A 55,059-nucleotide genomic window follows, 5' to 3' on the forward strand; every position below is an offset into this window, starting at 1 on the left:
ACCGGCACCGCAGCAGGGCGCTCGGGGGCTCGGCGGTCGTTGGCCGGGTTGTGGTCGGGGTCGGCGTGCGGTTCGGGGGTGGCGGGGTGGCGGTCGGGGTCGAGGGGGATGGCGAAGACGCCGTTGTCGCCGTTGTGGAGGGGCTGGTTGCTGCTCCTGCCGGTCTGGCCGTCGACGTAGGTGACGGTGCCGTTGTTGTTGAGGGCGGTCCAGGAGTGGGAGCGGCCGTCGGCGTCGACGGTGGTGATGGCGGCCGCGGAGCCGTGGCCGGTCCTGCGGAGGGTCTGTTCCAGGCGCTGGAAGGCGGCGGGGCCGTCACCGAGGTCGGAGAACTGGGCGCCGAGATTCTTCTCCATCCGGTCCCGGCCGTCGCGCTCGCCCAGGTCGGACGGGCGGCCCTCGGCGTCCAGGTCCGGGGTACGGGCGGCCGCCGGGGTGGGGTTGCCGTGGAAGGTGTCGAGGACGGCCAGGGTCGTGTCGACGCAGTTGTTGTTGCGCCCGGGGGTGCCGGGGCCGTCCCCGTTGATGGCGGTGAGCCAGTCCCCCTCCCCGGGATCGGGGTGACGCTGCGGCGTACCGTCCTCGTTGCGCGGGACCGCGTGTTCGATGCGCTCGTGGTCGCGAGCGGTGGGCTCCGCCAGTCCGCCGTCGCCACCCAACGGACGGCCGTCGGTGGCCGGACGGGGCATCCCAACCTGCGGAGCGGGGACGGGGGCGGGGGCGGCGCCATCGCCGTTGTGGGTAGGGGTGCGGGCTTCGTCCGGGGTGGGCCTGCCCCCGGTGCCAGCGGGTGTGTTCGGACCGGTGCCACTGCGCTCGGGACGCGGACGAGCCGGGCCCAGCCGCAGTCCGGCGTCCGGGTCCGATGCGAAGGCGGAACCGCGTACGGGCTTGCCCGCGGCCGAGTCGGCACGGTTGGACAGTGCCTGGTGGGACTCGACGCCGCGTCCACCGGACCGGACCGGACCGGAACCGAACGAGCCGGCGGGCATCATCGGCGGGGCGGTCCCGCCACCGGTGTTGTTCGCTGCCGGGGTCGGGCTGTCGGCTCCCCGGACCGGCACGGTCGACGGCCCGTCGAGGACCCCGGTCGTACCTTCTGATGACGGCCCACCCGTGGGAGCGGGGCCACTCGCCAGACGGATGCCGTCCAGATGCGGCGCACCGCCGTCGGACGTGGCCGGGGCCCCTCCCCTCACCGAGGGCCCGGACGAGACCGGCGTGCCGGAACTCTCGTGCCGGCCCGACGGGATGTCCGAGGTCGGGACAGACTGGTGCTGCACCGGCTCCGAGCGGGGCGTCGGCGCCTCGGCACGCGACGCAGACGTCTCACTCTGGACCGACGGGGTGTCCGAGGTCGCGACAGACTGATGGTGCACCGGCTCCGAGCGGGGCGTCGGCGCCTCGGCACGCGACGCAGACGCCTCGTGCCGGACCGACGGGGTGTCCGAAGTCGCAACAGACTGGTGCTGCACCGGCTCCGAACGCGGCATCGGCGCCTCGACCCGCGCAGCAGACACCTCGCCGTGTGACGCACTGTCACGCCCGTGCTCCGGCGACGGAGCCGCAGTCGAAGTCGGTTCCGGGGAGCGGGAGTTGGTGTTGTCAGCCCAGATCGGGGACGCCGCGACCTCCGGCGTCCGGGCAGCCGGGGCCTCGAAGGGCACGAGGGTGCTGCGGGGAGCGGAAGCCTCGGAGTGACCGGCGGTCGGACCCTGATACGGGCTCGCCTCGACGGAAGGGGTGACGTCGTGGCCGGCGCTCCGGCTGGTGGCGAAGGTGCGCGGGGCGTCGCTCTGGTCCGGGGCGCTGCGCGGTGCGGAGCGGTCGGACGAGTCCCCGGCGGGTGTACGAAGGCGGGTCTCGGGGTCGGCGTCACCACCCGAGAACCGGGGCGGCGTGTCCGCCCCGTTCGAGTCCGGGTCAGGACGGCGGACGCGGGTCTCCGGATCCGCATCACCACCGTGGGTCGGGTGATCGGCACCGTTCGAGGCGGAGTCGGGACGACGGATGCGGGTCTCCGGGTCGGCGTCACCACCGGACCCCGGGGTGGCGGTGCCGTGGGAACCGCTCGGACCCGAGCCGTTGGAACTGCCCGAGCCCGGGGTGTCGGAACCTCCCGCGAAGTCGGAGGCATCCGGAATGTCGGAGGAGTTGAACTTCCCCTTGAGGGCCGAAGCGCCGTGCATGATGGCCGGGCTGCCCGCGCCGCTCAGGGCGGAGCCGCCCAGGCCCGAACCGTCCACCTCACCCGTCAGGGCGAGCTGGGTCACCACGTCCGCACCCACGTCGGTCAGGCCACCCTCGACCATCTGGGCCGGCAGGGCGTCCATCTTCTTGCCGATCAGCTTGCCGCCTGCCGCGCCCAGGCCCTTGCCGATCAGACCACCCGCCGCGCCACCGATCGCACCACCGGCGGCGCTCATCCCGAGCTCCTTGCCGTCCAGTTCCTTGCGGTTGCCCGCCGCCAACTGGATGGACTGCGCCAGCAGGTTGATGGCGACCTCCTGGAAGGCCTCCTTCAACGCGTACTCGATGATCTCCTTCGCCAGCTTCTTCAACACCGTCTGGACGACGGTCCTGCTGACCGTCACCGCCGCCGGGATGGTCGCCAGCGAGGCCCCGGCGGTGAACGGTGCGGAGGCCTCGGCCGTGGCGATCTCGAAGGCCAGGATGCCGAGTTGGGCCACGATCGAGATCTTCGCGGTCTCGGTCGAGTTGGCCATCGCCTCCAGGCTGTCGGCCATCGCGTTGCAGGACTTCACCATGCCAGGGAAGAAACCGGGCTTCTCACCGTCGGCCGGCAGCACCAGCTTGTTCCAGTCCGTCTCCAACGCCTCGGCTGCGGAGCCCTGCTGGCCGTCGAGCGCCCGTCGAACCGCCGAGTCGGCAGCCCGGCCGGCCTCGTCCAGCGTCTCGGCACTGGCCCTCCAGCGGCGGCCCATGTCCCGCATCAGGTCCTCGTCCCCCTCGGGCCAGCGGGAACCGGCGAGCAGGAGCAGGACCCACTGGAGGGGCTCGGGGAGTTCGACAGCCATGCGGGTCAGTGCCTTCCGTTGAGCGTGCCGTTGGCGATGTCCCGCAGCACCAGGTCCGGCTGACCTGTTCCGGGAAGCGGGAGTTCGGGCTTGCCGAGCGTGTCGAGGCCGAACTGCTCGGAGCTGTCGTAGCTGTCGCCCATGCCCTTGAGGCGCTTGCCGATGACCTCCACGATCTCCGGGAGCAGCTTCAGACCGTCGAGGATGTCCTTCTCGTTGCCGAGGTAACCCGGCTCCCCGTCCTCGCCGTCGGCGAAGGTCTTGCCGTCGTCGTCGTTGCCCCAGGGCGCGTTGGCACCCATACCGTGCAGGTAGGCGCTCAAGCCGGTGAACAGCTCCTTCAGTTCGTCGGCCACACCCAGCACCGGTCCGGCAGCAGCCCGGTACTGCTCGGGAATGGCGACGAACCCCGCGCCCGCACCGCCACTCGGCGAACCGGCCGACTGAGCCTGCGCAGCGTCGACCTGCCTGCCCGTACGCTCCGTCAGCTGCATCGCGGGGACGGCCCCGTCCGCCGCGACGGTCCCGACCCGCATCGCCGGGAACGTCCCGTCCGGCGCGGCGGCCACGCTCGACCGCGCCTCCGTGGCCGTCCCGAACGGATCCTGCGCCGCCATCGCGCGCATCTGCCGGGGCATCAGCGGCTCGGCGGACTGCTCCGCTGGGGTCGCCTGGTCCCCGCCACCCTGGAGCGGCACAGCCAGAGACTCCATGACGGCTCGTCGCAGGTGTACCGCCGGCTCATCGGCCGACCGGAGCTGCGGCTCTTCGTCCATGACGTTCCCTCATCGAGTCTGCGCGGTACGGGTACTGAGGCTCATCGTGCCGGGAGCAGGCGGACGGGCGGCCGAGGCCGGAGGTCCTCCCCCACCAGGTCTCAGGAGAACCGGATCCACCTCACGGTCAGGGTGGGCCGCCACCGGTGGCGATCCCCGTCAGCGCCGTACGCAGGAACGGGGCCGGACACGTCGCGCCTGCCCTCCGGCCGGATCGGCTGCGGCTGCACCCCGACCGTCGGGGCCTCGGCCCCGGACCCAGTTCCCGGCCCCCGCTGCCCGCCCAACCAGCCCTGAAAAGCCGGAAGTTCACCGCGCCCCCACCGTGTTCTTGGTGTGTATACAGCGAGGGAGATTACCCCCGCAATATGGCCACCACATGGCCAGCTGAAGGCCACTGGTCGATGAAGACCCCTCGGAGTCGGGCCCGGCCCACCCCGAGGTCCGACGTGGCCGCCGCAACCATCCCGGCCAGGCGTCCTTCGCCCATCGGCCCCGGAGATGACGCCGTGTCAGGGGCTACGCCCGATGACTGACAACCTGTGAGCGACCGACGGTGCCCAGGTTGCGTGGGCCTCCGCGGTGCGGCCGTCGGGGTCGGTGAGGAGGTGGCGTTCTGGGGCGAGTGGCGGGGTGGCCGTGCTGCCGTCGACGGCCGGACCGAGTCGGAGAGCGTCGGTCCGACGTCCCAGGCGGGCCAGGTGGAACTGGAAGACCCTCCCCCGGGGCGGCAGAGCAGGCGAATGGACACCGTGGCCTCGGACCGGCAGGCCGCCGAGATCGTCCTCGCTCCGGATCGGCCGGAGTCGCGACCACACCCCCGCGACTCCGGCAGCCCCCGCCACAGGCTCCAACCCGCCTTCTGCACCTCGGCGTTGCTCAGCACCGGCCGTGGCCACGGCGCAGCAGGTCAGTAGCTGTCGTAGCTGGGCTTGCCGTTCGTCCGCCAGACGCCGATGACGGTGCCGCCCTTCGTCGCCGAGACGCTGACCGGCTCCAGCGCGGTGGGGATGGCTCCGTCGGCGAACAGCCGCTTGCCGGTACCGATGATCACCGGGTGGACGGTCAGCCGGTACTCGTCCACGAGGCCGTGCTGCATGAGGGTCTGGGCGAGGTTGCCGCTGCCGACGACGTTGATGTTGCCGCCGTCGGACACCTTCAGCTTGCGTACGGCATCGACGGTGTCGCCCGCCAGCAACGTGGAGTTCTGCCACTCGACGGACGTCAGGGTCCGGGAGGCCACGTACTTGTGCATGCTGTTCATCCGCTCGGTGAACGGGTTGTCAGGATCGGCGGTCGGCCAGTACGACGCGAAGATCTCGTACGTCTTGCGGCCGAGCAGCATCGCGTCTGAGTGCTCGTACCAGCCGGCGATGGCCGCGCCGACCTCGTCGTCGGCGACCGGTTTCTGCCAGCCGCCGTGCTGGAACCCGCTCCCGGTGTCCTCGTCCGGACCGCCCGGCGCCTGCATCACGCCGTCGAGTGTCAGGAACGTGCAGACGATGACCTTGCGCATGGTGTGCTCCCTTCGTCGATGGGTAGACCGTGCCACCGCCGGAGCCTCGTCGGCCGAACTTCTGCGGCGCCGCACCAGTCTGCGGCCAGGACGGCGAATCCCGGGTTCGGCGCGCGGCCGGCGTGGCAGCCCGGATCGGCGGCGGCCTCACCCCTGGGCAGCTCACCGTGCCGGCCGTCCACCCTGCCCTGCGTCTGGAGTGGTCACCACCTGCCGGACGGACCGGTTCGCCCGGCAGGTGGCCCCGTGATGAACCGTATTCCGGGGGCCAACGGCTCACCGCAGGCGGCGGCCGGTCAGCTCGGACATCCCGGTGCCCTCACCCGCGCACCGCCGTGGTGAGCGCGTCGGCGACCTTGGCGCAGTCCTCGGGGCGGGCCTTGAAGTAGCGCCCGAGGTGGTGGGTGGCGTCGGGGAAGACCAGGTGGTGGAAGTCGGCCCGGGTGGACAGCGCCTGGACGAGGGCCTGGTTCACGGCGTCGGGGATGACGTGGTCGTGCACGGGGACGGCCAGCACGGCACGCCCGGCGAACGCCGCGTAGGCGTCCAGGGCGGCCGAGTCGCGCCAGCCCTGCGGGACACGGATGGCCTCGGTGAAACCGGCGTCAAACCGAAGCGGCCACGCCCCGCGCGGGTAGACGGCCGGGGCCAGCAGTCCGACCGCCTCGACCCGGGCACCGTAGTGGCCGACCAGGTCGGCGACCGTCTGTCCGCTCATGCTGGCGCCGACGAGCACGAGCTGGTCGTCGTCCGGGGCGAGGGAGCTGATCACCGCCCGCGCCTGCTCGAAGCGGTCACCGAGGCTGAGCTCGCGGAGCTGCCCGGAGCTGGCGCCATGGCCGGTGAAGTCGAACGTGATCGCGCGGCAGCCGCGTCCGGCGAGCAGCTGCGCCAGCTGCTGGTGCACACGCTGGTCGCTCGCGCCGGCGCCGTGCATGACGACTGCGGTACGCCCCGTCGGCAGGTCGGTCGGTTCCCATCTGGTGCAGGCGAGTTTCTGATCGCCCCACGCAAGCCGTCGTTCTTTCGACACGGACATGCCAAACCCACCCTCGTTGTGTCCCGTCCGGATTGGCACCGCCGCCAAGAGACCGTCATCGGTCGGGCGTTCTCCTCCGCGCGGGGCGGCTGCGGGGATCGTCCCGGGCGGGCACGACTTCGAAATCGCGCGGAGCGCGACCTGGCGACCCTACGCGCTCCCGGCCCGATCCGGCGCATCCGGACCATTCGGGGGACCGGCCGCGTTGGAGCGAAGGGGGCCGGGCCGGGTGAACTGACGGGACGGCGGGCGGACTTGTCGTCCGTGACATCGGCGCTCTCCGCTCCCGTCCCTACCTCACCCGACCGGGTCCCCGAGGAATCGGACCACGGGCGGCGGAGATCTTCACCGGTCGTTGCGTACCCCCGTGTCCCCTGCGCAGTTGGGCTCTCGGAGCGCTAGCGTGGTTGTCACGAGCAGTCGTGGTTCCGAGCCTCCACTCGCGCGTGATCGCGGTTACGGGCACATCGCCGGCCGGGACCGCGCCCGGTTGGACGGGGCGCTCGCACACCGCGAGCGTTGACGGCTGCGCATGGCGAGGAGAACAGCATGGCTACGGGCATCGTGAAGTGGTTCAACGCCGAGAAGGGCTTCGGTTTCATCGAGCAGGACGGTGGCGGCGCTGACGTCTTCGCGCACTACTCCAACATCGCGGCCCAGGGCTTCCGCGAGCTGCAGGAGGGTCAGAAGGTCGAGTTCGATGTCACCCAGGGCCAGAAGGGCCCGCAGGCGGAGAACATCCGCCCGATCTGAACGGTCCACGCCCCACGACGCCCCGCAAGCGGCCCCGGCTGCTTGCGGGGCGTCGTGTGTCGCCCGGCCGGGCAACCTCCGGAGGCCGGAACTGCGTCATGGACCGAGGACGGCCTACCACTCCCACCGGAGCGGGTGCGTCGCCCTCCCCGACGGCCTCACCAGCGGGGCCGCTGCCCGGTTCCGGCCGGGCGTGATATCGATCGGAGCCCTGCCACCGTGCATCAGCAGCAGTCACAGTTCACCCGCGCCCGTACGGTCCTGGCCGGCTCAGCCGCGCTGGCGCTGTCCGCCGCCCTGACTGCCTGCGGCAGTGCCGGCACTCCGGCTGCCAAGGCCGAGGCCGAAGCCAAGGTCAAGGCGGTCGACAGTACGGCGACGGCCGCCCCGACCGCCCCGGCGAGCAGTGCGCCGCCGAAGGAGAGCAAGGTCGTGCTGCCGACCGGGCCGGCCGCCGACCTGAAGAAGGCCCGTGACACCAAGGCCGGCCCGATCATGATGACCACCCTGGCGGGCCAGAAGTCCGGCGTCTCCGCCAAGGTCTGGGTCTGGCTGCCGCCCCAGTACAACGACCCGAAATACGCCGCCTTCGGCTTCCCCGTACTCACCCTCTACGCGGGCGGCCAGAGCAACGGCTACAACACCTGGACCGACAACCAGCTGCCGATCCAGGAGATCGACGCCCAGCTCGTCCAGGACCAGAAGGCCCACCCCTTCATCATGATCATGCCGGTGCAGAACCTCACCGCCGACGAGCACCGGGCCCTGGACTGCTCCGACATCCCCGGCCAGCCCAGGATGGGCACCTGGCTGTCCCAGGACGTCCCGGACTTCGTCCGCGCCAACTTCCGCACCCTCAAGGGCCCCGACAGCTGGGGCCTGATGGGCGCCTCCAGCGGAGCCGACTGCAGCGCGAAGCTGGCCCTCCAGCACCCCGACGTCTACCGGGCCGCCGTACCGATCGACGGCGGCTTCAAAGCCGACTCCCTCCTCTGGAAGGGCCACCAGGCCGAACAGGACGCCAACAGCCCCGACAAGCTCGTCGCCACCGGCCAGGCCGACGTCAGGATGCTCGCCACCGCCGGCGGCGCCAAATCCTACGAAGTCAACCTCGTCAAAGCGTGGGTCGCCAAGGCCGTCCCCCCGACCACCGTCGAGTACTACGAGCAGCCCGGCGGCCAACACCTCACCTCGGACTTCAACAAGATGATCCCGATGAGCCTCCAGTGGCTCACCAAGAACCTCACCGGCCCGCAGAGCGACAACTGACGACCCGTCCAGCGGGGCCACCTCGGAATCCTGCCCGGCCGGGCAACCTGATCCGGCAGCTTCGTAGTCTGGACGTACGAGGGGGGTGATGCTGATGAGCAGCTACGACGACGAGGCGGAGTTCAGCGGCTTCGTGCAAGGCAGGTGGAACGGGCTGGTCCGGACGGCGTACCTGCTGACCGGGAACCGGCACGACGCGGAGGACCTGGCCCAGAGCACGCTGACCAAGGTGTACGCGTCCTGGCGACGCGTCCGCACCAGCGACAATCCGGACGCGTACCTGCGCCGCATCCTGGTGACGACCAACATCGACCGCTTCCGCAAGCGCCGCCCCGCGGAGTACCCGACGGACGAACTGCCGGAGCCGAGCGGCTGGCACCCACTGGACGCCAACGCGCAGACGGACCAGCGCCAGGTGCTCTTCGCCGCGCTCGCCACCCTGCCCGCGCGGCAACGGGCCGTGGTGGTGCTCCGCTACTGGGAGGACCTCTCCGAAGCACAGGTCGCCGCGGCGCTCGGCTGCTCCACCGGCACGGTCAAGAGCCAGTCCGCCAAGGGGCTGGCCAAACTGCGCGACCGGCTCGGCCCCACCGACCTCAGCACGCCCGCCACGACCGACTTCCGACCGGAGGTGCTCGCATGATTCGGCCCGACGAGAGCCACACCGTCACCGACGAACCAGGGCTGCGCCGCGCCCTCGCCCACGGCACGGCGGACCTCGCCGTCTCCCCGGCGCCGTACGCCGCGATCGTCCGCGACGGCCGCGGGCTGCGTCGGCGCCGGACGGTGGTCCGGACCGCCCTCGCCGTGACCGCGGTCGTCGTCCCCTCCCTCACCCTCGCACTGCTCCCCGGCCGTTCCCCGGCGCCCCCGCCCGGCCCGGCGGCCGGCCCGGCGGCCGGCCCGGTCGTGGCCACGGCGACCCCGCCGGCCGTGTTCACCACCGCGGCCGACGCCGCCGTCCCCAGGGACGTCAAGGTGACGCAGCTCAAAGGACGGCTCTCGGGCGTCGACGCCGAGGTGCTGGTCTGGCTTCCCCCGCAGTACGACGACCCCGCGTACCAGGGCCGCAGCTTCCCGGTCCTTGAGGTGCTCTCCGGCTACCCCGGCTCCAGCAGCGCCTGGTTCAGCCTCCTGGCGGCGTCGGAACAGCTCAAACCGATGATCGCGGACGGCACGGCCCTCCCGTTCATCCTGGTCTCCCCGCGCACGTTCCGCCTCGGCGGCAGCCCGGAAGCCGGCTGCGCGGACCTGCCCGGCCAACCGCAGGCCGAGAGCTGGCTCACGGGCGACGTTCCTCAGCTCGTCCTCGACAACTTCCGAGCCGAACGCGACCCCCGGCAGTGGGCGCTGGCGGGCTACTCGACCGGCGCCCACTGCGCGACCCGGCTGGCCCTCGCCCACCCCGACCGCTACAGCGCGGCGGTGAGTCTCAGCGGCTTCAACAACCCTGCCATGGAGCCGAGTTCACCCGAGGCCAAGGACCCGGCGCTGCGGGAGAAGTACAGCCCGCTGCACATGCTGCGCGCGGCCGCCCAGCCACCGCGGGTCGACATCTACGCGAGCAGTGCCAGGAGCGACACCCTCGCGGACGCCCAGGCCCTCGCCCAGGCGGCGAAGACCCCGACCACCGTCACCGTCACCGAGCTCGGTGGCCCGCGCGCCATCCCGCTCTGGCGCGACGCCCTGCCGGACGTCTTCCGCTGGCTCTCCCGGCGACTGAAGTAGGACCGACCGGCACCTGGTGGCCGGGGGCGGGACGGGCGGCGGCTGACGGAGCACCAACAGAATTCCGTCCCCGGATGCAACCGAACGCCCGCGCGGGACGTGCAGGAGGTGAGCCCGCCTGTGCAGCGGGCCGTCCGCCGTCCTGGGAGCCCTCCTTGAAGAAGCGTCACCTCACCGCCGGCACCGCCCTGGCCTGCGTGGCCCTCACGCTGACCGCCTGCAGTTCCGCCAGGACACCGGTGGCGGCCGATGACTCCAAGGCATCCCCCGTCACTTCCGGCTCCGCCGCCACTCCCTCGGCCGGCGGCGCCCCGACCACCGCGACGCCCGGCTCGACCATCGCACCTGCGGCCGCACCCTGCGGCGGCTCGGAGAAGGAGAGCGACGTCACCGGCGTGCTCACCGACCTGGACACGAGCGCCTCCCCGCGATGGTCCGGGGTCATCAAGCTCACCAACGTCTCCAAGAAGCCGTGCAAGCTGTACGGCCCGGCCGACGTACGCACCGACGGGCCGGGCACCTTCACCAAGCTGGTCACCGGCGTGCTGGGCGACGTGCAGTTCGTCACCGACCCGGCGGCGGCGACCGTGCTTCAGCCGGAGGAGTCGCTCTACCAGGCCGTCAGCTGGCTCTCCTCCCCGCCGACCGCGCCCAACGCCGCCTGCACCACGGGCAACCAGCTGGCCCTGTTCCGGAACGAGGGCGCCATCACCGTCTCCGTCCCGCTCAAGGACGCCCGCTTCTGCCCGGCCAAGGACATCGGCTCCCCGCAGGTCATGATCGGTGCCCAACTGGCCGTCAAGGGCCAGGCCGCGGCCCAGCTCCAGATCTTCAGCACCAAGAAGTGACCCGCCGTCAGCCTTCCCGTCCCACGGCCTCCACCCTGATGAACGGGCACGGAGGGACCGGAACGGGAAGGCTGACGCGGGCCGGGCGAGGAGCTCCGCTCCCGACGGCCGGTCTCAGCCCGGTGCGGGAGGCGCCGCGGAACCGGGTCCGGCTTCGCCGTCCTGTCCGTCGTACGCACCGGGTCCTGCGAGAGCTCCCGGCCCTTCGAGCTGGTGGATCAAGGTCTTCAGGGTCGCGATCTCGTCGTGCAGGGCCTGCTTGCCGGCTTTGGTGAGCTGGATCCAGGTGCGGGCGCGTTTACCCTCGTAGCCCTTGTCGATCGTGACCAGCCCCGCCTTCTCCAGGACACCGAGGTGCTGCGAGAGATTGCCGGCGGTGAGACCGAGCGTGCTGCGCAGGAACGTGAACTCCACCCGCCGGGCCTCCTTGGCCACCGCGAGGATGCCCAGGCGGACCCGCTGGTGCACGACATCGTCGAGACCACTCGTCGGATGCTCGGTCATACGGCCCACCGCCCCTGGCTGCGTTGCTGCAGGGCGAGGCCGATGCCGCCGACCAGCAGCACGCCCCCTTGGAGCAGGAGGTCCCAGCCACCCCACGGGGAGGTGTCGGGGAGGTTGTCGACGTCGACCATGAGGGCCAGGTACCCGCAGGTGACGGCGAGGAGCGCCCAGCTGCGCTCGATCCGGGCGAGCACCAGCAGCGCCAGCCCGACCGTACCGGCCGGACTCACCACGGTGTGGAAGAGGACCGAGAGGAGCGAGGGTTCGTGGAAGTCGGGGTAGTACCCCGAGCCCATGGTCTTCCATACCTCGTTGGCAGTGACCGGCAAGCCGATGGCGACACCCAGCGCCACGTACGGTCCGACCCGGGTCCCCAGGCCGAGCCGCTCGGAACGACGCAGGTAGAAGCCGGTGATCGCGACATAGGCGAGCACCAGCGCCACCGGGAAGTACCAGACCGCGAACCCGACGTTGCCGCCTTGGCCGAAGCGGACCACCGGCGCCGCACCGAACCGCACGGCGGCGAACACGAGAAGGGGGAACCATGCACCGCGCTGCTCACGGCGGACGCGGTGGACCAGGGCCTCCTTCATGGCCAGGAGGTGGCGAGGGTCGCCCGGGGACGGGACAGGTTGGGTTGTCATGCCGACAAGGTTTGCATGACAAACCGATTGTGTCTACAGATCCCTTGGGGATGCCCCGGACCGAAGATCCCGACCGGAACTCCGAGGAGTGAACCCGGGAAGACCGGGCAGGCGAAGGGCACAGGACGCGCCGCAAGGACCGGCCACGGCGCGACGGCGAGAGGAGACCGGACATGGGCACCAGCGACATCCGGGCGTTCCGGGACGGCCCGCTCCACGGCGGCGGACCCATCCTCTGACCAGCCGTCAGTCGTCGGCCGAAAGTCCCTGCGGGGCGTCACTCGGACTCAAAGCGGTACCGGACGCCGCCGGCTCCCGGCGGTGTCCCCGATCACGGAGGTTCTGCATGGTTCCCCTTCTTCTTGTCCTGCTGCTGGCCCTGCTGCTCTTCGGCGCGGGCTTCGCGATCAAAATCCTCTGGTGGGTCGCGGTGATCGTCCTGGTCGTGTGGCTGCTGGGCTTCGTCGCCCGCGGCACCGGCGCCTCGGGCAGCCGCGGTCGCTGGTACCGCTGGTAACGCGCGCAGCACACGTGAAGGGCGGGACCGACACCTTGTCGGTCCCGCCCTCGTGCTCAGGACTTGCCGCACCGGCAGAGCCATGACCTGATCGGCCCAGCAGAGCCTGGTCCGCGATGCCTGTTCCGAGCTGCTCGGCCATCCTGGGTCGATGACGCACGCACGACGGGTTCCCCGTCCTCCCGGGTTGCCACAGTCCGGAGCCGGGGCCCGAGGAGTTCCGATACCCACACCGCCCGCCCGGCAGTCTGCCCACCTCCCCCGGCCGGGCGGAAGCACCTGCTGCATCACCACGACGAGTGAGCACGTCCGCCTGGACGGCACCGTGGTGCGTACCCGCTGGCATCAGGCGCACTGCTCGACCTGGCACGTCGACTGAAGCGCGTCCGGCAGACGGTGGAGCCGCCACCGGCCCGGCCCCCGCCGGGAGACGCATCGCCCCCAACCTCAAGGCCCGCTCAGATCACCACCGTTGGACCGTGCTCGGCCCTACCCTGGGTCAGTGGGCATACCCGTTCGACGGTCTGTCCAGATCTGAAGGGGAAACGCATGGAGCACTTGTTCGGAGCATTGCTGTCGGGCCTGATGTCCATCGTCCGGCTCTTCCGCAAGCGGCCTTCGGGGCCGTACTCGCCGGACGCGGACAACTACGGGCAGCCCGGCGCGTTCCTGTAGGCGGCCGGCATCCGGCGGCCGCCCCCGAAAGGGACGGGCCGGACGCTGGCACACGAAGTACCGCACGGGCGGGAGGACTTGAACCCCCAACCTGCCGCTTTGGAGACGGCCGCTCTGCCAATTGAGCCACACCCGCACGAGCCACCTGCCGGTGGTCGTTGCCCTTGATTCTGTGGCACGGCTGGCACCAGGTCCACGGGTTTTTCGGGGCCCCGTCTGACGGCCCGTGAGCGGTCATGCCGCGCCCCCTGCGGGGCGGGTCCAGCTGACGGCCAGGCGACGGTCTGCCTCGCGCAGGACGGCTCGCATCCGCTCACTTCCGGCCTTGAGCGCATTCGGCGCCGCCGCGAGTGAGGGCGAACACCCGCCGGGGGCGGCCCTCCACCGTCTTCTCCCGTTCGACCCGGATCAACCCCTAGGCCAGCAGGCGGTCGAGGGTGCCGTACAGGGACCCCGCACCGAGCCGGACCCGGCCGCCGGAGATCTCGGTGACCTCGCTGCCGAGCGTGTGGCCGTGCCGGGGGCTGTCGCCAAGTGCGTTGAGAAGAAGGAAGGTTGGCTCCTCCTGGAGCGCCTGTTCTTCCTACCCCTCGCCAAAGTACGGTGACCGTAAGGTTGGGCGAGGAATTACTGACCTTCAGTCAGTTCGAGTCCGCCGAAACGCTCCTGTGCCGCGCGGGAAAGGTGTTCGCCCGCGCGGCACAGGTGTTCGGCGTGGCACCCGCCGGCCACGGTGGTCTGCGGCCGGCCGTCTCAGTGCCCGAGGTGCAGGCGGTGCCGACGGCGGCGGCCGCCCGGTGTCCGGTCGGACACCACCGCCGGGGTCCCGTCGGTGGCCGTGGCGCCGATGGTTGCCGCCGCTGTGAGGGCCTCCCGCTCCCTCGCCCGACGCCGGGCCCGGGCGGCACCGCTGGTTGCCAGCAGTACGCCGAGCCCGAAGATCAGGGTCAGCGCGACACCGGCGAGGAAGACCGACAGGCTGTTCATGGTGGCGAGGTCGTTCCCGAACATCGTCACCGTGTAGTCGGGGCCGCCCGCGTCGACGTTGTCGGCGATGAGCAGACCGGTGAACGCGGCGACCGCGCACAGCAGGAGCAGTCCGAGCAGAAACATGACTCTCTCTCCCTTCCCTCGAATCCATCCCCGCGTCTGCCCGGAGACGGGCCGGCTCATGCACGCGGTCGACCAGCATGCGAACCAGGCCGCTCCCCGGACGCCCTACCAGTCCGGGTGCTCCCGGGTGGCCCAGGCCCGGTCCACGCTGCCGGTGCGCATGCCGCGCCGGGCTTCGGGGTCCTTGACGGCCAGCCAGACGTGGCCGGTGACCGCGACCGCCACGGCCACCGCGAGCCAGTCGTGGACGAAGGTGGCCCCCGTGCGCCAGATCAGCGGGGCGAGGTGGGTGAACCACATCAGCAGCCCGGTGCCGAGCATCACCAGCACCGCCCCGGCCGTGAACGCCGCGTACAGCTTCTGCCCGGCGTTGAACTTGCCCGCCGGCCGCCGGTACGAGCGCTGCCGGACCGCCCGTAGCCAGGCCCGGTCCACCGCCGTGAAGCGGTTCAGCCGGGTCAGGTCGGCACGCAGCGCGCGGGAGACCAGGCCGAGCAGCAGCGGCACCGGCAGCAGCAGGCCGGACCACTCGTGCACCAGCACCACCAGCCTCCGGCGGCCGACCAGTTGGGACAGCGGCGGGTAGTACAGGAAGGCCGCCGTCACCAGACAGCTCAGCATCAGCGCGGCGGTGGCCCGGTGCACCCGGCGCACGGCCGGGCTGAAACGCGGGACCCGGGGCTCAGGTGGTGGGGGCGTCGTCACGTCCGTTCGACCTCCCCACCCAGGCGTCGACGTCGTAGCCGAGCCGTTCCCAGTAGCCGGGCTCGACGGCGGAGGTCACGGTGATCCCCGAGAGCCACTTCGCGGACTTGTAGAAGTACATCGGCGCCACGTACAGCCTGACCGGGCCGCCGTGCTGGTGGCTGACCGGAGCGTCCTGCATCCGCAGCGCCACCAGGACGTCGTCGCGGCGGGCCTGATCGATCGTCAGACTCTCGGTGTAGGCCCCGTCGAAGCAGCTGAACCGGACCCCCGTGGCCCCGGTCCTGACCCCGGCCGCGTCCAGCAGATCCGCCAGCCGGACCCCCTCGAACGGGGTCGCGGGCACCCGCCAGCCGGTCACGCACTGCACGTCGCGGACCAGCCGGCGCTGCGGCAGGGCCTCCAGCTCGGGCAGCCGGTAGCTCGTCGGCCGGTCCACCAGGCCGTCCACGGTCAGCGTGTAGTCGGCGGCCGTCCGGGGCGTCACCGAGCTGACCACCGAGTAGTAGCGGAACCCGCCACCACCGGGCAGCAGGCCGGTCAGCCCGGTCGGGTCCCGGCTGGTGACCGCCTCCACCCCGCGTTGCAGGAACGGCCCGGCGGCGACCCCGGCCGCACCCAGCCCGAGCATCGCGAGCACCACCCGCCGCCCCACCGGTACACCTGTCGTCCCGCCGTCGTCCGTCACGTACCGATTCCACCAGCCCGACCGGCCGATGACCAGCGCCGGCCGCCGGACGTCAGACTTTCGTCATCTCCTGCTCCCGGGCCGCCGTGATGGGGCCGCCCGGTCAGCGATCGGTGGCGGGCCGGTCGAGCAGCCGGGCCCCGATGACGGCGGTCCGCAGGGTGCAGCTGGGCGGCACCGGTGGATGTGCTCCGGGCGCTGGGCCAGGGGCCGCACGCCCAGGCTGGGGCGACGCGCCGCCTCGGCCGACCCGCACCCGGCGACGAGCGCGGATCTTACGGCTCGCTGACGGCCCGACCCGCCGCCCCGACCGCAAGCGGTTCCGGGCGTAGCGTCGGGGGATGGACATTCTGTTGACCGGCGGCGCCGGATTCGTCGGCACCGCCGTGGCCCGCCGCCTGACCGCCGAGGGGCACCGGGTACGGGTACTCGACGCGCTGCTGCCCGCCGTGCACGGCGCGGGCTCCCGGCCGGACCTGCCGGCCGGGGTCGAGTTCCAGCGGGGCGACGTCCGCGACCGGGCGGCGGTGGAGCTCGCCCTGGACGGCGTGACGGCGGTGTGCCACCAGGCGGCGATGGTGGGCCTGGGCCTGGATCTGAACGATGCTCCCGAGTACGCGGGCTGCAACGACCTGGGCACCGCCGTACTGCTCGCCGCGATGGCCCGGCGCGGGGTCAGGGACCTGGTCCTGGCGGGGTCGATGGTGGTGTACGGCGAGGGCCGGTACCGCTGCGCCGAACACGGCGAGGTCGCGCCGGGGCCGCGCCGGGTGGCCGATCTGACGGCCGGGCAGTTCGAGCCGCCGTGCCCGGTCTGCGGTGCGGCCCTGCGGCCAGGCCTGGTCGGGGAGGACGCACCGACCGACCCGCGCAACGTCTACGCCGTCACCAAACTCGCCCAGGAACAGCTGGCCGCCGCCTGGGCCAGGGCCTGCGGGGGACGGGTTCTGACGCTGCGGTACCACAACGTGTACGGGCCGGGGATGCCACGGGACACGCCGTACGCGGGGGTAGCGTCGCTGTTCCGGTCGGCGTTGGCCCGGGGTGAGGCACCCCGGGTGTTCGAGGACGGCGGCCAGCGGCGGGACTTCGTGCATGTGGCCGACGTCGCCGGGGCGAACCTGGTGGCGCTCGCCGCAGTGTCCGGCCGGCCGGAGGGCAGCTCGCGGGTGTACAACGTGGGCAGTGGCGACCCTCGGACGGTGGGCGCGATGGCCGGCGCGCTCGCGGCCGCCACCGGTGGTCCGTCGCCGGTGGTGACCGGCGAGTTCCGGCTCGGCGACGTCCGGCACGTCACCGCCGACTCCACCCGGCTGCGACGCGAGTTGGGCTGGCGGCCGCAGGTGGGGTTCGCCGACGGGATGGCGGAGTTCGCCGCCGCCCCGCAGCGCGGCGCGGTGCCGACGGCGCGGGCCTGAACGGCCCCGGGCTCAGACCGGCTGCCCGGCGGCGGGCAGCCGGATCTCGAAGCAGCAGCCGCCGTCCACGTTGCGCACGGCCGCGCTTCCGGCGTGGGCCTCGGCGATCCCCCGCACGATGGCCAGGCCCAGGCCCGCACCGCCGCCGGAGTGCTCTCCGGTGTCGGCGTCCCCGATCGCGCGCGGGGTACGGGCGCTGCCACCCCGCCAGCCGGTCTCGAACACCCGGAGCAGGTCGGCCTCGGGGATGCCCCCGCAGCTGTCGGTGACGGCGAGCACCACTTCGCCGTTCTGCCGGCTGGCGCTGACCGCCACCACCCCGTCGGCGGGGGTCGAGCGGATCGCGTTCACCAGCAGGTTGCCGAGCGCCCGGGAGACCTCCCGGCCGTCCACCTCGACGGGGGCCGGGTCGACCTGCCCGCCGAGCAGCCGGACACCGCGTTCCCGGGCCAGCGGGTCGGCACAGGCCAGGGCGTCCCCGACCAGGTCGTAGCAGGAGATCCGGGCGGGCGTGAGGTGCAGCGCGCCGGCCTGCAGCCGGGACAGCTCGAACAGGTCGTCGACCATGCCGGTGAGCCGCTCCACCTCCGCACCGATCCGGCCGTAGTAGCGGGCCGGGTCCTCGACGATGCCGTCCTCCAGCGCCTCGGCCATGGCGCGCAGTCCGGCCAGCGGGGTCCGCAGGTCGTGCGAGATCCAGGCGATCAGCTCCCGGCGGGAAGCCTCCAGGGTCTGCTCGCGCTTGCGGGACTCGGCCAGCCGGGCGCTGGTGGCGGACAGTTCCGCGCTGAGCTGGGCCAGTTCCGCACTGAGCGGCTGGACCGGCGCGGCGAAGCCGCCGTCACTGCCCACGGTGCGGGCGGCCAGGGTCAGCGCCCGGCTGCCGGTGACGGCCTGGCGGCCGAGCACGGCGGCGGCCAGCAGCGAGACCACCGCTCCTATCGCCAGGACCGTCATCACCACGCCGAGGTCGTGCTCGGAGAGGAACATCGCCTGGGCGACGGCCGTGGTGCCGGAGGCCATCGCCACTACGGTGACCACGGCGACGGCGAACAGCGACAGGGCCACCGAGCGGCGGCGCAGCACCCGGACGGCGGGCCAGCCGAGCAGCGCGGCGGCGCCGGCACCGAGGGCCGCGTAGGCGGCGATGAGCAGCAGGTCGTTCATGACGTGGGGTCAGCTCTCTGCGGGGTCGAAACGGTAACCGACGCTCCACACCGTGGTGATGAGCGCGGGGGCGGCGGGGTCGTCCTCGATCTTCTCGCGCAACCGCCGGATGTGGACGGTGACGGTGGAGCGGTCGCCGAACTCCCAGCCCCAGACCTGCCGCATCAGCTCCTCCCGGGAGAAGGCCGTGCCGGGGTGCCGGAGCAGGAATTCCAGCAGGTCGAACTCCCGGAGGGTGAGCGGGAGTTCGCGTCCCGCACGGAAGCAGCGGCGGCCCTGCGGGTCCAGCACCAGGTCACCCGCCGCGAGCAGCGCGGGCGGTGCGGGCCGGGCCGGGCCGCGCCGGAGCACCGACTGCACCCTGAGCGTCAGCTCGCGGGGGCTGAACGGTTTGGTGACGTAGTCGTCGGCGCCCAGTTCCAGGCCGAGCACCCGGTCGGCCTCGTCGCCCTTCGCGGTGAGCATCACGATCGGCAGCGCGGCGCCGTCCGGCTGCGCGCGCAGGCGTCGGCAGACCTCCAGGCCGTCGAAGCCCGGGAGCATCAGGTCGAGCACGACGAGGTCGGGCCGGTGGGTGGTGGCGGCCGCCAGCGCGGAGGGACCGTCGGCGGCCCGGTCGACCTGGAAGCCGGCTCTGAGCAGGTAGCCGGCGACGACCTCGGCGACGGTCGGGTCGTCGTCGACCACGAGGATTCGGGCGGCACGGGCGGGCACTGTCACCCCTGGAGCGTACGGCCCCCGGTCCGGTCCGGGGCTCGGGCGCGGTCCGCGTAGTACTTCCGTAAGGACGCCGCGCCGGGCCGGGCGGCCCCGGCGCCAGTAGCGTGAAAAAGGTGACCACTTCTCCCCTTCCCGCTCCCGTCGACGTGGTGCTGCCCTGCCTGGACGAGGTGGCGGCACTGCCCTGGGTGCTCGGCCGGATTCCCGCCGGCTGGCGCCCGATCGTGGTGGACAACGGCTCCACCGACGGCTCGGCCGAGCTCGCCGCCGCGCTCGGCGCCACCGTGGTGCACGAGCGGCGCCGTGGGTTCGGCGCCGCCTGTCACGCCGGGTTGCTGGCGGCCACGGCCGAGCTGGTGTGCTTCCTGGACTGTGACGGCTCGCTGGATCCGCACCAGCTGCACCGGGTGGTCGATCCCGTCCTGGCGGGCACGGCCGACCTGGTGCTCGGCCGGCGCCGGCCCACCGCACGCGGGGCCTGGCCGCTGCACGCCCGGCTGGCCAACGCCGAGCTGGCCCGTCGGCTGCGGGCGCGCACGGGCGCGCCGCTGCACGACCTCGGCCCGATGCGCGCCGCCCGGCGGACCCGGCTGCTGGCGCTGGGCCTGGGCGACCGGCGCTCGGGCTATCCGCTGGAGATGGTGCTCGCGGCTTCGGCGGCCGGGATGCGGATCACCGAGACCGAGGTGGATTACCTGCCCCGGGCCGGGCGTTCGAAGGTGACCGGGACGGTGCGCGGCACCCGGCAGGCCGTCCGTGACATGCGGGCCGTGCTCGCCTCGCCGCCGCCGACCCTGCTGGTGATCGCCAAGGCTCCGGTGCCCGGCCGGGTCAAGACCCGCCTCACCCCGCAGTACTCGCTCCGGCAGGCGGCCGAACTGGCCGAGGCGGCACTCCTCGACACCCTGGACACCCTCTCCACGGTGCCCGCCGGGCGCCGGCTGCTGGTCCTGGACGGTGCCCGCGGCGGGTGGCTGCCGCCCGGCTGGGAGGTGGTGCCCCAGGTGGCGGGCGGGCTGGACCGGCGGCTCGCGGCCGCCTTCGGCCACGCCCCGGCCGGCTCCCCCGCGCTGCTGGTCGGCATGGACACCCCCCAGCTCGGCGCCGCCGTGCTCGCCGACCCGCTGGCCGCCGGGACACGCGCCGGCGTCGACGCCTGGTACGGCCCCGCCACCGACGGCGGTTTCTGGGCCCTCGGGCTGGCCCGGCCCACCGAGCGGCTCGCCCGGGACCTGCTGCTCGGCGTCCCGATGTCCACCGACCGGACCGGCGCGGTGCTGCTGGAGCGGCTGGACCGGACCGGGCTGCGCGTGCACCGGCTGCCCCGACTCACCGACGTGGACACCGCCGTGACGGCTGCCGAGGTGGCCCGGGCCGCTCCGGACGGACGCTTCGCCGCCTGCCTGGACCGGATCGCGGCGGCCGCCCGGGCGCCCCGGTGACGGCCCTGTCCGCTCCGGTCCGGCCGTGGATCGACGACCCGTTCACCCGGGCGATCCGCACCGGCCGGGGCCCGCTGTGGCTGCGCGCCGAGGACGGCTCCCGGCACCTCCTGGACGTGGCCCGCTGGTGCGCGCCGCCCGACCCGGCCGACCGCACCATGCTGGAGCGCTGCCTGCGCCAGACCCGTCCGGTGCTGGACATCGGCTGCGGGCCGGGCCGTCTGGTGGCCGAGCTGCTGGCCCTCGGTCTCCCGGCGCTCGGGGTCGACCTGACCGAGGCGGCCGTCACCCGGACCCGGGGCCTGGGCGGCAGCGCGCTGCGCCGCTCGGTCTTCGACCGTCTGCCCGGCGAGGGACGGTGGGGTGCGGTGCTGCTGGCCGACGGCAACCTGGGCATCGGCGGAGATCCGGCCGCCCTGCTCCGGCGGACCGCCCAACTGCTCGGCCCCGGCGGCCTGCTGATCGCCGAGGTGGAGCCGACGGAGGTCGACGAGCGGCTCGTCGTCCGGATCGAGGACGGCGCCGGGTGGATCGGCCCGTCGTTCCGGTGGGCCCGGCAGGGAGCGGATGCCGCCGCCCGCTCGGCCGGCCCGGCCGGGCTGGCCGAGACGGACCGCTGGACCAGTAACGGCCGCCGCTTCACCGCCTTCCGTCGCCACTGACCCGGGCGGCACCCCGCCGCCGCCCCACCGCCCCGGCCAGCGCCACCAACAGGGCCGCACCGTAGGCGAGTTGCTGCGCCTGACCCCCTGCCAGATAGAGCACCTGGGCGGCGGCCGGAACAGCCAGCCACTCCCACCGCCCGTCCAGCACCACCAGCGCCACCACCAGCAGCCCGTACCAGGGGTAGCCGGGCGCCAGCACCAGCAGGGCCGTCCCGGTCACCAGCAGCGCCCCGCTCCACGGCCGGGCCGGGTCCCCCCGGAACAGCACCCACCCGGCGACGGCCAGGATCACCAGGACCCCCGCCACGATCGCCGGCCGGTCCGGGAGGATCAGCCTCAGCAGCCCGAACCGGTCGACGTGGTCCTGGTCGTAGCCCTCCTCCCGCAGGTAGCCCGGCAGATACCCGAGCACCGCCGGCCCCGAGGCGAGCAGATAGGGCAGATACGACAGGGCCAGTGCGGCCGCCGCCGCCAGCGGCAACGTCAGGTCCCGCAGCCGGGGGCGGCGGGCGAACAGACCGGACAGCGCCCCCGGCAGCGCCAGTACGGGCACCAGCTTGGTGGCGATCGACAGCCCCAGCAGCGCGCCACCGATCACCGGTCTGCCACGTCCGGCGGCCGCCAGCGAGACCACCAGCAGCAGCACCCCGAGCGTGTCCACGTGGGCGTCGTTGACCGCCCACACCGCCACCCCGGGGAACCACCCCCAGAGCGCCGCCCGCCACGACGGGCCGGCGCCGAGCCGACGCAGCACCACCAGCAGCACCCCCGTCGTCGCCACCGCCAGCAGCGCGCCGCCGACCTGCGCGGCCCGCACCCCGTACCGGCCGCCGAGCGCGTACAGCCCGGCGAACCAGCCCTCGGCGACCGGCGGGTAGACGGTGTGCACCCCGGGACGGTTCAGGTGACTGCACTCCCCCGCCGCCGTCCGCCGTTCGTCCCAACCCGCGCAGTCACCCCCCGGTGGGAACAACTCCGTTGCCTGCCACCGCAGTTCGGCCAGCTCAGGGGCGTCCGGCGCGTGGTCGTACGGCGAGATCCCGGCGGCCTGCACCCGGCCGTCCCACAGGTACCGGTAGGCGTCGTCACTGGTCCGGGGCGGGGCCAGCAACCCGGTCGCCGCGACGACGACACTGCCCGCCAGCACCAGCGACGGCACCAGGGACGGCGGCATCCGCCGCAGCAGCACGACGGCGAGCGCGAACAGCACGGCGTCGAGGGCGTACCAGCCGTAGAGCCCGTCCCGGTCACCGAGGGTCCCGCCGCGCGTCACCGTGCCGGCCAGGGCAGTGGCCAGTGCGGCCAGGGCGAGGACGGCAGGCCAGGTGGCGCGGGCGGACCGCGGGGTTTCCGACACCTCGTCAGAGTGCCACCGCCACACCGCCGCAGGCCGTAGCCACCGGCGCCGTACGACTTCCGTAAGCATGTCGCAGCCACCACTGCGGTCGGATCGGCGCTCTGATGAGACCCATGAAGGACACCACCACCGGCGGCCCGCGCCGGTTCGACCTCCCCCTGCCGCAGCCGCCGGCCCGGCTGCGGATCGGCCCGCTGCGCGAGGGCACCTTCCGCTCCCCGCTGCACGAACCCCGCACCGCCGTGGTGATCGGCCGCTGGCTCGGCGCGGCGATCGTGCTCTGCTTCCTGACCGGCCTGCTCAGTCACATCCTCCAGGACCCGCCCGGCTGGCTGCGGGACCACCTGCCGAGCCGGCCGGTGAACGGCTACCGGGTCACCCAGGGGCTGCACGTGATCGCCGGGACCGCCGCGATCCCGCTGCTGGGCGCCAAGCTCTGGACGGTCTACCCGAAGCTGTTCGAGTGGCCGCCCGCCCGCAGCGTCCGCCACCTGCTGGAGCGCCTGGCGATCGCCGTCCTGGTCGCCGCGACGCTGCTGGAGCTCTTCACCGGACTGCTCAACACCCTGCAGTGGTACCCGTGGCCGTTCCCGTTCCGGCAGACCCACTTCTGGCTCGGCTGGATCATCACCGGCGCGCTGCTGCTGCACGTCGCCGCCAAGGCCGCCACCATCGGCGAGCACTGGTGGCGCGTCCGCGCCGCGCTGCCCGGGCGCCGCGCCTTCCTCGGCACCGTCACCGCCTCGGTCGCGGCCGTCACCGTGACCACCGCCGGGCAGAGCGTCCCGTGGCTGCGCGGGCTGGACCTGCTCGCCCCACGCCGTCCGGACCTCGGACCGCAGGGCCTGCCCGTCAACCGCACCGCCGCCCAGGCCGGCACCACCACAGTCCCCGCCGACTGGCAGCTGACCGTCGACGGCCCCGTCCCGCTCCGGCTCACCCTGGCCGACCTGCGGGCCATGCCCGAGCACACGGCCCGGCTGCCGATCGCCTGCGTCGAGGGCTGGAGCGCCGCCGCGGAGTGGACCGGGGTACGGCTGCGCGACCTGCTCGACCGGGCAGGTGCGCCGCCCGGTGCCCGGCTGCGGATCGTCTCCCTGGAGGTCTCCGGCCCCTATGCCGCCACCGAGATGGCCCCCACCTACGCCCGCGACCCGCTCACCCTGCTCGCCCTGACCGTCAACGGCCGGGTGCTGGACGCCGACCACGGCTACCCGGCCCGGATCATCGCCCCCAACCGCCCCGGTGTCCTGCAGACCAAGTGGGTCTCCCGGATCGAGGTCCTCGGATGAGCCCGCTGCGCTGGACCACCGGAGCGGCCGGAGCGGCTCTGCTCGGCTACGGGGTCCTCGGGTTGCTGACCGACCCGCAGATCGCCGACCCGCTGGACGTGCTGGTGTGGTCGGCCGGAGCCGTGGTGATCCACGACGGCCTGTGGATGCCGTTGGTCCTGCTCGCCGGAGCCGTGACGGTCCGCAGCCCCGCCGTGCGCGCCGCACTGGCGGTGGCCGCCGCGATCAGCGTGATCGCCGTACCGGCCGTGCTGCGGGCCGACGAGGACCACGGAAACCCGTCCGTCCTCCCGCTGCCCTACCTGCGCAACTGGCTGCTGCTGCTCGCCGCCGTCGCGGCCGCCACCGCGCTCGCGGCCGGCTGGAACGCCGCCCGCCGACGCCGGCTCGGACTCAAACGGACGGAACGCCCCTGAGCCCGGTCTCCAGCCCGTCCAGGGCGTGCGCACACGCGCACTCCCGGACGGCCGGCAGCCCCTCCAGCGCCTTGAACAGCACCGAGCGCAGCCGCTCCACGTTGCGGCCGAAGAACTCCAGCACCTCGGCGTGGGTGACCCCCTCCCCCGCCTCCACGCCCGCGTCGAGGTCGGTCACCAGGGCCACCGAGCTGTAGCAGAGCGCCAACTCCCGGGCCAGCACGGCCTCCGGATGCCCCGTCATCCCCACCACCGACCAGCCGTTCACGCCGAACCAACGGGACTCCGCCCGGGTCGAGAACCGCGGCCCCTCCACCACCACCAGCGTCCCGCCGTCCACCGGCTCCCAGCCACAACCCCGAGCCGCCGCCAGCAGCGTGCTCCGCCCCGCCGCGCAGTACGGGTCCGCCATCGCCACGTGCACGACCTCGGGCACCGTCCCGTCCGGCAGCGGCAGCCCGTCGTAGAAGGTCTGCTCCCGCCCCGAGGTCCGGTCGACGAACTGGTCGGGCAGCACCAGCGTGCCCGGCCCGTATTCGGGCCGGAGCCCGCCCACCGCGCACGGCGCCAGGATCTGACGGACCCCCAGCGAGTGCAACGCCCAGAGGTTCGCCCGGTAGTTGATCCGGTGCGGCGGCAGCCGGTGCCCCCGCCCGTGCCGGGGCAGGAACGCCACCCGGCGCCCGGCCACCTCCCCCAAGAACAGCGAGTCGCTGGGCCGCCCGTACGGGGTGTCGACCACCACCTCCGTCACGTCGTCCAGCAGCGCGTACAGGCCGGACCCGCCGATCACGCCGATTTCGGCACGGGACACGGGCGTTGAGACGTTCTCGGGCATCACGGGCGGGCCTTCCGATCCGGTCCGACCCCCTCGGCCGGACGGCACCCGAGCACCCTACGAGCCGCCCCGGCCCTCACCCGGTTTGCGCGCCTTACGAAACGCGAACGCTTCGCCGTCCCCTCGCCGCCGGCGTCGGAGTAGCTCTTGAGGCAGCACTCGGCGCCGTACGCCAAACCACGCTCAAGGGCCTCACCGCATGACCCGAACAGCCAACCCGCTGACCTGAGGCGGGACTGTCCGGCTGGCCGTGTTCAGCCACGTGGCCAGGCGAGCCATCGACCAGGCGTCGGTGATCACCGACAGATGGGACCCGTCGGCGGCCGCATGCAGAACCTGGAGGTTCCGACGCGTGTGCATCCTCCACAACAGGTCGGCACCGGTGGCAGCGGCATCCCCAGGGTTGACCGGCAGGTCACCGAGCCGCGTCAGCTCTCCGTCAGGGTCTCCCGGCCAGGGCAAGACGAGGTCAACTCCAGCCCTGCGGCGGCCGGTCCGTCGCACGGCGTCCCGTTTTTCGGTGCGCACCTTAAGTGGCCGGTCGGCGGCAGCCAGCACCGCGACCGCCGCGTAAGAGACCAGGCCCGGCTCCGGCCGTCCGCGGGTTCGTACGGATAGCTCGGGCCAGTGGTCGATCCAGCCGACCCGTCCCCAGGATCAGCACATCCGGCGGCGCGGTGACGACGATAAGGTCGACAAATTGCTCCCTGGCCGATCATGCCGCAGTAGCCCCCGGCCCGACAGATGCCTTGGCTGCGGCCGGACACGGTCGGCTCCGCTGGCAGGTTCTAGCCGGCTGGCTGCAAGGCCCAGTGGTGCGGCTCGACGGGGGCCGGCCTCACCACGATCCGGCCGGTCACGCCGGGGTCGTCAACGAGCCTGCCCCACGAGGGAGACCGGTCGCCGGGGGTGTGCTCGATATCGGCCCACACCGTGCTGCCGGGCCCGGCAGAGCCGTAGAAGACGGTCCACTCGGCGTACCGGTCACAGCTGTCGCTGATCCCCACCTTGTGATCGTCCGTCAACCTCAGGCAGCCACGCGGGGCCGAGTTCGGCACGGAGACGTTCATCGTTCCGTTGGGCCGTTGCTGTACCTGCCAGTTCGCCGAGCTGTACCTGCCATCCGTGCAGTCGCCCAGTGACACGGTGCCCACAGGTCCGTGCAGCTTGGGCCAGACCAGGCACCTGCCATCGGTGAGGGCCGCGAACTGGTAGACCCCGTCGATGAGCGGGGCGGCGTGGGCGGGCTGCGCGAGCGCCGTAGTGGCCGCGACGGCGGCGGCCATGAGGGCGATGACTCGTGAACGCATGGGACGGGACTCCTCGAACAGCCGTGGTCGAACCGATCCCACGGCACTGACACGGTTGGCACACAATCCGCCGGAGACGGCGGCGGCACCGATCCTGGAACACCGGCCCGCCCGGGTAGCAGCCGGCAGTCACCGCCGTCACTCGCCTGGCCGAGTCACGTCACCCGATGGTGTGGCGGCCCGGGCTCCGGGCCGAGGCCAGGGCCCAGAGCCCTCAGTCGCGCACCCTTGCCCGGGCCGCCCGCCGCTGACCGGCCAGGCCGGGCGGGCCGGGCGGGCCGGGCGGGCCGGGCGGGCCGGGCGGGCCGGGCGGGCGGGCCGGGCGCCGAACCCTCCCACGACACCGGCGCCCACAGTTTCGGTCGCTGCACGCTGCTCATCGGTTGACCGGTCAGCCCGGCCGCCGACGGTTCAGGGGCCCGGTGAGGTGAGGGCAGTGTCCGTTCGGATCCGCGTGACCGTGTCGTGCAGGGTGCCGTCCTCGCCGATGACGTGTTCGAGGCCGCCGGGCAGTAGGTCCAGCGGATGGCCGCTCGACGCTACGGCCATCTCGACGGCGGCGCCCTCGCGCTGGCGAAGTCGCCGGCGGTGCGAGCCGAAACGGACCCTGCGGACGTGGATGGTCAGGCTCTCGACGGTTATGACGAAGTCCGGAGCTTCCGGCACCTCTGGTGACGCCGGCCGGCTCCCCGCTTCCCCAGGTGCACTGGCGGTAAGCCGTCGACGTCGGCGGCATACGACCGTGATCACCTCGTTTCGGGCGCGTCGGCCCGCTTCGTCAGCTTGGTAGTGACCTGGCGCAACAGCACCGTCGGCGTTGGCATGACGGCGTACCAGGTGTTCGCGCACTTCTCTGCGGCTTCGGCCGGAGCCCAGGCGGCCACCACCGGGAGTTCACAGTGGTCGCCTGCCTCCAGCGGAGGAAGCGTCCAGGACATGCCGTGGTTGTGGCCGAAATCCACGCCCCAAGTGCTGAACGTACGGTCGTACACCTCGTCGCCCAACGCCGCCCACCGCCGGGGCACCTCGCCTTCGGCGGCCGCAGACAAGATCGCCTCCTCGTCGTTACCGCCGACGGTGAGCCGGGTGTTGTCGTCCTCTACCGTGATCGCGGCCAGCGCCTGCCCGCCGTCCCACCCCGCGTCGGCGCCCTCAGGAAGCGGCGCCGGCAGCTCCGCCGAGAACCGCACCCGCTCGATCGGCGCCAGGACGTCGATCCGCCAGACCGCCGCACGGCAGTCGGTCAGCGGCTCCCAGTGTTCGGGGTCGAGCTCGGGAGCGTACGGCGTAAGCAGCAGCTCGACGTGGGCCGCGGGATGGACCCAGCGAGCCACCGTGCAGCCCGTCGGCAGCTCGAAAAGCTCATCGGGGAACAAGTGAAGGCTGGTCTTCCCGATGGTCGTGCTGAAGGTCAGCGGACCGAATGGCGTGTCGACAGCCGGCTGGTCGGTGGAACGCAGACGGGTACGCGGGACGACGGGGAGCAGCACCGCCCCAGCCTACTGGGCCGGTCCCCCAGCGGTACTCCGGCCAGACAACACCCCATCCAGCACAGCGGCGCAGCGCCGACTACCGGCTGCCGGCCCACATCCTGTCCGTCAGGCGACCGTCGTACCGGAGGACCAGGCCGCCGCCACGGTCTCCAGGCTCGCGTCCGGGTCGAGCTTCGCGCGGTGGCTGCCGACAGCAGTGACGCTACGTACTGGGAGGCCCGGCCTCAACTTGCTCGGGATGTCAGGAAATTGGCCGGCGGTGCGCAAGTGGGCGGGTCCGGTGGGCCGACGGTGGCACCTGGTCGTGGCCGCGGTAGTGGTCGGCGATCCCGAGGCGGGTGCGAGGTGATGTTCGGGCTTCCTCGGCTGGGTCACCATGGTGAGTGACGAGTTGACAACTACGACGCTTCTGGTCATGTTCACCGACTACCTGCTGGCGGGCTTTCATGTGCCTGGACTCGGTAGGTGGCCAATGGGACAGCCTTGTTGGCCAAACGGGACAGGGTAGTTGGCCAGGCACTCCGAGCCGACGCTGCCTGCAACCGAAGGCACGGGCAGAGCCGATCGGCTGGCCTGGGCTCGCCCTTGCTGAGCCGATATCCCGTGGCGGTGGGGCGCCCCGGTCGGGCATCGTGCCTGGCGATGAGTGACGACGACACGATGCCCTACAGCCGCCTGAACACCTTGGCGGGCCTGCTCCAACGGGGCCGCGGCTTCGGCGCCAGAGCGGCGCTGCAGAATCCGCAGGCGGCAGCCCCCCTGGTCTACGACGCCATCCGGCGGGACTGGCGGTGGGACTCCACCGACGACCGCGCCCTCTACCTCGCCCGACTGCTCCGGGACCTGAAACTGTCGCCGGCGCCGGTCGTGGATCTGCTGACCGGGAGTCAGGAGCAGTGCGGGCGGGCTGTCCACGTCCTGGTGCTGCTCGCCGTCGGCGGTTGCGACGAGGCCAGGGAGGCCCTTCGCCGCTACGTCCGCGAGGGTGCGCACTGGGTTTCCGCACTGGAGTCGCTCTCCCACCGGTGGCCGCTGGAGTGGTGGGAGGACCTGGGGGAGGTCGCGCGGGCCCGGATCGGCGCGGAGGCGGAGCGACCGTGGCTCACCGAGCCGTGGACCCGGTTCGGGATCGAGGTCGAAGGGCCTGACCCGGGCCCGATCCCGCTCGATCTCACCGGTCTTTCCGACGGTGAGCTGCTCGACCTGCTGGCCGCCCCCGACCTCGGGGCATCAGGGAGGGTCAACGTCCTGCGCGAGCTGTGCCGCCGGGATCCGGTGGAGGGGCTGCTCCCACTCGTGCCCTCGCTCGGTACCCCCGACGGTCGGCGGCCAGTTCCCTGGCTCAGACGGGCTGTCGACCGCCTGGGCGCCCTGGCCGTACCGGCCGCGCGCCGCTGGGTGTGCGACGAGCGGCCGTGGCTGGCCGGTCTCGGCGCGGACGTCCTCGCCGACCACCCCGGCCCCGAAGCGATACCGGCACTCGTGTCCGAACTCGCCGACCAGCGCGGGGCCCGCGCCTGGTGCGGCCCCGACACCACCGCCAGACGGCTGGCCCGCTTCGGCCCGGCCGCCACCGCCGCGGTGCCCGATCTGCGCTGGTTCTGGCTGCGCACCCCCCACTCCTACGAGCGGACCGCCTACCTGAAGGCACTGGCCGCCATCGGCACACACGGCCTGGACCACGCTCACACCGAATCCCTCTGGGACTGTGAGGGGCGGGCCAGGCTACTGGGCATCGCCCACGCACCCGGCCACCCCGAAACCCTGGAACGAATCGCGGCGCTGCGCGACGACCCGATGGAGGAACCGGAGGTACGGGCCGCCGCCCGAACACGGCTGACCCCCACCCCTCACCGAGACCGACACCGATCTCGGCCCACTGCGGTACGTCCCTGAACGGGCGCGGTCTGACCAACCAGCCAGTCCCGTCTGGCCAACTACCGAGTCCAGGCACATTTCAGCGGATCGACGAGTTTGCTTTCGGCAACCCCGTCGCGGACTACCTGATCACCGCCTTCATTCAAGTCGATGGCCAGGACGCCGAGTTCATGGCGTTGGACGCCGGCCACTACTCGATCGAGATCATCTACGTCAGGTTTGAGTACCGCGGCCGGGGACGCGACGCTCGCTCTACGGCAGGCAGCCAGTGAGTGCCCTCAGCAGCTGGCGTTGAAGACGCCCTTGTCGCCGGGCGGCGAGTCCCTGATGGCTGCCCTCAGAGGAGACCGACCTCACTGAGCACGATCGAGGCCAGCGTCGGACCGGGTGTCCGCTGTCAGAGGGTGGCAGCGCGCAGCACGATCAGGGCGAGGGAGGCCATGGTGAGGACCACCGCCGGAGACGCGCCCTTGCGGTCGCCGACGCGCAGGTGGAAGGCGACCGCCCCGGCGAAATAGAGCATCAGGCCGATCGCGGCGGCGATTCCGACGGGTCCCCACCAGAGTCCGGCGATCGCACCGGCCGCGCCGGCGATCTGAGCGCCGATCAGGAGGGCCATCATGCTCTGCGGCACTCCGAGGGTGGACATCTGCTCGGTGATGTGCCGCGTCCGCAGCGACTTGGCCCCGGCCGATACCAGGAGAAGCGCCGACATGAGCACGGTGACGACGACAAGGGAGACGAACATGGCTGAACCTCAATCAGGCGAGATGCGAGTAACGGGGCGTGCGCACCTCGACGACGATAGGCGGCCGACAGGTACCTCCAGGTAACCTTCGGGGCATGAGCCTGCGACCCGGGATTGCCTTCCTCGCCGACTGTCCCGCTCTCCTGGCCATGGAGATCATCGCCAGCAAGTGGTCCATGGTCACGCTCTTCGCGCTGACCGACGGCCCGTTGCGCCACGGCGAGCTGGTCGAGCTGAGCGGTGGCATTTCGCGCAAGGTACTGACCCAGACGCTGCGCCGGCTCCAAGCCAACGGGCTCGTCGAGCGGCACGCGTACGCCGAGGCGCCGCCGCGCGTGGAGTACGGCCTGACCGATCTCGGGCGAACCCTGGAGGAGCCCATCAGGATGCTCACCGCATGGGCGCGGGAGAACGGCGAGGCGGTCGTCACCTTCCGGGAAGCAGCCGAGGCGGCCAGGACCATCGAGGCGGATCAGGCGACCCCGGTGAAGACCCCTCCTGGTGATGAGGACCCGAGCCGTTTCTGATCAATAGGAGGTGGGGGGATCGGCTGGCGGTTCCGTCTCGGAGGGAGGGAGTGGAGCGGGTGGGGTGGGGGTGTCGCCAGGTGGCAGTGCTGCCCTGGCGCGGACCATGTCTGCTTCGGCTCGGACCAGTTCGGCGTTCGCGCGCACGAGGTCGGCGTCCCGTTGGCCGCGGGCCTGGATGAGTTTGGCGAGGCCGGTGAGGACGCCGCCGATGAGTACGCCGATGGTCGTCCCGATGCTGACGACGGAGGCAACCGCGGCAGGCGCGTCGGTCGGACCCAGCCCGCTCTGCTGGTGGCTCTCGAGGAGGCTTCTGGTGCTGATCCAGGCGATGGCCACCAGGGCCAGGAGGAACACCCCGAGAAGCGCGCGTGTCCTCCTCGTCGCCGTTGTCGGGCCGCCGTTCGGGGGGAGCGGGGCCCTCTCTGCGGTGAGTACGTCGGCCAGCCGCTTCGCGTGATCCGGATGGTCGAGGGCCGAGGGGGACCAGATCCCCGCAGGTCTGTCGCCCGGGCCGAAGGGGGGAAAGTCCACGAGGTGGTGCCAGCCCCCGGAGCGGACGGTGTCTCCCGAGACATCGAGGATGTAGAACGACTTCCGCATGCCGCGGTGATCACGCCAGTAGTCGACCTGTTCACGGACGTCGTGCGACCCGGCCGACTCCGCCGTGGCGAGCAGCAGGAAGTTGCGGCAGCGGTCCATCTGCCCGATGTGGAAGGCGAGCGAGGTCTCGCGGTCGACGACTTCCGTGCGGACACCCAGCTCGTGCAGGCGGCGTCGCACGGCTCGTTCGGCAGCCGAGTGTGCGGGCGCGCCCGCGATGAAGACGTCGAACGTGTGGTCGGTGGCCGCCACCATCTCCTCGTTTCCTCCCTCGTGATGCCCCAACAGCTCGTGGAACCCTAGTCCAGGGCGCTGTCATGCGTTGATCAAACGCTGTAATCGGTGATACGGCGTGGGTGTCCGGCCATGTCCTCGTGCTGGGTGAGCAGCCGGACACTTCTCCGTACTCCCGTCAAAGTCCCCCTCGACACAGCCCTCGCGGCAGCCCGGAGCCTGCGCGCGACCGGCGTCACCGTCACCGTCACCGTCGACTGCGCCGAGTGCCACCGCACCGTCCCAGCTGACGGCGCCCTGCTCGACCCGGCGCCCTGCGCGGCCCTCCCTTGGCTGATCACCGCCCACTGCCGCGCGAACAACTTGACCAGGTGCGACTGCGGCCATTGCACCGCCATCGGCCCGCTGCGGACCTACACCGCCTGACACCCGCTCAGCATGTGCGGTGAAGCCCCTCTCCCATGCACTCCCTGCTCACCGCCAGGCCGCCCGGGCACCCTTTGGGGATCCGGAGCCCTGGCGGAATCCGCAGGTCCGCTGGCGCTCCCGCCCCTGGCCCCGACCGGGGGCGGCTCGGGATGATCGGTTCACCGCCAGCTGCCAGGAGCACCGATGACCAGCGTGACCAGCACACCCCACGTCCGCCGGGCCCGGCCCGAGGACCTGCGCCGGATCGCCGAGCTCGCCGCCGAGCACGCCGCCTACGAGCAGGCCGTCCCGCCCCCGGGTGACCTCGCCGAGCGGCTGGCCGTCCTGCTCTTCGACGGGCCGTCACCCCGGCTGCGCTGCTTCGTCGCCGACCCCGACCCCGACCCCGACCCCGACCCCGGCTCCGACCCCGGCTCCGGCTCCGGCTCCGGCTCCGGCTCCGGCGCACCGATCGGCTACGCCACCTGCGCTCCCGAACTCTCCACCTGGGACGGGGCGGAGTACCTGCACCTGGACTGCCTCTTCCTCCGCGACGGTCACCGGGGCCACGGGCTCGGCGCCCTCCTGATGGACGCCGTCCTGGGCGAGGCCCGCGCGCTCGGCCTCGCCCAGGTCCAGTGGCAGACCCCGCCCTGGAACACCGACGCCATCCGCTTCTACGACCGCCTCGGCGGCCGTGCCACCACCCGACAGCGCTACTCCCTGCCGAGCGCCTGACGGACCGCCACCCCGTCGGTGCGGCCCGTCTCGATGACGTGGCGGAAGAGGTCGTGTTCGGGTGCCCCGGGTCGACGAGATCGGGGACGGCTGTCCACCGCCCGGCGGCTCGAACCCGGGCCGAGATCCGGGCAAGCTGGGTGCAGCTCGTCCCGGACCGCCGCGCCCGGGTGGCAACCAGCAACTGAGAGAACGAGGAACAGATGGCTCAACTACTGAGGGTCCAGAACTTCAACGTCTCGAGCGACGGCATCGGTGCCGGTGAGGACCAGACCCTGGAACGGCCCTTCGGCCACGTCGACCCGGGGCAGCTGTTCGCCTGGGCCGGCGCCACGGCGAGCTGGCCGATGCGCACCGCCCCCGGCGGGAGCCGGGGCCTGGACGACTACCTCACGCGGGACTACCCCCGCAACATCGGTGCCGAGATCATGGGCCGCAACAAGTTCGGGCCGCAGCGCGGGCCCTGGCTCGACCACGAGTGGCAGGGCTGGTGGGGCGACGAACCCCCGTTCCACACCCCGGTGTTCGTCCTGACCCACCACAAGCGGCCGTCGCTCACGCTCTCCGACACCACGTTCCACTTCGTCGACGGCGACCCCGCCACCGTCCTGGCACAGGCCCGGGAGGCGGCCCAGGGCAAGGACGTACGACTGGGCGGAGGTGCCACCACCATCCGGCAGTTCCTCGACGCCGACCTCGTCGACACCCTGCACGTGGCGGTCTCGCCGCTGAAGCTCGGGTCGGGCGTACGGCTCTGGGACTCCCCCGACGAGCTGCTCGACCGGTTCCACCTGGATGTCGTGCCCAGCCCGAGCGGTGTGACGCATCACCTGTTCTGGCGGAAGTGACCGCGGCGCAGGGCAGCCCGGCCGGACTCCCGGGCTGCCCTGCGCCGAACCGCCGACGTCCCGCCATGGACGGTGGGAGAGCCCGCGGCACCCGGCCGGCGGTCCTGACCACCGACACGTGCCCCGCGGCGTGCAGGTCCGCGCGAGGGCAGGGGAGCCTGCCCGATCGGGCAGTGTCGGCATGCGCCACCCGTTCTCCGAAAGCACCCCATTGACACCAAAGTTGGTCTAGTCCAATGTGGTGAAGCAAGGTCGTCCACAGGAGACCGACGGAGCCGCGCGCCCCGACCCCGACCCACCTCGGGACTCACCGGCCGCTCAACTCGACGACACCACCGCAGGCTTGAGGGAGCCGTGCGGCGTCGCCGTGCCTTGATCCTCGGCCGGACACCTGCTGCAACGAATCCGACGACCCGACGGAGAGTCCCACACCATGCAACGAGTCTGCCTCGCCCTGCCCACCATGCGTGCCTGTCCCGGCACGATCGTGGACCTCGCCGAGGAGGCGGCCTACGCCGTCGCGACCTTCGGGGTCGAGGTCCACCTCCTCGTCCTCGACACCACCGACGCCGCCGAGTTCGCGAAGAACGCGGACGCCGTGGCCGCGCTGACGGCCACCCCCGGCGTCTTCGTCCACCACCTCGGCAACGCGGAACAGCGGGAGTTCTTCCTCCGGGTGGCCGAGCGCTCCGGCGCCGCCGACCCCGAGCTGCTGCTCGAACTGATGCTCCCGCAGGGCGTCGCGTACGGCTCCTGCGTCAACCGGCTCTTCCTGGCGGCGGCGGCGCTCGGCTGCACCTCGACGCACCTGCGCAACGACGACTTCGACTACCAGGTCGCCGACGGCGCGAAGCTCTACCCGATCCACCACGAGCTGCTCTCGATCGGCCGCCCGGCCGGCGAGGCGGTGGCCGCCGTGACCCGCTCCGAGCTCGACCCGGCCGACGCGGACAAGCCGGTGATGGTGGTCAGCGGCTCCTTCATCGGCGAACTCAACGTCGACATCGGCGAGATCCGCGAACTGGACCCGGCGGTCTACCACGACCTGGTGAAGCTGTGGACCCCGCCGGTCTGGCCGGACGAGGACCGCGACGCGATGGTGGAGCTCTCCTTCAAGGGCGTCGGCGCGGAGCCGTTCGACACCGACGAGTCCGTCCTCGGCGTGCCCGACATCTGGAACGTCTACATGTGCAACGTCGCCCTGGACCACCGGGGCTACGAGGTGCTGCCGCTGCTGCCCTCGACCGACACCCTCGGCTGCGACTACGCGCTGCTGCACGCCCTGGTCCACTCCAAGCTGCCCGGGGTCGTCCACAACCGGCACATCGTCAACTACTACACCCCCGAACGCCGCGTCGGCGCCGGCTTCGTCAACTACCAGCTGCGGTACGTGAAGCTCCTGCTCTCGATGCTGTACCTGTACCCGGTCTACGGCGGGATGATCGACCACGGCCCCGCGCTGCTGGACGAGCGGCACGGGCTGCGGATCGAGCCGGTCCTCGACCTGGTGCGCGGCACCTTCGACTGGGACCGGGCCGGGAACGAGCACTGCCTGGACGTCGTGGACCGCTCCTACCGCAAGCTGGGCGGCAAGTACGTCGAGCTCGCGGACGTGGTGGCCGAGCGGCGGCAGCAGCTGCTGGACGAGGCCCAGCAGGACGCCGAGCGCTGGGCGGTGCTGATCGAGGCCTGGGCGCCGATGGTCGCCGCCGCCCGTGCACAGGGCCTCGGCAACGGCGTGGCCGGGTCGGCCGCGTGAGCGCGGAGTACCTGATCCGGCCGCTGACCGACGACGACTGGGACGCCGTGGTCGCGCTGGAGCACGACGCCTACGCGGCCGACGGTCTGTCGGAAGGCCGGGAGGCCCTGCAGTCCCGCGCCGTCGCCTCGCCGGAGACCTGCTTCGTACTGGAGCAGCACGGCACGGTCCGCGGCTACCTGCTGAGCCTGCCGTACCCGCCGCTGCGCTGCCCGGACCTCGCCCTGGCGGAGGACACCACGTTTGAGTCGGGCAACCTGCACATGCACGACATGGTGATCGCCAAGGACCTGCGCGGCCAGGACGTCGCCGAGGCGTTCATGCGCTACTTCCAGGCGCGGGCAAAGGAGTTGGGCTTCGAGGAGATCTCGATGGTCGCGGTGCGCGGGACGGACATCCTGCTGCGGCTGCTCGGCTACCGCTCGCACCGGGAGGTGGCCGTCCCCGCCTCCTACGGGCGGCGTGCGGTCTACATGTCGAGGCCGGTGGACTGACCCTGCGGGGGCACCCGGACGGATCTCCACCCGCCGGATGCCCCCGGATCGACGACGCCCTCGAAGGTCAGCGTGCCGTGCTGAATCCGGCCGAGCTGCCCTCCGAGGGCGTCGTCGATCTCCGCATCCCGTCAGCCGAGTACGGTGCGGCCCAGCTGCGGTGACGGACCGTGAAGGGGCGGTCCAGGTCGGCCGCGACCGCCGCGCGGAACGGGCCGGGCACCGTGACGTCGGACAACCACAGCGGCCCGGGCCCCAGCGGGCCGGCGTCGGCCAGGCGCAGCGGCGAGGGACCGGCGAGCGGCAGGCCGAGGCCCTGGGCGAGCCGGCCGCCGTGGACCTTGACGCACGCCTCACGGCGGCACCAGAGCCTGGTGAAGCGGTCGGCGCTGTTGGCGGGGGTCGGTGCGTCGAGGACCAGCGCGGCGTCGGGGGCCGGGAAGTGGCGGCGGGCGATCCGCGCGCCGACGCGGGGTGGGTGGACCCCCTCGACGTCCGCGCCGACCCGGCGCCCGTCGGCGATGGCCAGGACCGCGAGGGCGCCCGAGGCGGACCAGTTGACGTGGATCCGGTCGGCGGCGGGCGGGAGGACGGGTGCGGGTTTGCCGTGCGGGCCGCGCTGCCACTCGACGTCGGCGGCTGCCGTGCCGAGCCGGTCGGCGACCAGCAGGCGGACGGCGCCCCTGACCACGGTGAAGCGCTCGCGCTGGAGCGGGTCGTGGGCTCGGTCGGCCCGGCGCCGTTCGTCGAGGTCGAGCAGGCCGCGCAGGCGGCGTACGACGGCCGGGGGCTGGTCGGTGGGGATGGTCCAGAGCTCGATCACATCGGCGGTGTCGACCGGCTCGACCACGGAGTCGGCGCTCACGGCAGCGACAGGGTGCTGAGTCTGCCCAACCGCCGGTCGTGGTCCGCGACCAGCAGTGGACCGCCGGATTCCGGGCGCTGTGCGAGGCGGTCGGCCAGCAGGGTCCAGACTCCGGTGAACGGCTGTCCCGGGCGGGCCGTCCCGACGGCTCCGGGGGTGTCGTATAGGTCCGTGGGCGGGGCGGCGGCCAGGTCTGCGGCCAGCAACAGCGTTGCCTCCCGGCCGAGTTCCCGGTGGTCGGCGAGGACCGACCGCAGCGCCGCTGAGCCGTCCGCCTGCGCCTGCTGGCGGACCCGCAGGCCCTCCCCCGCGCTCTCCTCGCAGACCAGCACGACGGCACGGTGCTGCTCGGGCAGGTCGACGGGCTCGGGGGCCTCGTGGTGCAGCGCGCTCTGCTCGGCGAGCACGATCACCGCCCGCAGGCAGCCACCGGTGCGGTGGTGGGCGGCGGCGATCCGAAGGGCCGTGAAAGCCGCTGCGCTGCCCTGGTCGCAGACCGCGAAGGCGGTCGGCTGCCCGGGGCAGTGGCGGCTGAGGTGGAGGGCGGCGGGGGCCCCGGGCCGGACGTCCGGCGAGGAGAAGGCGAGGATCAGCAGGTCCGCGGGCTCACCTGCGGGCAGGGCCTTCCCGAGCAGGCCCTCGGCCATCTGCCCGAAGTCGTGTCCGGCCCCCTCGGTCAGCAGGTCCTCGCGCAGCGGAAGGCCGTACGGGCGGACCAGGTCGCCGACGAAGGTCCGTAGATCAGGGTGGAGCGAGGCTTCGGAGCGGCCGTCGAACCCGGCGGCGATCGCCCTGGTGACGCGCAGGCCCCGGGCCCCGGCGGCGGGCACCGGGTCAGTCCTCGTCGACGAGGTGCCCGGCGACATAGTCGGTGAGGCTGCTGACCGAGCGGAGGTCGTCCAGACCGAGGTGCTCGATGTCGACCTGGATGTCGAGTTCCTCCTCGATCTCCAGGACCAGCTCGATGGTGCCGGACGAGGTGAGACCGAAGTCCTCGAAGAAGCAGGCGTTCTCGGGGATGTCGGCGAGCTCGACCTTGAGGATGCGGGGCAGCACTTCCTCGATGCCGCGCCTGATGCGGCCGTGCAGCTCGGTGTCGACCGGTTCGGTGGTGGAGAGGGCGGAGTCTGACATGGGTGGACCGTCCCGTGCTGGATGATGGGGATGCGGGCGGGGCGCTCGGAGGAGCGCGGCGACAGCCCGCTGGCGGCACGTCAGTGCCGGAGGACCATGGCCGAGAAGGTGGCGCCGACGCCGGCGGCGGCGATCAGGTAGTGATCGCCCGGCCGGAGCACTCCGCCGGTGGTGGCGGTGCGGAGGTTGATGAAGGCGTCCGCAGCGAAACTGTGCCCCACCGAGGTCACGTTGTCCAGCAGCACCCGCTCGACAGGATAGTCCAACTGACGGCAAATCATGCGCCAGGAAGCCCGGTTGACGTTGTGCGGAAGGAGCATCGCGATCTCTGAGAGGTCCAGACCAGCCTGGTCGAGTGCGGCCTCGATGGTCTCGATCATGGTGGGCTGGTACTCCCGCTGGTAGCGCGTCAGCAGCTCCGGGTCCTCGGCCAGCCGGCCGTCGAACTCGGGCCGCTGGCGGACCGCGTAGGAGAGCACCCGGTCGCGGGAGCCGCCGGGGCTGACCAGGCAGGCCGCCGAGGCCTCCGCGAAGATCGACGTGTCCGGGACGACCTGGGCGTCCCGGGTGAAGGTCTTCTCCCCCGCCACCACCAGGGCCAGCGCCGACGGATCGTCGTCGTCCGCCAGGAGGCGTCCGGCGAGGTCGACGGCCAGCAGCGAGGCCGCGCAGGCCTGCTGGGTGACGGTGAACGCGTTGGCGTGGGTCAGGCCGAAGCGTTCCTGCAGTTGGTGCAGGGGGTTGAGCGGATAGGGCACCGCGACCGGCATGCTGCGTGCGTGCAGCAGGTACCGGACCCGGTGTTCGTTGCCGCGCAGCTCGGGAAGGCCCCGTACTGCGGCGTCCAGCAGGTCGAGCAGCGTCCCGTCCGGGTCCAGGCGTACCTGGTCCAGGCCGTGGAAGCGGCGGAAGAGTCGAAGTTGACGTGGGGTCAGGCCGATCCGCGCGCCCACGTCCTCGATCGATTCGAGTCGTGGGGGGAGGTGGACGGCCACTGCCTCCAGTGCGGTCACCCGGGCTAGTATTCCCACGCTCCGCCGGTCGCACAAGTGATCACCGGCCCGGAGCCCTCCCTTTCGCCCCCGTGCCGTCGAGCAGGTGGAGCCCCAGATGACTGATTTCCGGCCTTCCTTCGTATGCCCCGAAACTCGTTCGGACCCGTCCCCCGACACGCCGCACGAGCCACCGTCCGTCCTGGACCCGGAGCTCGTGGCGCTGGTGGTGGCAGCCGCCGACGCGTTGCCCGAATGGGCAGAGTTGGTGGTCCCCCAGGCCCGGCTGGACGCCGATCTGGCCCTGGACGAAACCGAGTTCGCCGTCCTGGACACGTTGCTGCGGGAGCGCTTCGGCGCCGATCTGGGCGCGCTCCGGGCGGGCCTGGACCTGGATGCGCTGGCCGCGCTGACCGTCGGCGACCTGGCGGAGCTGGTGCGCCGATGAGCCGCTTCCTGCTGGTGGTGCCTCCGCTGACCGGGCACGTCAATCCGGCGTCCGGGATCGCCAAGGAGCTGGTCGCGCGCGGCCACCAGGTGGCCTGGACCGGCACCGAGACGATCCTGCAGTCGCTGCTGGGTCCGGACGCCCAGGTCTTCGGCACCGGCAACCGGGCGTTCCGGGCGCTCGGTGGCCACGGCCTGGCCTCGGTGCGCTCACTGTGGGAGGGCTTCGTCGTCCCGTACGCGCGGTTCACCACCAAGCCGCTGGACGCGGTGGTACGGGAGTACCGGCCCGACGCGCTGCTGGTGGACCAGCACACCCCGGCCGGTGCGCTGATCGCGCACCGGCACGGACTGCCGTGGGCGACCCTGGCGCCGGGGGCGATGGAGCTGGGCCGGCCGTTCCGGGCCCTGCCGCAGGTCGAGGCCTGGACGACGGGCCTGCTGGAGGGGCTGTGGCGGCGGGCCGGGCTGCCCGCCGACGAGTTCGCCGATCCGCGGTTCTCGCCGCACCTGGTGCTGGCCACCACCGGCCGGGCGCTGCTCGGCGACCTGCCGACGCCGCCGCACTACGCCCTGGTGGGACCGGTGCTGACCGAGCGTCCGGCGGATCCGGCGTTCCCGTGGGAGCGGCTGGATCCCGGCCGGCGCACCGTCCTGGTCACCATGGGAACCATGTCGGACGCGGTCGGCGCGGACTTCCTGGACCGCACGGTGCAGGCCCTGGCCCACTGCGGCGAGGGCGTCCAGGCCGTGGTCGCCGCGCCGCGCGGGGCACTTCCGGCGGACCTTCCGGACTCCGTGCTGGTGGTCGAACGGGCACCGATCCTGGAGCTGTTGTCGAAGGGTGCGCTGGACGCGGTGCTCTGCCATGGTGGGATGAACACCGTGGGCGAGTCGCTCGCGCACGGCGTCCCGCTGTTGACGGCGCCGATCCGGAACGACCAGCCCTTCGTGGCGCAGCGGGTCACCGAGGCCGGAGCCGGCCTCCGGGTGCCGTTCGCCCGGGTCGCCCCCCGGGTGATCGCCGAACGGCTCCGGCGTGTGCTCGACGAAACCTCCCACCGCACGGCTGCCCAGCTGATCGGACGTCAACTGATGTCGGGCGGAGGGGCGGCGGCGGCGGCCGACCGGCTGGAAGCACTGGTCACGGGCTCGCCGACATCTCCCTAAATTGGTCTAGGCCATTGTTTCCTGGGTGCCTGAGCCTCTAGGGTGAAACCGAAGCACCGGTTCCCAGGAGCCCCCGCATCCCATCTCAGCCCGGGAGTTCTGGTTGATCGAGACCAAAGGACTTCGTAAGTCCTATCCGTCCGGAAGACGCGGTCAGACCGTCGTCGATGCCGTCCGCGGCATCGACCTGAACGTCAAAGCAAGTGAGATCTTCGGCTTCCTCGGCCCCAACGGCGCCGGGAAGACGACCACCCTGCGCATGCTCGCCACCCTCATCCGCCCGGACGGCGGCGAAGCCCTGATCGCCGGCGCCGACCTGCTGGCCGATCCGGCCGGGGTCCGCCGCCGGATCGGCTACGTCGCCCAGGGCGGCGGCACCGCCGACACGGTGAGCGGCCGTGAGGAACTGGTGCTGCAGGCCAGGATGTACGGCAGCAGCAAGGCCGAGGCCCACCGGCAGGCCGAGGACGCCCTCAAGGCGTTCGACCTCACCGAGTTCGCCGACCGTCCCTGCAGCACCTACTCCGGCGGTCAGCGCCGCCGGGTGGACATCGCCCTCGGGGTGATCCACGCCCCACAGGTGCTGTTCCTCGACGAGCCGACGGTGGGCCTCGACCCGGCCAGCCGCAGCCAGGTGTGGACCGAGATCAAGCGGCTGCGCACCGAGGGCATGACGGTGGTGGTGACCACCCACTACCTGGACGAGGCCGACGCGCTCTGCGACCGGGTCGCGATCGTCGACCACGGCCAGGTCGTCGCCGAGGGCACGCCCGAGGAACTCAAGCGGGAGATCTCCGGCGACGTCCTCCTGCTCGGAGTCGCCGCCGACGAGATCGGCCCCGCAGCCGACGCCCTCCGTGCCCAGCCCGGCCTGCACCGGCTGGAGCCGGGCGAGGACGGTCTGCGGCTCTACGTGCACGACGGCGCCGCGGCCATTCCGCAGCTGCTGCGCGTGCTGGACGGGGCGGGCGTCGTCCCCGGGAGCGTCCAGCTCCAACGGCCGAGCCTGGACGACGTGTTCCTGGCCCGCACCGGCCGCTCCATCGAACAGTCCTGACAATCCCTGGGGTCCTTTCCGTGAAGCTCGCCCGTGACACCTGGCTGGTCTTCCAGCGGCAGTTGCTGCTGATGTGGCGTACACCGATCTGGCTCGTCGTCGGGGTGGTCCAGCCGGTTTTCTACCTGCTGCTGTTCGCCCCGCTGCTCAAGAAGCCGCTCGAGCCCATGGGTGCCACCACCTATGCCGAGGTCTACCAGATCTACGTCCCCGGCCTGTTGGCGGTGCTCTGCATCTTCGGCGGCCTGTACACCGGCTTCAGCCTGCTCGGCGAGCTGAAGGCCGGCATCATCGAGCGCTCCCGGGTGACCCCGGTCAGCCGCTTCGCCCTGCTGCTGGGGCGGGCGCTGCGCGAGGTGGTGGCGCTGCTGGCCCAGGCGGTCATCATCACCCTGCTCGCGCTCCCGTTCGGCCTGCGGGTCGGCCCGCTCAACCTGCTGCTGGCCTACCTGCTGCTCGGCCTGCTGGCGCTGATGACCTCGGCCATCTCGTACGGCATCGCGCTGATGTTGCCCAACGACGCCGCGATGGCGCCGGTGGTGAACACGCTCGCCCAGCCGATCGCCCTGCTCTCCGGGACGCTGCTGCCCCTGGCGCTGGCGCCGCTGTGGCTGCGGTCGGTGGCCGAGTGGAACCCCTTCTACTGGGCGGTGGAGGGGATGCGCGCACTGTTCTCCGGGAACGCCGGCGACAGCATGGTCTGGCAGGGGCTGCTGGTCGTCGCGGTGCTGACGACCGGGGCGGTCTGGTGGTCGGCCCGGCTGTTCTCGTCCCGGATCCGGTAGCGGACCGCCGCCTGACGGGCACGCGGAAGAGGGGGCCTGGTGAGAACCAGGCCCCCTCTTCCGCGTGCCCGTCAGCCTGCGTTCGCCCGGACGAAGTCGGCCAGCCGGGCCACGCCCGCCTCGATCTGACGCTCGCTCAGGGCGCTGATCGAGAGCCGCAGCCGGCGCTCACCGCCGCCCGCCGGGTAGAACGGGGCCATCGGGGTCCAGAGCACCCCGTGGTCACGGGCGCAGCGTTCCATAGCCGCCTCGTCGGCGGTGAACGGCACGTCGAGCACGGCGAAGAAGCCGCCTTCCGGCTCGTTCCAGGACAGACCGAGGCGGGCCCGCTCGGCGGCCGGGAAGTGGCGTTCCAACTCCCTCAGCAGCACGGTGAGGTTGGCCGCGTAGTGGGCGCGGGCGGGCACGTTGGCGTCCCGCAGCCGGCAGTCGTTGCCGAGCAGCATGCCGCCGATCACCGCCTGGCTGAGTGCGGGGGTGTTGACGGTGGTCATGCTCTTCAGCTTGGCCAGCTGGTCGGCCAGCAGGCTGGTGCGGCCGTCCGGTGCGCGGACCTCCTGGTCGGCGACCACGTAGCCGAGCCGGGCGCCGGGGAAGCAGGTCTTGGCGAAGGAGCCGAGGTAGACCACCTGACGGTGGCGGTCCAGGGCCTTCAGGGTGGGCCGTTCGCCGGGCTCGCGGGCGAAGAAGCCGTAGGGGTTGTCCTCGATCACCAGCAGCCCCTCCTCCGCTGCCGTGTCCAGCAGCCGGGCGCGGTCCTCGACGGACATGCTGGTGCCCGAGGGGTTGGCGAAGTCGGGCACCACGTAGAGCGCGCGGGGCCGCCGGCCCTCGCCGCGCAGCCGCTGCGCGGCGGCGGTCAGCGCGGCGAGGTCGCCTTCGGGGACCGGCACGGTGGCGATGTCCAGCAGCCGGGCCGCGCCGGTCACCCCGACGTAGCAGGGCGAACTGACCAGCAGCACGTCCTCGGGGCCGGCGCAGAGCGCACGCAGCACCAGCAGCATGCCCTCCTGGGCGCCCACGGTGACCACCACCGAGGCCGGATCGACGGTGAGACCCTCGTCGTTGGCCAGCGTGCGGGCGATCAGGTCGGCGATGATGCCCTTGGTGGGGCCGTACTGGAACAGCGCGGTGCGCACCTGCTGCTCCGTCAGGCCGCGCCCGCGCAGGTGGTCCAGGTAGGCGTCCAGGTACTCGGACACCCGGTCGGTCTCGAAGAAGCCCTCGTGCGGGCGGCCGGGCGCGAAGGAGAGTGCGTCCGGGTAGCGCTCGGTGACCTCGTTGAGGAAGGTCATCGCGTCCAGCAGCGGATCGGAGAGCGAGCCGTGCAGCTCGCCCAACGACAGGTGCGCGCTCATGCGAGCGCCTCGCGCAGCCGCCGGGCGGCGTACTCCTGGGCCTCGCGGCCGTCGTCCAGCACTCCGGCCATCGCGAAGAAGCCGTGCGGCATGCCCTGGTAGCGGCGGCCCTCCACCGGGACGCCGGCGGCGCGCAGGGCCTCGGCGTACAGCTCGCCCTCGTCGCGCAGCGGGTCGTACTCGGCGGTGATCACAGTGGCGGGCGGCAGGCCCGACAGGTCGTCGGCGCGCAGCGGGGAGGCCAGTGGGTCGGCGCCGTCCGCCGGGTCGGCCAGGTAGTGGGACCAGTACCAGTCCACCGAGCGGCGGTTGAACAGCAGCGGGTCGTCGTGCTCGCGCGCCGACGGGGTGTCGGCGCCGTGGTCGGTGTTGGGGTAGACCAGCAGCTGGTGGCGCAGGGCCGGGCCGCCCCGGTCGCGGGCGAGCAGGGCGAGCGCGGCGGCCAGGTTGCCGCCCGCGCTGTCGCCGGCCACGGCCAGCCGGTCGGGGTCGATGCCCAGTTCGGCGGCGTGGGCGGCGGTCCAGGCGGCGGCCGCGGCGACGTCGTGGACGGCGGCCGGGAACGGATGCTCGGGCGCGAGCCGGTAGCCGGCCGCGACGGTCACGCAGCCGACCGCGTTGGTGAGCCGGCGGCAGATCGCGTCGCCGGTGTCCAGGGAGCCGAGGGTCCAGCCGCCGCCGAACAGGTACAGCACGGCGGGCAGCGGACCGTCCGGGACGGTGTCCGGGGCGGGGCGGTAGAGCCGCAGGGGCAGCGGTCCGCCGGGGCCGGGGACGGTCAACTCCTCGACGGCGCCCACCGGTTCCGGACGGCCGGACCCGGCCTGGATGTCGGCGAGGTCCGCGGCGCGGGCCTCGGCCGTGGAGAGGGAGTAGAGCGGGGGCGTACCGGCGGCGGCGCGCTGCCTGCGCAGCGCCTCGGCCTGGGGGTGCAGTGGCAAGGGGTGTCCAGGGAATCGGTGGGGCGGATTTCAGTGGCCGGTCGGCCGGGTGACCGCGGTGTGGTCGAGATCGGCCAGCCGGGGTCGGCCCAGCAGGGCCATGGTGTCGTCGAGTTCGGTCTTCAGGAGGTCGAGGACCCGGGCGACGCCGTCCTCGCCGTCGGCGGCCAGGCCCCACAGGACCGGGCGGCCGATCAGGACGGCCCGGGCGCCGAGGGCGATCGCGAGGGCAACATCTGTGCCCGTCCGGACACCGCCGTCCAGCAGAACGGGCAGCTTCGGCGGTACCGCGGCGACCACTTCGGGCAGAGCTGAGAGGGTCGCCAGGGCAGCGTCGAGTTGGCGGCCGCCGTGGTTGGAGACCACGACGGCGTCGACACCGTGCTCGGCGGCCAGCCGGGCGTCCTCGGCGGTCAGGATGCCCTTGAGGACGATCGGCAGGCTGCTGCGCTCGCGCAGCCAGGACAGATCGTCCCAGGTCAGGGTGGGGTCGAACTGCTCCCTGGCATGGTCGGCGATGCCGGAACTCCCCTCGCCGGCCCGGTGGCTGGCGGCCATCAGGTCCTGGTCCAGGTTCACGGCGCGGATGTGCGCGGGGACGGCGAAGCCGTTGCGGGCGTCGCGCAGTCTGCGGCCGATCCGGGGGGCGTCCACGGTCAGCACCAGGGCGCGGTAGCCGGCCGCCTCGGCCCGTTCGATCACGGCGGCCAGCGCGTCGCGGCGGCGCAGCCAGTACAGCTGGAGCCAGAGCGGTCCGGTGGCGGCGTCGGCGATGGATTCCAGCGTCCGGCTGGCGAAGATCCCGGCCACCAGGAGCGCCCCCGACCGGCCTGCCGCACGGGCGGTGGCGGTCTCGCCCTCGGGGTCGTACAGCTGGTGATAGGCCATCGGCGCGATGCCGATCGGGGTCTCCAGACGGCTCCCGAGCAGGGTGAGGCCCTGGTCGGTGGCGGAGACGTCGACCAGGGTGCGCGGGCGCAGGCGGCAGTGTCCGAACTGGGCGCGGTTGGCGGCGAGGGTCCGTTCGGCACCGCTCCCGCCCTGGACGAAATCCCAGATTTCGGCGGGGAGTCGGGCGCGGGCCGCGCGTTCGACGTCCGCCAGCTCAAGTGGTTCCACGGGCTGCCTTTCCGGGCAGACCTCGCGCGGGCCCGCTCCGGCTCGGCAGCGTAGGAGGCCGAGCGCTCAATGGTCTAGACCTTGCTTTCGCTCGATCGTCTGTGCAATCGTCAGGAGTCGAACCGAACCCGTTGATTGTGAACGATGTCCATCCAACCTCCCCTTCGTGGAGTAGCGTTGACCGGCTCTTCCTCCCTTCTTCCCCTGCTGGCCGGGGCCCCGAGTACCGAGACCCCGCACGACTGGGTGGATCGCTTCCTGCTGGCCGGCCCCGATGAGCAGGAGTGCCTGCGCTTCGGAGCCCCCGTGGACCGCGCCACCCTGCGCGCCCTCGTCGCCGAGCAGGCCGAGCGGCTGACCGCCGCCGGCCTGTCGGCCGGCGGCACGGCCGCGCTGCGGCTGGCGCCCTCGCTCGGCTACACCGCCGCGCTGCTCGCCTGCTGGCAGCTCGGCGCCCAGGCCGTCCTGCTGGACCACCGCCTCACCGCCCACGAGGTCGGGCTCGCCGTCGAACGGCTGGCACCCCAGGTCCTGGTGGAGTCGGCCCACCGCCCTGCGGCGTCGCTGCGCGGCTTCGCCGAGACCGACCCCGTGCCGGTGGCGCTGCCGGGCGGCCGCCCGGCGGCGACCGGCCACGCCCTGCTGCAGCTGAGTTCGGGGTCGACCGGCCCGGCCAAGGTGATCGCCCGCACGGCCGCCGACCTGCTGCGCGAGCTGGACTGCTACCGGCGGCTGGAGCTGTTCCCCAAGGCCGGGGAGCGGGTCGTGCTGCTCTCCTCGGTCGTCCATGTCCTGGGGCTGGTCGGCGGGTTGCTCAACAGCCTGCACGCCCGGGTGCCCCTGACCGTCCCCGAGCGGATGACGACGGCGGGCATTCTCGCCACCATCGCCGAGGACGACCGGCCGACCACCGTGATCGGCGTCCCGTTCCACGCCGAGCTGCTGGCCGGCGCCACCGCTCCCCCGGCGCTTCCGCAGCTGCGCCGGATGATCGTCGCCGGTGAGCTGGTCCGCCCGGGCCTGCCCGCCGCCTTCACCGCCCGGTACGGCGTGCCCCTGGGCACCATGTACGGCATGACCGAACTCGGGGTCATCGCCACCGACCTCGACGGCACGCTGCACCCGCAGGCCGCACCGGTGCACGGCATGGACCTGCGCGAGGACGGCGGCGAACTGCACATCGCGATGGCCGCCTCCCCGTACCCCGGCCTGGCCGACCGCACCCGCTGGTCGGACGGCTGGCTGCACACCAGGGACGCCGGCCGGGTCGACCCGCAGGACCGCCGGGTCACCGTGCTCGGCCGACGCGACTCCCAGGTCTCGATCGGCGGCCTCAAGGTCGACCTCACCGAGGTCGAGCAGACCCTCGCGGCCCTGCCGGAGGTCCGCGAGGCCGTGGTGGTCTTCGAGGACGGCGCCATCGGGGCCTACCTGGCCACCGTGGACGGCGCCGACCCCGCCGCCGTCCGCGCCGCGCTGGCCCGCGAACTGGCCTCCTACAAGCGGCCCAGAGAGCTCTCGTTCCTCCCGGCGCTGCCCCGCACCGCCACCGGCAAGCTCCTGCGCGACACGGCCGCCCTGCGCGCCGCCGCAGGTGCGGCTGCCGCGCCCGCACGCTGACCCGAAGCCCGCACCACCGCACCGAACCCCGACACAGCACGAGGAGCACCACCATGCAGGAGCGCATCCACGAGTTCGTCCTCGCGGCCCTCGCCGAGATGAACTACGACGTCTCCGAGGTCACCGGCGACACCGACCTCGGCCCGGCCGGCCTCGACCTCGAGTCGCTGGCACTCGCCGACCTGTCGGTGCAGGTCGAGGACGAGTTCGGGGTCAAGTTCGACCTCGACGAGATGGAGACCACCGCACTGATGACCCTGGACCAGTTCACCGCCGACGTGGCCCGACGGGTCGCCGCCGCCCCGACCGCCGCCGGCAGCCCCGCGTGAGTACGCCCGTACTGCCGGACCGGGCCGAGGTCGTGGAGATGCTGGCGGCGTTCGGGCAGCGCGCCGCGGACAGCGTCCCCGAGGCCCTTGGTTCTCTCGAACTCACTTGGCTGACCGTTGAGTTCGAGCAGCGCTACGGGATCGAGCTGGACCTCTCCGACGAGCAGTTCGAGGCCGTCCGCACGGTGGACGACGCCGTCGCGGTGCTGCGCGGAGCCGTACTCGCCGCCGGGGTCGCCCGGTCATGAGCACCAGTGCACCGCCGGCCGTCCGGCCGGTGTTCACCGGCCTCGGAGTGCTCAGTGCCTTCGGCCCGGGGCTCGCCGCGCTGGCGGCCGCGACCGTGCACGGCACGGCCGGTTTCACCGAGGTGACCCGCTTCGACGTCGGTCGGCGCGGCACCCGGCGGGCCGCCCTGCTGGCCGACCCGCCGCCGCTCGCCCGGGCCGTGCTCGGCGCCGTCGCCGACGCGTGTGGGCAGGCCGGCCTGCCCACCGGGCCCGGTGAGACCCCGCTGCTGCTCGCCCTGCACAGCGATCTGCGCACCGGCGAGGTGGCCGAGGCCGTCACCAAGGGTTCCGCCGCCCTCGGCCTGCCCGGGGTGACCCGGGTCTACACCGGTGCCTGCGTGGCGGCCGCCACCGCGGTGGCCGACGCCGCCGCCCTGGTCGCCTCCGGCCGGTACCCCCGGGTGCTGGTCGCGGCCGGCCATCTGGTGGAGCCGGGCGTCTTCGCGGCCTTCGACGCGGGCCGGGCACTGGCCCGCGACGGGGAGCTGCGGCCGTTCAGCAGCGGACGGACCGGCACCGTGCTCGGCGACGCCGCGGTGGCCGTGGTGATCGAAGCGGACACGGCCGCCGAACGGCGCGGCGCCACCACGCTGGCCCGGCTGGCCGGGTGGGGCCGGTCCGGCGACGCCCATCACGTCTGCCGGCCACGGCCCGACGGCGAGGGCGTGGCCCGCGCCGCCCGGTCCGCGCTGGGCCGGGCAGGCGTCGCCCCGTCAGAAGTGGGCTACGTCAACGCCAACGGCACCGGTTCGCCGCTGTCCGACCTGGCCGAGGCACGGGCGCTGCGCGAGGTGTTCGGCGACGCCCTGGCCGGACTCCCCGTCAGCTCCAGCAAGTCCGTCCACGGCCACGCCCTGGAAGCCTCCGCACTGCTCGAACTCGTCGTCACCATCGCGGCGTTGGAGAGCGGGCGGCTCCCGGTCAACGCCGGCTGGCTGGGCCCCGACCCGGAGATCGGCCTGAACCTCGTCCTGGCGGGATCGCGCCCGGACCGCCCCCGCTACGCCCTCAGTCTCAACTCGGCGTTCGGCGGCGCCAACACCGCACTCCTGGTGGCCGCCGCATGACCGGACCGCCGAACGCACTGCGCACCCTCGCCACCGCGACCTGGCCGCCACCGCAGGGCCCCGCCGAGCTGCCCCCGCTGCCCGGCTTCGCGGCCTCCACCTTCAACCCACTGGTCGCGGCCGTCGCCGAACTCTGCCTCACCCGGCACCGCGACCCGGACCGGGCGGGCGGCGGAGACCGCACGGGGCTGCTGCTCGCCAGCGCGAGCGGCGACCGCGCCACCGCACTGGCCATCGAGACCGCCGCCGCCTCCGGGCGCCGGATGCCGCCGCTGCTGTTCTTCCAGTCCAACCCCAACGCGGTCCTCGGGCACCTCGCCGCCCGCTGGGGGCTGACCGGCCCGGTCGTCGCCATCAGCCCGCGGCACGCCGCCGAACCCGGCCAGATCCCGGCGGACGCACTGGAGTTGGCCGCTCTGCTGCTCGCGGACGGCGACGCCGACCAGGTCCTGGTCATCGCCGCGGAGCAGGCCGAACGGCCCGGGAGCACCGACCACGGCACCGCCGTCCTGGTCACCTCCGCCTGACCGCGCGCCGCACCGGCGCACCCCGTCACCGCGCAGCCGCGCACCCACCAGACACCCATCCGTACGCGTCCCAGAGGCCGCGCACCGCACCCGCATGGCCAGCACCATGGGAGGGATCCATCACCGTGAGCACCCGCAGCATCCGCAGTCTCCTGGCGGGCGACCCGGACGTCGGCGCAGGAAACGTGCTGACCAGCCGAATCGCCCTGGGCATCGGTCTCGACGACCCGCTGCTGACCTTCGACACGGCGGTGGACGACCGTCCCGCCTGGGAGCCCTTCACCCTGCGCGAGGTCGACCGTGCCGTCCGGGCCAGGGCGGCCGCGCTGCACGCCCTCGGGATCGGCCGGCGGGACCCGGTGGTGGTGTACGCGACCGCCGCCGCCGACCACGTCCTGTCCTTCCTGGCCCTCACCCGGCTCGGCGCGATCCCGGCGCTGCTCAACCCCAAGGTGGAGGGCGAGCGCGCGGCCCGCTACATCGCCCGCCTCGGTGCGGTCGGCATCCTGACCGACCCCGAGCACCGCGCCGAGCTGGCCGGGCACGACCCGGTGGCCCCGGTGCTCGCCGACGCCGCCGAGCTCGGCTCCGGCGACCCGGACGCGGCGCCCGAGCCGTACCGGCACTGGGGCGGCGACCCAGTGGCGATCACCCACTCCTCCGGCACCACCGGAATGCCCAAGGCCGTGGTGCACTCGCACGACAGCCTGTACGCGGCGATCCGCCACCGTGCCACGCTGCCCCGCCCGCAGGGCTCGGACCGGATGCTGAGCGCGCTGCCCGCACCGCACGCGGCCACCCTCATCGCGGTGAACTTCGCCCTCACCGAGCACAGTGAACTCGCCCTGCTCTCCCGGCAGTCCGGCGCCGGACTGCTGGACGTCATCGAGAGCTGGCAGCCGCGCGGGGTGATCGGTTTCGCCGCCACCTGGGCCGAGATGGCCCACCACGACCTGGCCGCCCGCAAGCTCGACACCGTGTCGTTCTGGTGGAACACCGGGGACTGCGCGCACGAGGCGCACATCCGCCGGCTGATCGCCACCGGCTCGCGCGAAACCGTCACCCGCCAGGGCCGCGGCCGCGAGGCGGGCTCGGTGTTCGTCGACGGTCTGGGCTCCACCGAGATGGGCCACTCGCACTTCTTCATCACCCACGCCCCCGGCACCGAGAAGTACGGCCGCTGCGTCGGCCGCCCGCACACCTTCGTGGACTGCGAGGTGGTCGGCCCGGACGGCGAGCCGCTCGGCCCCGGCGAGGTCGGCGAACTCGCCACCGCCTCCCCGACCCTGGCCCTCGGCTACTGGAACGACTCGGTCACCACCTACCGCACCCGGCTGCGCGGCCGGTTCCTCACCGGCGACCTGATGTACCGGGACGAGGAGGGCTTCTACTACCACGTCGACCGCCTGGTCGACTCGGTCGACCTGGGCGACGGCAGGCGGCTGTACACCGCGATGTCGGAGGAGCGGGTACTGGCCCGCGTCCCCGGCGTCCTGGACTGCACGGTCGTCGCGGTGAAGGACGGCGGCCGGGTGGTCACCGACGTGCTGCTGCGCCTCGCGGACGGCGCCGACCCGGCCGCCGACCGCACCGCGGACGTGGTCGCCGCGCTCGACGAGCACACTGCCGCCACCGTCCGCTCGGTCCTGGTGGTCGGCGAGCAGGACATCCCGCTCGGCCCGACCGGCAAGGTCCGCAAGGTCCTGCTGCGCGAGCGCTACCTCGCCTCGGTGGCCGGCCGATGACCGCGACCGCGAGCAGGCCCGCGAGCCGTCCGGGCGCCGTCGTCACCGGGATGGGCCTGGTGACCCCGCTGGGCCGCAAGCCCGCCGAGGTCTTCGAGGCGCTGACCTCCGGCCGCGGCGGAATCGTCGCCGTGCCCGAGGGCCACGCCGCGCACGGTTGGCTGCCCGCCGCCGGGATCGCCCCGCACATCGACGGCCGCGAGGTGCTGCCGCCGACCGAGACCCGCTGCGTGGACCGCTTCGTGCTGCTGGCCCTGGCCGCCGCGGACGACGCGCTGGCCGACGCCGGGATCGTGGTCGGCCGCGACGTCGACGCCCGGCGCACCGCCGTGGTGCTGGCCACCGGGGGCGGCGGTCTGGAGACCTTCGAGCAGCAGTCGCACCGACGGCTGGAACGCGGCCGACCCGCCGTCAGCCCGTACCTGCTGCCGGGCATGCTCTCCAACATGGCGACCGCCCGGGTGGCGATCAAGCACGGGATCCGGGGCTACAGCAGCGCGATCGTGACCGCCTGCGCGGCCGGCGCCCAGGCGGTGGCCGAGGGGCTGCGGCTGATCCGGGCCGGCGACGCGGACGTGGTGGTGTGCGGCGGGACCGAGTCCTCGCTGCATCCGACCATCGCCGCGGCCTTCACCAACGCCCGTGCGCTGGCCCAGGGGTGGGACGACCCGGCGCAGGCGAGCCGGCCGTTCGACCTTCGCCGCAACGGATTCGTGCTGGGCGAGGGCAGCGCCGTCCTGGTGCTGGAGAGCGCCGAGCACGCGGACGCCCGGGGTGCGGGCGGGTACGCCGAGCTGATCGGCTGGGGGTCGACCACCGACGCCCACCACCCGACCATGCCCCGCCCGGACGGCGAGGGCGCGGCCGACGCCATGCGCACCGCGCTCGCCAGCGCCGGCCTGGCCGCGTCCGACATCGGCTACGTGAACGCGCACGGCACCGGCACCAAGCTCGGCGACGTCGCCGAATCGGCCGCGCTGAACGCGGTGTTCGGCTCGGCGCAGCCCGCCGTCAGCTCCACCAAGGGCGCCACCGGCCACCTGCTGGGCGCGGCCGGAGCGGTGGAGGCCGCCGTCACCGTCCTGGCCGTGGCCCGCGGCCTGCTCCCGCCCACCCTCAACCTGGACCAGCCCGACCCGGCGTGCGCCCTGGACCACGTCCGCGGCACCGCCCGGCCCGTCGAGCTCCGGGCCGCACTGAGCAACGCCTTCGCGTTCGGCGGCCACAACACCAGCCTGATCTTCGGGCCGACGCCCACCCGCGCCGTCAGGTAGGCCGCCGGCGCCCGTTTCCGCTGCTCTCAACTCCTTCTGCCAGGAGCTAAGTTGTCCATCCAGACGATCACCCATGTCGAGTACCACTGCGCGAACGCCGCGCAGACCGCCGCCGAGCTCCAGACCGGTTACGGCTTCCTGCGCGATGCCGACCAGCCCGCCTGGAAGCCCGCGGTGCAGACCGTCCACCTCCACCAGGGCACCATCCGGCTGCGGCTCCACTCCAGCGAGAACACCGATCATCCGGTGGCCCGCTACGTCGAGCGGCACGGCGACGGCGTCGCCGCGCTGGCGCTCGGCTGCACCGACCCGCAGGCCGCGCTGGAGCGGGCCGAGCGGCACGGCGCCGTGGTGCTGGACCGGGCCGGCGGGCTGATCGCCGGCTTCGGCGACACCGCGCTGCGCTTCGTCCCGCTGCAGGACCCGCCGACCCGCACCGGCGGCGAGCTGCTGGACGCCCTCGACCACGCCGCCATCTGCGTCCCCGCCGGTCAACTCGCGGACGCCGTACGGTTCTGCGAGGCCGCGCTCGGCTTCCACCGGATCTTCGGCGAGTACATCGAGGTCGGCGAGCAGGCGATGGACTCCAGCGTGGTGCAGAGCCCCTCCGGGGACGTCACCTTCACCCTGATCGAGCCGGACACCAGTCGCCGGGCCGGCCAGATCGACCGCTTCCTCGCCGACCACGACGGCGCGGGCGTCCAGCACCTGGCGCTGCGCACCGACGACATCGCGGCCGCCGTCCGCACCGCCGGGTCGCGCGGCGTCGAGTTCCTCAACACCCCCGGCGCCTACTACGACGGCCTGGCCGAGCGGCTCGGCGGCACCGCGATCCCGGTGGAGACGCTGCGCGAACTGGACGTCCTGGTCGACCAGGACCACGGCGGCCAGCTGTTCCAGATCTTCGCCCGCTCGACCCACCCCCGGCGGACCTTCTTCCTGGAGCTGATCGAGCGTCAGGGTGCGGGCACCTTCGGCACCGCCAACATCAAGGCCCTCTACGAGGCCGTCGAGCGCCAGCGCGCCGCCGCTTCCGTCTGATCTCCGAGGAGGAACACCCCATGACCACCGCAACCGAGTTCGTCCTGACCGAGGCCGAGCACGCCCTGCTGCCCACGCCCGAGGAGGTCGCCGGCTACCGCGAGCACGGCTGGTACCTCTCCCACCGGCTGTTCACCGACGAGGAGCTGGACACCCTCCAGGCGGCCACCGACAAGTACTACGAGGGGCACCGCGACCGCACCCTCGCCGTCCGTCCGCCGAACCTGGCCGCCTGGGACCCCTCCCAGGGACCGGTCCAGCGGCACAACGACTACGTGCACTACGAGAGCGACGCGATCGCCGCGATCCTGCGCAAGCCGCTGGTCGGCGCCGTCGCCGCGCTGCTCGCCGGGACCGGGGAGATCCGGGTCTTCCAGTCGACCCTCATCTTCAAGCCGCCGGTGCCCGAGGAGCCGTCCAACCAGGTGCCGTGGCACTTCGACAAGCACTACTGGCACACCTCGTCCTCGGACGACATGCTGACCGCCTTCATCCCCTTCCACGACTGCGGGGTGGAGAACGGCACCATCACCATGGTCGACGGCAGCAACCGCTGGGAGGAGCTCCCCTCCGGGGAGGACGCCACCCGGCACTTCGCCCAGCGCGACCGCTCCGAGCTGGAGTCGATCCTCACCGCCAACGCGCACCACAACGGCCAGGAGGTGCGCAAGGTCCCGGTGGTCATCCCGCGCGGGCACGTCAGTTTCCACCACTGCCGCACCTACCACGGCAGCGGCGCCAACCTGGCCGACACCCCGCGCCGGGCGATCTCGCTGCACCTCCAGGACGGCGCCAACGAGTACCGCCACGCCACCCGCCCCGACGGCAGCCCGGCCTCGTACAACCACGACGCGGTGGTCCGTCGCACCGCCGACGGCCGGCCGGACTACGCGGACCCGGAGATCTGCCCGGTCATCTGGCGGGGAACCCGGTGACCGACTCCGCCGATCTGGGCTCCCCCGCCGGGCGCTACCGGATGCTGCGGCTGATCCGGGGCTTCGAGGAACTCGCGCTCGGCCTGGTCAAGTCCGGGGCGATCGTCGGCGGCATCCACCCGTACATCGGGCAGGAGGCCGTGGCCGTCGGAGTCTGCTCCGCGCTGCGTCCGCAGGACCGGATCACCTCCACCC

The 55,059-nt window shown here is 72.9% G+C and carries 58 protein-coding genes, 1 tRNA gene and 2 pseudogenes (1 of these 61 running past the window's edge); 34 read left to right on the forward strand and 27 right to left on the reverse strand.

The features are described from left to right. From ACIRPK_RS07130 to ACIRPK_RS07145, 4 genes are all read right to left on the reverse strand, one after another. Positions 1-3,038: toxin glutamine deamidase domain-containing protein (locus ACIRPK_RS07130; protein WP_403034185.1), on the reverse strand; the 3,038-nt coding region annotated here is incomplete at its 3' end. A gap of 5 nt (positions 3,039-3,043) precedes the next feature. Further along, complete coding sequence (locus ACIRPK_RS07135) at positions 3,044-3,751, reverse strand: hypothetical protein (RefSeq protein WP_403034187.1); 708 nt, start codon at positions 3,749-3,751, stop codon at positions 3,044-3,046. 973 nt (positions 3,752-4,724) lie between these two features. After that, entirely contained in the window at positions 4,725-5,330 is a 606-nt protein-coding gene (locus ACIRPK_RS07140) for a dihydrofolate reductase family protein (protein WP_403034190.1), read from the reverse strand. A 319-nt stretch (positions 5,331-5,649) separates the two neighbouring features. Then, a complete protein-coding gene (locus tag ACIRPK_RS07145) occupies positions 5,650-6,267 on the reverse strand; it encodes an alpha/beta hydrolase (protein ID WP_403034193.1) in 618 nt (205 codons plus the stop codon). A 651-nt stretch (positions 6,268-6,918) separates the two neighbouring features. Between ACIRPK_RS07145 and ACIRPK_RS07150 the strand changes: the two genes are divergently transcribed. The 5 genes from ACIRPK_RS07150 (at position 6,919) to ACIRPK_RS07170 (ending at position 10,967) form a co-directional block, all read left to right on the forward strand. Further along, a complete protein-coding gene (locus ACIRPK_RS07150) occupies positions 6,919-7,122 on the forward strand; it encodes a cold-shock protein (RefSeq protein WP_057233722.1) in 204 nt (67 codons plus the stop codon). A 219-nt stretch (positions 7,123-7,341) separates the two neighbouring features. Then, positions 7,342-8,391: an alpha/beta hydrolase gene (locus tag ACIRPK_RS07155; protein WP_403034197.1), complete on the forward strand. Its 1,050-nt coding sequence runs from the start codon at positions 7,342-7,344 to the stop codon at positions 8,389-8,391. 94 nt (positions 8,392-8,485) lie between these two features. Next, positions 8,486-9,034 carry a SigE family RNA polymerase sigma factor gene (locus tag ACIRPK_RS07160; protein WP_403034199.1) on the forward strand — a complete coding sequence of 183 codons (549 nt, stop codon included), beginning with the start codon at positions 8,486-8,488 and terminating at the stop codon, positions 9,032-9,034. Continuing rightward, on the forward strand, positions 9,031-10,119 hold the full coding sequence (locus tag ACIRPK_RS07165; RefSeq protein ID WP_403034202.1) for an alpha/beta hydrolase: 1,089 nt from the start codon (positions 9,031-9,033) through the stop codon (positions 10,117-10,119). Before ACIRPK_RS07160 ends, ACIRPK_RS07165 begins: the two co-directional genes overlap by 4 nt. 155 nt (positions 10,120-10,274) lie before the next feature. Then, complete coding sequence (locus tag ACIRPK_RS07170) at positions 10,275-10,967, forward strand: DUF4232 domain-containing protein (RefSeq protein ID WP_403034204.1); 693 nt, start codon at positions 10,275-10,277, stop codon at positions 10,965-10,967. A gap of 114 nt (positions 10,968-11,081) precedes the next feature. Here the strand turns inward: ACIRPK_RS07170 and ACIRPK_RS07175 are convergent, their stop codons facing one another. Further along, positions 11,082-11,471 (reverse strand): winged helix-turn-helix domain-containing protein, encoded by a 390-nt coding sequence (locus tag ACIRPK_RS07175; protein ID WP_403034207.1) that lies wholly within the window; start codon positions 11,469-11,471, stop codon positions 11,082-11,084. After that, the gene (locus ACIRPK_RS07180) at positions 11,468-12,115 is read right to left on the reverse strand and encodes a hypothetical protein (RefSeq protein WP_403034209.1); all 648 of its coding nucleotides are present in this window, start codon (positions 12,113-12,115) and stop codon (positions 11,468-11,470) included. The genes ACIRPK_RS07175 and ACIRPK_RS07180 overlap by 4 nt, the downstream gene beginning before the upstream one ends. Positions 12,116-12,461: 346 nt before the next feature. On the opposite strand from ACIRPK_RS07180, the gene ACIRPK_RS07185 reads away from it, so the two are divergent. Beyond that, positions 12,462-12,632 (forward strand): hydrophobic protein, encoded by a 171-nt coding sequence (locus ACIRPK_RS07185; RefSeq protein WP_403034212.1) that lies wholly within the window; start codon positions 12,462-12,464, stop codon positions 12,630-12,632. 549 nt (positions 12,633-13,181) lie between these two features. Then, complete coding sequence (locus ACIRPK_RS07190; RefSeq protein ID WP_403034215.1) at positions 13,182-13,307, forward strand: hypothetical protein; 126 nt, start codon at positions 13,182-13,184, stop codon at positions 13,305-13,307. A 63-nt stretch (positions 13,308-13,370) separates the two neighbouring features. On the opposite strand, the gene ACIRPK_RS07195 is transcribed toward ACIRPK_RS07190, so the two are convergent. The 5 genes and pseudogenes from ACIRPK_RS07195 to ACIRPK_RS07215 form a co-directional block, all read right to left on the reverse strand. Continuing rightward, a tRNA-Trp gene (locus ACIRPK_RS07195) sits at positions 13,371-13,443 on the reverse strand. A 279-nt stretch (positions 13,444-13,722) separates the two neighbouring features. Continuing rightward, positions 13,723-13,797: pseudogene (locus tag ACIRPK_RS07200) on the reverse strand (PadR family transcriptional regulator); the annotation flags it as partial. 263 nt (positions 13,798-14,060) lie between these two features. Next, positions 14,061-14,420, reverse strand: a complete 360-nt coding sequence (locus ACIRPK_RS07205; protein ID WP_403034217.1) for a hypothetical protein — start codon at positions 14,418-14,420, stop codon at positions 14,061-14,063. 105 nt (positions 14,421-14,525) lie between these two features. Further along, positions 14,526-15,125: a cytochrome b/b6 domain-containing protein gene (locus ACIRPK_RS07210; RefSeq protein WP_403034220.1), complete on the reverse strand. Its 600-nt coding sequence runs from the start codon at positions 15,123-15,125 to the stop codon at positions 14,526-14,528. Then, a complete protein-coding gene (locus ACIRPK_RS07215; protein WP_403034504.1) occupies positions 15,103-15,756 on the reverse strand; it encodes a molybdopterin-dependent oxidoreductase in 654 nt (217 codons plus the stop codon). The genes ACIRPK_RS07210 and ACIRPK_RS07215 overlap by 23 nt, the downstream gene beginning before the upstream one ends. A gap of 398 nt (positions 15,757-16,154) precedes the next feature. On the opposite strand from ACIRPK_RS07215, the gene ACIRPK_RS07220 reads away from it, so the two are divergent. Then, positions 16,155-17,231, forward strand: coding sequence for an NAD-dependent epimerase/dehydratase family protein (locus ACIRPK_RS07220; protein ID WP_403034223.1), 1,077 nt, complete (start codon positions 16,155-16,157; stop codon positions 17,229-17,231). Between the two features lie 12 nt (positions 17,232-17,243). Here the strand turns inward: ACIRPK_RS07220 and ACIRPK_RS07225 are convergent, their stop codons facing one another. Together ACIRPK_RS07225 and ACIRPK_RS07230 are read right to left on the reverse strand one after the other, a co-directional pair. Continuing rightward, positions 17,244-18,398: a sensor histidine kinase gene (locus ACIRPK_RS07225; RefSeq protein WP_403034226.1), complete on the reverse strand. Its 1,155-nt coding sequence runs from the start codon at positions 18,396-18,398 to the stop codon at positions 17,244-17,246. Between the two features lie 9 nt (positions 18,399-18,407). Next, positions 18,408-19,118: a response regulator transcription factor gene (locus ACIRPK_RS07230; protein WP_403034229.1), complete on the reverse strand. Its 711-nt coding sequence runs from the start codon at positions 19,116-19,118 to the stop codon at positions 18,408-18,410. Between the two features lie 104 nt (positions 19,119-19,222). Between ACIRPK_RS07230 and ACIRPK_RS07235 the strand changes: the two are divergent. The 3 genes and pseudogenes from ACIRPK_RS07235 to ACIRPK_RS07245 all read left to right on the forward strand — a co-directional run. After that, positions 19,223-19,933 (forward strand): annotated as a pseudogene (locus tag ACIRPK_RS07235) (glycosyltransferase family 2 protein); the annotation flags it as partial. A gap of 189 nt (positions 19,934-20,122) precedes the next feature. After that, the gene (locus tag ACIRPK_RS07240; RefSeq protein WP_403034506.1) at positions 20,123-20,560 is read left to right on the forward strand and encodes a DUF2064 domain-containing protein; all 438 of its coding nucleotides are present in this window, start codon (positions 20,123-20,125) and stop codon (positions 20,558-20,560) included. Next, positions 20,557-21,222, forward strand: a complete 666-nt coding sequence (locus tag ACIRPK_RS07245; protein WP_403034232.1) for a methyltransferase domain-containing protein — start codon at positions 20,557-20,559, stop codon at positions 21,220-21,222. The genes ACIRPK_RS07240 and ACIRPK_RS07245 overlap by 4 nt, the downstream gene beginning before the upstream one ends. Here ACIRPK_RS07245 and ACIRPK_RS07250 read toward each other — a convergent pair. Beyond that, positions 21,200-22,582, reverse strand: coding sequence for a glycosyltransferase 87 family protein (locus ACIRPK_RS07250; RefSeq protein ID WP_403034235.1), 1,383 nt, complete (start codon positions 22,580-22,582; stop codon positions 21,200-21,202). The genes ACIRPK_RS07245 and ACIRPK_RS07250 overlap by 23 nt on opposite strands. Before the next feature lie 113 nt (positions 22,583-22,695). Between ACIRPK_RS07250 and ACIRPK_RS07255 the strand changes: the two genes are divergently transcribed. Further along, positions 22,696-23,874, forward strand: a complete 1,179-nt coding sequence (locus ACIRPK_RS07255) for a molybdopterin-dependent oxidoreductase (RefSeq protein ID WP_403034238.1) — start codon at positions 22,696-22,698, stop codon at positions 23,872-23,874. Further along, the gene (locus ACIRPK_RS07260) at positions 23,871-24,290 is read left to right on the forward strand and encodes a hypothetical protein (protein ID WP_403034240.1); all 420 of its coding nucleotides are present in this window, start codon (positions 23,871-23,873) and stop codon (positions 24,288-24,290) included. Before ACIRPK_RS07255 ends, ACIRPK_RS07260 begins: the two co-directional genes overlap by 4 nt. Here ACIRPK_RS07260 and ACIRPK_RS07265 read toward each other — a convergent pair. The 4 genes from ACIRPK_RS07265 to ACIRPK_RS07280 all read right to left on the reverse strand — a co-directional run bounded on the left by ACIRPK_RS07265 (position 24,268) and on the right by ACIRPK_RS07280 (position 27,928). Further along, positions 24,268-25,128 carry an S-methyl-5'-thioadenosine phosphorylase gene (locus ACIRPK_RS07265; protein WP_403034243.1) on the reverse strand — a complete coding sequence of 287 codons (861 nt, stop codon included), beginning with the start codon at positions 25,126-25,128 and terminating at the stop codon, positions 24,268-24,270. The two genes, ACIRPK_RS07260 and ACIRPK_RS07265, sit on opposite strands and share 23 nt — an antisense overlap. A 788-nt stretch (positions 25,129-25,916) precedes the next feature. Next, the gene (locus ACIRPK_RS07270; protein WP_403034245.1) at positions 25,917-26,414 is read right to left on the reverse strand and encodes a hypothetical protein; all 498 of its coding nucleotides are present in this window, start codon (positions 26,412-26,414) and stop codon (positions 25,917-25,919) included. Positions 26,415-26,849: 435 nt separating this feature from the next. Further along, positions 26,850-27,104, reverse strand: coding sequence for a hypothetical protein (locus ACIRPK_RS07275; protein WP_403034248.1), 255 nt, complete (start codon positions 27,102-27,104; stop codon positions 26,850-26,852). A gap of 80 nt (positions 27,105-27,184) precedes the next feature. Further along, positions 27,185-27,928, reverse strand: a complete 744-nt coding sequence (locus tag ACIRPK_RS07280) for a hypothetical protein (RefSeq protein ID WP_403034250.1) — start codon at positions 27,926-27,928, stop codon at positions 27,185-27,187. A 645-nt stretch (positions 27,929-28,573) separates the two neighbouring features. Here ACIRPK_RS07280 and ACIRPK_RS07285 point away from each other — a divergent pair. After that, positions 28,574-29,827, forward strand: coding sequence for a hypothetical protein (locus tag ACIRPK_RS07285; protein ID WP_403034253.1), 1,254 nt, complete (start codon positions 28,574-28,576; stop codon positions 29,825-29,827). 379 nt (positions 29,828-30,206) lie between these two features. On the opposite strand, the gene ACIRPK_RS07290 is transcribed toward ACIRPK_RS07285, so the two are convergent. Beyond that, positions 30,207-30,557, reverse strand: a complete 351-nt coding sequence (locus ACIRPK_RS07290) for a DoxX family protein (protein ID WP_403034256.1) — start codon at positions 30,555-30,557, stop codon at positions 30,207-30,209. Between the two features lie 95 nt (positions 30,558-30,652). Between ACIRPK_RS07290 and ACIRPK_RS07295 the strand changes: the two genes are divergently transcribed. Continuing rightward, entirely contained in the window at positions 30,653-31,084 is a 432-nt protein-coding gene (locus ACIRPK_RS07295) for a winged helix-turn-helix transcriptional regulator (protein ID WP_403034258.1), read from the forward strand. Here ACIRPK_RS07295 and ACIRPK_RS07300 read toward each other — a convergent pair whose 3' ends face one another. After that, positions 31,085-31,942: a hypothetical protein gene (locus tag ACIRPK_RS07300; protein WP_403034261.1), complete on the reverse strand. Its 858-nt coding sequence runs from the start codon at positions 31,940-31,942 to the stop codon at positions 31,085-31,087. A 126-nt stretch (positions 31,943-32,068) separates the two neighbouring features. Between ACIRPK_RS07300 and ACIRPK_RS07305 the strand changes: the two genes are divergently transcribed. From ACIRPK_RS07305 to ACIRPK_RS07325, 5 genes are all read left to right on the forward strand, one after another. Then, positions 32,069-32,347 carry a hypothetical protein gene (locus tag ACIRPK_RS07305; protein ID WP_403034263.1) on the forward strand — a complete coding sequence of 93 codons (279 nt, stop codon included), beginning with the start codon at positions 32,069-32,071 and terminating at the stop codon, positions 32,345-32,347. A 195-nt stretch (positions 32,348-32,542) separates the two neighbouring features. Further along, positions 32,543-33,067: a GNAT family N-acetyltransferase gene (locus tag ACIRPK_RS07310; RefSeq protein WP_403034509.1), complete on the forward strand. Its 525-nt coding sequence runs from the start codon at positions 32,543-32,545 to the stop codon at positions 33,065-33,067. 203 nt (positions 33,068-33,270) lie between these two features. Further along, on the forward strand, positions 33,271-33,915 hold the full coding sequence (locus tag ACIRPK_RS07315) for a dihydrofolate reductase family protein (protein ID WP_403034266.1): 645 nt from the start codon (positions 33,271-33,273) through the stop codon (positions 33,913-33,915). Positions 33,916-34,348: 433 nt separating this feature from the next. Next, entirely contained in the window at positions 34,349-35,674 is a 1,326-nt protein-coding gene (locus ACIRPK_RS07320; protein ID WP_403034269.1) for a DUF6271 family protein, read from the forward strand. Continuing rightward, a complete protein-coding gene (locus tag ACIRPK_RS07325) occupies positions 35,671-36,168 on the forward strand; it encodes a GNAT family N-acetyltransferase (RefSeq protein WP_403034272.1) in 498 nt (165 codons plus the stop codon). The genes ACIRPK_RS07320 and ACIRPK_RS07325 overlap by 4 nt, the downstream gene beginning before the upstream one ends. Before the next feature lie 67 nt (positions 36,169-36,235). On the opposite strand, the gene ACIRPK_RS07330 is transcribed toward ACIRPK_RS07325, so the two are convergent. The 4 genes from ACIRPK_RS07330 to ACIRPK_RS07345 all read right to left on the reverse strand — a co-directional run bounded on the left by ACIRPK_RS07330 (position 36,236) and on the right by ACIRPK_RS07345 (position 39,180). Continuing rightward, on the reverse strand, positions 36,236-37,033 hold the full coding sequence (locus ACIRPK_RS07330; RefSeq protein WP_403034275.1) for a 4'-phosphopantetheinyl transferase family protein: 798 nt from the start codon (positions 37,031-37,033) through the stop codon (positions 36,236-36,238). Beyond that, complete coding sequence (locus tag ACIRPK_RS07335) at positions 37,030-37,863, reverse strand: hypothetical protein (RefSeq protein WP_403034277.1); 834 nt, start codon at positions 37,861-37,863, stop codon at positions 37,030-37,032. The genes ACIRPK_RS07330 and ACIRPK_RS07335 overlap by 4 nt, the downstream gene beginning before the upstream one ends. Before the next feature lie 4 nt (positions 37,864-37,867). Continuing rightward, positions 37,868-38,167 carry a phosphopantetheine-binding protein gene (locus tag ACIRPK_RS07340; protein WP_403034278.1) on the reverse strand — a complete coding sequence of 100 codons (300 nt, stop codon included), beginning with the start codon at positions 38,165-38,167 and terminating at the stop codon, positions 37,868-37,870. 80 nt (positions 38,168-38,247) lie between these two features. Continuing rightward, the gene (locus ACIRPK_RS07345; RefSeq protein ID WP_403034281.1) at positions 38,248-39,180 is read right to left on the reverse strand and encodes a 3-oxoacyl-[acyl-carrier-protein] synthase III C-terminal domain-containing protein; all 933 of its coding nucleotides are present in this window, start codon (positions 39,178-39,180) and stop codon (positions 38,248-38,250) included. A gap of 97 nt (positions 39,181-39,277) precedes the next feature. Here ACIRPK_RS07345 and ACIRPK_RS07350 point away from each other — a divergent pair, with 97 nt between their 5' ends. From ACIRPK_RS07350 to ACIRPK_RS07365, 4 genes are all read left to right on the forward strand, one after another. Continuing rightward, entirely contained in the window at positions 39,278-39,607 is a 330-nt protein-coding gene (locus ACIRPK_RS07350; protein WP_403034284.1) for a hypothetical protein, read from the forward strand. After that, positions 39,604-40,776, forward strand: a complete 1,173-nt coding sequence (locus ACIRPK_RS07355) for a glycosyltransferase (protein ID WP_403034287.1) — start codon at positions 39,604-39,606, stop codon at positions 40,774-40,776. The genes ACIRPK_RS07350 and ACIRPK_RS07355 overlap by 4 nt, the downstream gene beginning before the upstream one ends. Positions 40,777-40,879: 103 nt before the next feature. Next, positions 40,880-41,833: an ATP-binding cassette domain-containing protein gene (locus ACIRPK_RS07360; protein WP_403034289.1), complete on the forward strand. Its 954-nt coding sequence runs from the start codon at positions 40,880-40,882 to the stop codon at positions 41,831-41,833. 20 nt (positions 41,834-41,853) lie between these two features. After that, positions 41,854-42,618, forward strand: a complete 765-nt coding sequence (locus ACIRPK_RS07365; protein ID WP_403034292.1) for an ABC transporter permease — start codon at positions 41,854-41,856, stop codon at positions 42,616-42,618. Between the two features lie 71 nt (positions 42,619-42,689). On the opposite strand, the gene ACIRPK_RS07370 is transcribed toward ACIRPK_RS07365, so the two are convergent. The 3 genes from ACIRPK_RS07370 to ACIRPK_RS07380 are packed head-to-tail and all read right to left on the reverse strand — an operon-like array spanning position 42,690 to position 46,036. Further along, positions 42,690-43,976 (reverse strand): PLP-dependent aminotransferase family protein, encoded by a 1,287-nt coding sequence (locus tag ACIRPK_RS07370; protein WP_403034295.1) that lies wholly within the window; start codon positions 43,974-43,976, stop codon positions 42,690-42,692. After that, positions 43,973-44,917, reverse strand: a complete 945-nt coding sequence (locus ACIRPK_RS07375; RefSeq protein WP_403034297.1) for an alpha/beta hydrolase — start codon at positions 44,915-44,917, stop codon at positions 43,973-43,975. Before ACIRPK_RS07375 ends, ACIRPK_RS07370 begins: the two co-directional genes overlap by 4 nt. Before the next feature lie 30 nt (positions 44,918-44,947). After that, complete coding sequence (locus tag ACIRPK_RS07380; protein ID WP_403034300.1) at positions 44,948-46,036, reverse strand: alpha-hydroxy acid oxidase; 1,089 nt, start codon at positions 46,034-46,036, stop codon at positions 44,948-44,950. Positions 46,037-46,213: 177 nt separating this feature from the next. On the opposite strand from ACIRPK_RS07380, the gene ACIRPK_RS07385 reads away from it, so the two are divergent. The 10 genes from ACIRPK_RS07385 to ACIRPK_RS07430 form a co-directional block, all read left to right on the forward strand. After that, a complete protein-coding gene (locus tag ACIRPK_RS07385; protein ID WP_403034302.1) occupies positions 46,214-47,656 on the forward strand; it encodes a class I adenylate-forming enzyme family protein in 1,443 nt (480 codons plus the stop codon). A gap of 53 nt (positions 47,657-47,709) precedes the next feature. Continuing rightward, positions 47,710-47,985, forward strand: a complete 276-nt coding sequence (locus tag ACIRPK_RS07390) for an acyl carrier protein (protein ID WP_403034305.1) — start codon at positions 47,710-47,712, stop codon at positions 47,983-47,985. Beyond that, positions 47,982-48,233 (forward strand): acyl carrier protein, encoded by a 252-nt coding sequence (locus tag ACIRPK_RS07395; protein ID WP_403034308.1) that lies wholly within the window; start codon positions 47,982-47,984, stop codon positions 48,231-48,233. Before ACIRPK_RS07390 ends, ACIRPK_RS07395 begins: the two co-directional genes overlap by 4 nt. Next, on the forward strand, positions 48,230-49,342 hold the full coding sequence (locus tag ACIRPK_RS07400) for a beta-ketoacyl-[acyl-carrier-protein] synthase family protein (RefSeq protein ID WP_403034311.1): 1,113 nt from the start codon (positions 48,230-48,232) through the stop codon (positions 49,340-49,342). Before ACIRPK_RS07395 ends, ACIRPK_RS07400 begins: the two co-directional genes overlap by 4 nt. Next, complete coding sequence (locus ACIRPK_RS07405; RefSeq protein ID WP_403034314.1) at positions 49,339-49,869, forward strand: beta-ketoacyl synthase N-terminal-like domain-containing protein; 531 nt, start codon at positions 49,339-49,341, stop codon at positions 49,867-49,869. The genes ACIRPK_RS07400 and ACIRPK_RS07405 overlap by 4 nt, the downstream gene beginning before the upstream one ends. Positions 49,870-49,994: 125 nt before the next feature. After that, positions 49,995-51,614 carry a class I adenylate-forming enzyme family protein gene (locus ACIRPK_RS07410; protein ID WP_403034317.1) on the forward strand — a complete coding sequence of 540 codons (1,620 nt, stop codon included), beginning with the start codon at positions 49,995-49,997 and terminating at the stop codon, positions 51,612-51,614. Further along, a complete protein-coding gene (locus tag ACIRPK_RS07415) occupies positions 51,611-52,888 on the forward strand; it encodes a beta-ketoacyl-[acyl-carrier-protein] synthase family protein (RefSeq protein ID WP_403034320.1) in 1,278 nt (425 codons plus the stop codon). Before ACIRPK_RS07410 ends, ACIRPK_RS07415 begins: the two co-directional genes overlap by 4 nt. A 51-nt stretch (positions 52,889-52,939) precedes the next feature. Next, entirely contained in the window at positions 52,940-53,929 is a 990-nt protein-coding gene (hppD, locus tag ACIRPK_RS07420; protein WP_403034323.1) for a 4-hydroxyphenylpyruvate dioxygenase, read from the forward strand. A 20-nt stretch (positions 53,930-53,949) separates the two neighbouring features. Beyond that, positions 53,950-54,864, forward strand: coding sequence for a phytanoyl-CoA dioxygenase family protein (locus ACIRPK_RS07425; protein ID WP_403034326.1), 915 nt, complete (start codon positions 53,950-53,952; stop codon positions 54,862-54,864). Further along, on the forward strand, positions 54,861-55,059 hold the 5' portion of the coding sequence (locus ACIRPK_RS07430; protein WP_403034328.1) for a thiamine pyrophosphate-dependent dehydrogenase E1 component subunit alpha. Its footprint extends 788 nt past the window's final position; only the first 199 of its 987 coding nucleotides appear in the window; its start codon is at positions 54,861-54,863; the stop codon falls past the right edge of the window. The genes ACIRPK_RS07425 and ACIRPK_RS07430 overlap by 4 nt, the downstream gene beginning before the upstream one ends.

This window comes from Kitasatospora sp. NPDC101801, assembly GCF_044766665.1.
Classification (GTDB): domain Bacteria; phylum Actinomycetota; class Actinomycetes; order Streptomycetales; family Streptomycetaceae; genus Kitasatospora.

What these genes read in the sequence shown, in the direction of transcription:
- ACIRPK_RS07135 (WP_403034187.1), bottom strand. Translation starts at nt 3,751, where the DNA reads ATGGAGTCTCTGGCTGTGCCGCTCCAGGGTGGCGGGGACCAGGCGACC.
- ACIRPK_RS07140 (WP_403034190.1), bottom strand. Translation starts at nt 5,330, where the DNA reads ATGCGCAAGGTCATCGTCTGCACGTTCCTGACACTCGACGGCGTGATG.
- ACIRPK_RS07145 (WP_403034193.1), bottom strand. Translation starts at nt 6,267, where the DNA reads ATGCACGGCGCCGGCGCGAGCGACCAGCGTGTGCACCAGCAGCTGGCG.
- ACIRPK_RS07150 (WP_057233722.1), top strand. Translation starts at nt 6,919, where the DNA reads ATGGCTACGGGCATCGTGAAGTGGTTCAACGCCGAGAAGGGCTTCGGT.
- ACIRPK_RS07160 (WP_403034199.1), top strand. Translation starts at nt 8,486, where the DNA reads ATGAGCAGCTACGACGACGAGGCGGAGTTCAGCGGCTTCGTGCAAGGC.
- ACIRPK_RS07165 (WP_403034202.1), top strand. Translation starts at nt 9,031, where the DNA reads ATGATTCGGCCCGACGAGAGCCACACCGTCACCGACGAACCAGGGCTG.
- ACIRPK_RS07175 (WP_403034207.1), bottom strand. Translation starts at nt 11,471, where the DNA reads ATGACCGAGCATCCGACGAGTGGTCTCGACGATGTCGTGCACCAGCGG.
- ACIRPK_RS07180 (WP_403034209.1), bottom strand. Translation starts at nt 12,115, where the DNA reads ATGACAACCCAACCTGTCCCGTCCCCGGGCGACCCTCGCCACCTCCTG.
- ACIRPK_RS07185 (WP_403034212.1), top strand. Translation starts at nt 12,462, where the DNA reads ATGGTTCCCCTTCTTCTTGTCCTGCTGCTGGCCCTGCTGCTCTTCGGC.
- ACIRPK_RS07190 (WP_403034215.1), top strand. Translation starts at nt 13,182, where the DNA reads ATGGAGCACTTGTTCGGAGCATTGCTGTCGGGCCTGATGTCCATCGTC.
- ACIRPK_RS07205 (WP_403034217.1), bottom strand. Translation starts at nt 14,420, where the DNA reads ATGTTTCTGCTCGGACTGCTCCTGCTGTGCGCGGTCGCCGCGTTCACC.
- ACIRPK_RS07215 (WP_403034504.1), bottom strand. Translation starts at nt 15,756, where the DNA reads ATGCTCGGGCTGGGTGCGGCCGGGGTCGCCGCCGGGCCGTTCCTGCAA.
- ACIRPK_RS07220 (WP_403034223.1), top strand. Translation starts at nt 16,155, where the DNA reads ATGGACATTCTGTTGACCGGCGGCGCCGGATTCGTCGGCACCGCCGTG.
- ACIRPK_RS07225 (WP_403034226.1), bottom strand. Translation starts at nt 18,398, where the DNA reads ATGAACGACCTGCTGCTCATCGCCGCCTACGCGGCCCTCGGTGCCGGC.
- ACIRPK_RS07255 (WP_403034238.1), top strand. Translation starts at nt 22,696, where the DNA reads ATGAAGGACACCACCACCGGCGGCCCGCGCCGGTTCGACCTCCCCCTG.
- ACIRPK_RS07260 (WP_403034240.1), top strand. Translation starts at nt 23,871, where the DNA reads ATGAGCCCGCTGCGCTGGACCACCGGAGCGGCCGGAGCGGCTCTGCTC.
- ACIRPK_RS07265 (WP_403034243.1), bottom strand. Translation starts at nt 25,128, where the DNA reads ATGCCCGAGAACGTCTCAACGCCCGTGTCCCGTGCCGAAATCGGCGTG.
- ACIRPK_RS07270 (WP_403034245.1), bottom strand. Translation starts at nt 26,414, where the DNA reads ATGGCCGCCGCCGTCGCGGCCACTACGGCGCTCGCGCAGCCCGCCCAC.
- ACIRPK_RS07285 (WP_403034253.1), top strand. Translation starts at nt 28,574, where the DNA reads ATGAGTGACGACGACACGATGCCCTACAGCCGCCTGAACACCTTGGCG.
- ACIRPK_RS07290 (WP_403034256.1), bottom strand. Translation starts at nt 30,557, where the DNA reads ATGTTCGTCTCCCTTGTCGTCGTCACCGTGCTCATGTCGGCGCTTCTC.
- ACIRPK_RS07295 (WP_403034258.1), top strand. Translation starts at nt 30,653, where the DNA reads ATGAGCCTGCGACCCGGGATTGCCTTCCTCGCCGACTGTCCCGCTCTC.
- ACIRPK_RS07300 (WP_403034261.1), bottom strand. Translation starts at nt 31,942, where the DNA reads ATGGTGGCGGCCACCGACCACACGTTCGACGTCTTCATCGCGGGCGCG.
- ACIRPK_RS07315 (WP_403034266.1), top strand. Translation starts at nt 33,271, where the DNA reads ATGGCTCAACTACTGAGGGTCCAGAACTTCAACGTCTCGAGCGACGGC.
- ACIRPK_RS07320 (WP_403034269.1), top strand. Translation starts at nt 34,349, where the DNA reads ATGCAACGAGTCTGCCTCGCCCTGCCCACCATGCGTGCCTGTCCCGGC.
- ACIRPK_RS07340 (WP_403034278.1), bottom strand. Translation starts at nt 38,167, where the DNA reads ATGTCAGACTCCGCCCTCTCCACCACCGAACCGGTCGACACCGAGCTG.
- ACIRPK_RS07350 (WP_403034284.1), top strand. Translation starts at nt 39,278, where the DNA reads ATGACTGATTTCCGGCCTTCCTTCGTATGCCCCGAAACTCGTTCGGAC.
- ACIRPK_RS07355 (WP_403034287.1), top strand. Translation starts at nt 39,604, where the DNA reads ATGAGCCGCTTCCTGCTGGTGGTGCCTCCGCTGACCGGGCACGTCAAT.
- ACIRPK_RS07370 (WP_403034295.1), bottom strand. Translation starts at nt 43,976, where the DNA reads ATGAGCGCGCACCTGTCGTTGGGCGAGCTGCACGGCTCGCTCTCCGAT.
- ACIRPK_RS07390 (WP_403034305.1), top strand. Translation starts at nt 47,710, where the DNA reads ATGCAGGAGCGCATCCACGAGTTCGTCCTCGCGGCCCTCGCCGAGATG.
- ACIRPK_RS07400 (WP_403034311.1), top strand. Translation starts at nt 48,230, where the DNA reads ATGAGCACCAGTGCACCGCCGGCCGTCCGGCCGGTGTTCACCGGCCTC.
- ACIRPK_RS07405 (WP_403034314.1), top strand. Translation starts at nt 49,339, where the DNA reads ATGACCGGACCGCCGAACGCACTGCGCACCCTCGCCACCGCGACCTGG.
- ACIRPK_RS07415 (WP_403034320.1), top strand. Translation starts at nt 51,611, where the DNA reads ATGACCGCGACCGCGAGCAGGCCCGCGAGCCGTCCGGGCGCCGTCGTC.
- ACIRPK_RS07425 (WP_403034326.1), top strand. Translation starts at nt 53,950, where the DNA reads ATGACCACCGCAACCGAGTTCGTCCTGACCGAGGCCGAGCACGCCCTG.